The sequence below is a fragment of the Ruegeria sp. D3 genome (assembly GCF_056534465.1).
This window is the reverse complement of the sequence record NZ_JBQFPK010000006.1, coordinates 1-57,671: the sequence shown is the minus strand read 5'-3', so window position 1 is coordinate 57,671 and position 57,671 is coordinate 1. Positions and strand designations below refer to the sequence as shown.

The 57,671-nt window shown below is 56.5% G+C and carries 48 protein-coding genes and 1 tRNA gene (1 of these 49 running past the window's edge); 20 read left to right on the top strand and 29 right to left on the bottom strand.

Features of this window, described 5'->3' with window-relative positions; all coding sequences use genetic code 11:
- Nucleotides 1-369 carry the 3' end of an ABC transporter permease subunit gene (locus ACR0DX_RS10435; RefSeq protein ID WP_170355121.1) on the top strand. Its footprint begins 885 nt before the window's first position, so 369 of the gene's 1,254 nt are visible here — the last part of the coding sequence; its start codon lies off the left edge, out of view; its stop codon occupies nt 367-369.
- A 24-nt stretch (nt 370-393) separates the two neighbouring features.
- On the opposite strand, the gene ACR0DX_RS10430 is transcribed toward ACR0DX_RS10435, so the two are convergent.
- The 10 genes from ACR0DX_RS10430 to ACR0DX_RS10385 all read right to left on the bottom strand — a co-directional run bounded on the left by ACR0DX_RS10430 (nt 394) and on the right by ACR0DX_RS10385 (nt 11,646).
- Nucleotides 394-2,313 carry a beta-galactosidase gene (locus ACR0DX_RS10430; RefSeq protein WP_170355120.1) on the bottom strand — a complete coding sequence of 640 codons (1,920 nt, stop codon included), beginning with the start codon at nt 2,311-2,313 and terminating at the stop codon, nt 394-396.
- Complete coding sequence (locus ACR0DX_RS10425) at nt 2,310-3,170, bottom strand: SMP-30/gluconolactonase/LRE family protein (protein ID WP_480846048.1); 861 nt, start codon at nt 3,168-3,170, stop codon at nt 2,310-2,312. The genes ACR0DX_RS10430 and ACR0DX_RS10425 overlap by 4 nt, the downstream gene beginning before the upstream one ends.
- The gene (locus tag ACR0DX_RS10420; RefSeq protein WP_170355118.1) at nt 3,167-3,772 is read right to left on the bottom strand and encodes a 2-dehydro-3-deoxy-6-phosphogalactonate aldolase; all 606 of its coding nucleotides are present in this window, start codon (nt 3,770-3,772) and stop codon (nt 3,167-3,169) included. The genes ACR0DX_RS10425 and ACR0DX_RS10420 overlap by 4 nt, the downstream gene beginning before the upstream one ends.
- Nucleotides 3,769-4,662 (bottom strand): 2-dehydro-3-deoxygalactonokinase, encoded by an 894-nt coding sequence (locus tag ACR0DX_RS10415; protein ID WP_170355117.1) that lies wholly within the window; start codon nt 4,660-4,662, stop codon nt 3,769-3,771. The genes ACR0DX_RS10420 and ACR0DX_RS10415 overlap by 4 nt, the downstream gene beginning before the upstream one ends.
- A 4-nt stretch (nt 4,663-4,666) precedes the next feature.
- Complete coding sequence (locus ACR0DX_RS10410; protein ID WP_170355116.1) at nt 4,667-5,431, bottom strand: SDR family NAD(P)-dependent oxidoreductase; 765 nt, start codon at nt 5,429-5,431, stop codon at nt 4,667-4,669.
- A complete protein-coding gene (locus ACR0DX_RS10405; RefSeq protein WP_170355115.1) occupies nt 5,431-7,140 on the bottom strand; it encodes an IlvD/Edd family dehydratase in 1,710 nt (569 codons plus the stop codon). The genes ACR0DX_RS10410 and ACR0DX_RS10405 overlap by 1 nt, the downstream gene beginning before the upstream one ends.
- Before the next feature lie 13 nt (nt 7,141-7,153).
- Nucleotides 7,154-8,494 carry an alpha-glucosidase/alpha-galactosidase gene (gene melA / locus ACR0DX_RS10400; RefSeq protein ID WP_170355114.1) on the bottom strand — a complete coding sequence of 447 codons (1,341 nt, stop codon included), beginning with the start codon at nt 8,492-8,494 and terminating at the stop codon, nt 7,154-7,156.
- 22 nt (nt 8,495-8,516) lie between these two features.
- The gene (locus ACR0DX_RS10395; protein ID WP_170355113.1) at nt 8,517-9,365 is read right to left on the bottom strand and encodes a carbohydrate ABC transporter permease; all 849 of its coding nucleotides are present in this window, start codon (nt 9,363-9,365) and stop codon (nt 8,517-8,519) included.
- Between the two features lies 1 nt (nt 9,366).
- Nucleotides 9,367-10,290: a carbohydrate ABC transporter permease gene (locus tag ACR0DX_RS10390; protein ID WP_170355112.1), complete on the bottom strand. Its 924-nt coding sequence runs from the start codon at nt 10,288-10,290 to the stop codon at nt 9,367-9,369.
- A 96-nt stretch (nt 10,291-10,386) separates the two neighbouring features.
- Nucleotides 10,387-11,646, bottom strand: a complete 1,260-nt coding sequence (locus tag ACR0DX_RS10385) for an ABC transporter substrate-binding protein (RefSeq protein WP_170355111.1) — start codon at nt 11,644-11,646, stop codon at nt 10,387-10,389.
- Between the two features lie 139 nt (nt 11,647-11,785).
- Here ACR0DX_RS10385 and ACR0DX_RS10380 point away from each other — a divergent pair, with 139 nt between their 5' ends.
- The 8 genes from ACR0DX_RS10380 to ACR0DX_RS10345 all read left to right on the top strand — a co-directional run bounded on the left by ACR0DX_RS10380 (nt 11,786) and on the right by ACR0DX_RS10345 (nt 21,678).
- Nucleotides 11,786-12,592, top strand: coding sequence for an IclR family transcriptional regulator (locus ACR0DX_RS10380; RefSeq protein WP_170355110.1), 807 nt, complete (start codon nt 11,786-11,788; stop codon nt 12,590-12,592).
- Nucleotides 12,589-13,647, top strand: a complete 1,059-nt coding sequence (locus tag ACR0DX_RS10375) for a sn-glycerol-3-phosphate ABC transporter ATP-binding protein UgpC (RefSeq protein ID WP_170355109.1) — start codon at nt 12,589-12,591, stop codon at nt 13,645-13,647. Before ACR0DX_RS10380 ends, ACR0DX_RS10375 begins: the two co-directional genes overlap by 4 nt.
- A 153-nt stretch (nt 13,648-13,800) precedes the next feature.
- Nucleotides 13,801-14,760 carry a dihydrodipicolinate synthase family protein gene (locus ACR0DX_RS10370; RefSeq protein ID WP_170355108.1) on the top strand — a complete coding sequence of 320 codons (960 nt, stop codon included), beginning with the start codon at nt 13,801-13,803 and terminating at the stop codon, nt 14,758-14,760.
- Nucleotides 14,751-15,683, top strand: coding sequence for a 4-hydroxyproline epimerase (locus ACR0DX_RS10365; RefSeq protein ID WP_170355283.1), 933 nt, complete (start codon nt 14,751-14,753; stop codon nt 15,681-15,683). The genes ACR0DX_RS10370 and ACR0DX_RS10365 overlap by 10 nt, the downstream gene beginning before the upstream one ends.
- Nucleotides 15,680-16,918 carry an NAD(P)/FAD-dependent oxidoreductase gene (locus ACR0DX_RS10360; protein ID WP_170355107.1) on the top strand — a complete coding sequence of 413 codons (1,239 nt, stop codon included), beginning with the start codon at nt 15,680-15,682 and terminating at the stop codon, nt 16,916-16,918. The genes ACR0DX_RS10365 and ACR0DX_RS10360 overlap by 4 nt, the downstream gene beginning before the upstream one ends.
- 9 nt (nt 16,919-16,927) lie before the next feature.
- A complete protein-coding gene (locus ACR0DX_RS10355; RefSeq protein WP_480846041.1) occupies nt 16,928-17,953 on the top strand; it encodes a trans-3-hydroxy-L-proline dehydratase in 1,026 nt (341 codons plus the stop codon).
- A 111-nt stretch (nt 17,954-18,064) separates the two neighbouring features.
- Nucleotides 18,065-19,225 carry a tetratricopeptide repeat protein gene (locus tag ACR0DX_RS10350; RefSeq protein WP_480846039.1) on the top strand — a complete coding sequence of 387 codons (1,161 nt, stop codon included), beginning with the start codon at nt 18,065-18,067 and terminating at the stop codon, nt 19,223-19,225.
- Between the two features lie 239 nt (nt 19,226-19,464).
- Complete coding sequence (locus ACR0DX_RS10345) at nt 19,465-21,678, top strand: NADP-dependent isocitrate dehydrogenase (protein WP_170355104.1); 2,214 nt, start codon at nt 19,465-19,467, stop codon at nt 21,676-21,678.
- Nucleotides 21,679-21,905: 227 nt separating this feature from the next.
- On the opposite strand, the gene ACR0DX_RS10340 is transcribed toward ACR0DX_RS10345, so the two are convergent.
- From ACR0DX_RS10340 to ACR0DX_RS10285, 12 genes are all read right to left on the bottom strand, one after another.
- Nucleotides 21,906-23,012, bottom strand: coding sequence for a transporter substrate-binding domain-containing protein (locus tag ACR0DX_RS10340; protein WP_170355103.1), 1,107 nt, complete (start codon nt 23,010-23,012; stop codon nt 21,906-21,908).
- 44 nt (nt 23,013-23,056) lie between these two features.
- Nucleotides 23,057-24,319, bottom strand: coding sequence for a transporter substrate-binding domain-containing protein (locus ACR0DX_RS10335; protein ID WP_170355102.1), 1,263 nt, complete (start codon nt 24,317-24,319; stop codon nt 23,057-23,059).
- A 19-nt stretch (nt 24,320-24,338) separates the two neighbouring features.
- Nucleotides 24,339-25,127: a PP2C family protein-serine/threonine phosphatase gene (locus tag ACR0DX_RS10330; RefSeq protein WP_170355101.1), complete on the bottom strand. Its 789-nt coding sequence runs from the start codon at nt 25,125-25,127 to the stop codon at nt 24,339-24,341.
- A gap of 3 nt (nt 25,128-25,130) precedes the next feature.
- Nucleotides 25,131-26,147 carry an FHA domain-containing protein gene (locus tag ACR0DX_RS10325; protein WP_170355100.1) on the bottom strand — a complete coding sequence of 339 codons (1,017 nt, stop codon included), beginning with the start codon at nt 26,145-26,147 and terminating at the stop codon, nt 25,131-25,133.
- A gap of 207 nt (nt 26,148-26,354) precedes the next feature.
- On the bottom strand, nt 26,355-28,496 hold the full coding sequence (locus ACR0DX_RS10320; protein WP_170527638.1) for a serine/threonine-protein kinase: 2,142 nt from the start codon (nt 28,494-28,496) through the stop codon (nt 26,355-26,357).
- A gap of 336 nt (nt 28,497-28,832) precedes the next feature.
- Entirely contained in the window at nt 28,833-30,119 is a 1,287-nt protein-coding gene (locus ACR0DX_RS10315; protein WP_480846034.1) for a dynamin family protein, read from the bottom strand.
- Nucleotides 30,116-32,158, bottom strand: a complete 2,043-nt coding sequence (locus ACR0DX_RS10310) for a dynamin family protein (protein WP_170355097.1) — start codon at nt 32,156-32,158, stop codon at nt 30,116-30,118. Before ACR0DX_RS10310 ends, ACR0DX_RS10315 begins: the two co-directional genes overlap by 4 nt.
- Nucleotides 32,159-32,225: 67 nt before the next feature.
- Nucleotides 32,226-33,071 (bottom strand): hypothetical protein, encoded by an 846-nt coding sequence (locus ACR0DX_RS10305; protein WP_170724603.1) that lies wholly within the window; start codon nt 33,069-33,071, stop codon nt 32,226-32,228.
- A gap of 23 nt (nt 33,072-33,094) precedes the next feature.
- On the bottom strand, nt 33,095-33,496 hold the full coding sequence (locus ACR0DX_RS10300) for a hypothetical protein (protein ID WP_170355095.1): 402 nt from the start codon (nt 33,494-33,496) through the stop codon (nt 33,095-33,097).
- A 32-nt stretch (nt 33,497-33,528) separates the two neighbouring features.
- The gene (locus tag ACR0DX_RS10295) at nt 33,529-35,232 is read right to left on the bottom strand and encodes a dynamin family protein (protein WP_170355094.1); all 1,704 of its coding nucleotides are present in this window, start codon (nt 35,230-35,232) and stop codon (nt 33,529-33,531) included.
- Nucleotides 35,233-35,240: 8 nt separating this feature from the next.
- Nucleotides 35,241-37,253 (bottom strand): dynamin family protein, encoded by a 2,013-nt coding sequence (locus tag ACR0DX_RS10290; RefSeq protein ID WP_480846030.1) that lies wholly within the window; start codon nt 37,251-37,253, stop codon nt 35,241-35,243.
- Between the two features lie 3 nt (nt 37,254-37,256).
- The gene (locus ACR0DX_RS10285) at nt 37,257-37,661 is read right to left on the bottom strand and encodes a hypothetical protein (RefSeq protein WP_480846028.1); all 405 of its coding nucleotides are present in this window, start codon (nt 37,659-37,661) and stop codon (nt 37,257-37,259) included.
- 299 nt (nt 37,662-37,960) lie between these two features.
- Between ACR0DX_RS10285 and ACR0DX_RS10280 the strand changes: the two genes are divergently transcribed.
- A tRNA-Leu gene (locus ACR0DX_RS10280) sits at nt 37,961-38,045 on the top strand.
- Nucleotides 38,046-38,071: 26 nt separating this feature from the next.
- Here the strand turns inward: ACR0DX_RS10280 and ACR0DX_RS10275 are convergent.
- A complete protein-coding gene (locus ACR0DX_RS10275; RefSeq protein WP_170355091.1) occupies nt 38,072-38,323 on the bottom strand; it encodes a hypothetical protein in 252 nt (83 codons plus the stop codon).
- Nucleotides 38,324-39,393: 1,070 nt separating this feature from the next.
- Between ACR0DX_RS10275 and ACR0DX_RS10270 the strand changes: the two genes are divergently transcribed.
- The 4 genes from ACR0DX_RS10270 to ACR0DX_RS10255 all read left to right on the top strand — a co-directional run bounded on the left by ACR0DX_RS10270 (nt 39,394) and on the right by ACR0DX_RS10255 (nt 43,954).
- Nucleotides 39,394-40,599, top strand: a complete 1,206-nt coding sequence (locus tag ACR0DX_RS10270; protein ID WP_170355090.1) for a YcaO-like family protein — start codon at nt 39,394-39,396, stop codon at nt 40,597-40,599.
- Nucleotides 40,596-41,909 (top strand): TfuA-like protein, encoded by a 1,314-nt coding sequence (locus ACR0DX_RS10265; RefSeq protein ID WP_170355089.1) that lies wholly within the window; start codon nt 40,596-40,598, stop codon nt 41,907-41,909. The genes ACR0DX_RS10270 and ACR0DX_RS10265 overlap by 4 nt, the downstream gene beginning before the upstream one ends.
- Before the next feature lie 31 nt (nt 41,910-41,940).
- Nucleotides 41,941-43,242: a gluzincin family metallopeptidase gene (locus tag ACR0DX_RS10260; RefSeq protein ID WP_170355088.1), complete on the top strand. Its 1,302-nt coding sequence runs from the start codon at nt 41,941-41,943 to the stop codon at nt 43,240-43,242.
- A 139-nt stretch (nt 43,243-43,381) separates the two neighbouring features.
- On the top strand, nt 43,382-43,954 hold the full coding sequence (locus ACR0DX_RS10255; protein WP_170355087.1) for a pentapeptide repeat-containing protein: 573 nt from the start codon (nt 43,382-43,384) through the stop codon (nt 43,952-43,954).
- Between the two features lie 54 nt (nt 43,955-44,008).
- On the opposite strand, the gene ACR0DX_RS10250 is transcribed toward ACR0DX_RS10255, so the two are convergent.
- From ACR0DX_RS10250 to ACR0DX_RS10225, 6 genes are all read right to left on the bottom strand, one after another.
- Nucleotides 44,009-45,754 (bottom strand): adenylate/guanylate cyclase domain-containing protein, encoded by a 1,746-nt coding sequence (locus ACR0DX_RS10250; RefSeq protein ID WP_170355086.1) that lies wholly within the window; start codon nt 45,752-45,754, stop codon nt 44,009-44,011.
- 110 nt (nt 45,755-45,864) lie between these two features.
- Complete coding sequence (locus ACR0DX_RS10245) at nt 45,865-46,515, bottom strand: GNAT family N-acetyltransferase (protein WP_480846024.1); 651 nt, start codon at nt 46,513-46,515, stop codon at nt 45,865-45,867.
- A gap of 196 nt (nt 46,516-46,711) precedes the next feature.
- On the bottom strand, nt 46,712-47,656 hold the full coding sequence (locus ACR0DX_RS10240) for an ABC transporter substrate-binding protein (protein ID WP_170355084.1): 945 nt from the start codon (nt 47,654-47,656) through the stop codon (nt 46,712-46,714).
- 41 nt (nt 47,657-47,697) lie between these two features.
- Complete coding sequence (locus ACR0DX_RS10235) at nt 47,698-48,705, bottom strand: ABC transporter permease (RefSeq protein WP_170355083.1); 1,008 nt, start codon at nt 48,703-48,705, stop codon at nt 47,698-47,700.
- Nucleotides 48,702-50,228: a sugar ABC transporter ATP-binding protein gene (locus tag ACR0DX_RS10230; RefSeq protein ID WP_170355082.1), complete on the bottom strand. Its 1,527-nt coding sequence runs from the start codon at nt 50,226-50,228 to the stop codon at nt 48,702-48,704. The genes ACR0DX_RS10235 and ACR0DX_RS10230 overlap by 4 nt, the downstream gene beginning before the upstream one ends.
- 39 nt (nt 50,229-50,267) lie before the next feature.
- Entirely contained in the window at nt 50,268-51,821 is a 1,554-nt protein-coding gene (locus tag ACR0DX_RS10225) for an altronate dehydratase family protein (RefSeq protein WP_170355081.1), read from the bottom strand.
- 84 nt (nt 51,822-51,905) lie between these two features.
- Between ACR0DX_RS10225 and ACR0DX_RS10220 the strand changes: the two genes are divergently transcribed.
- The 6 genes from ACR0DX_RS10220 to ACR0DX_RS10195 are packed head-to-tail and all read left to right on the top strand — an operon-like array spanning nt 51,906 to nt 57,566.
- The gene (locus ACR0DX_RS10220; protein ID WP_353392245.1) at nt 51,906-52,643 is read left to right on the top strand and encodes a GntR family transcriptional regulator; all 738 of its coding nucleotides are present in this window, start codon (nt 51,906-51,908) and stop codon (nt 52,641-52,643) included.
- Nucleotides 52,640-53,692, top strand: coding sequence for an aldo/keto reductase (locus ACR0DX_RS10215; RefSeq protein WP_170355080.1), 1,053 nt, complete (start codon nt 52,640-52,642; stop codon nt 53,690-53,692). The genes ACR0DX_RS10220 and ACR0DX_RS10215 overlap by 4 nt, the downstream gene beginning before the upstream one ends.
- Complete coding sequence (locus ACR0DX_RS10210) at nt 53,682-54,110, top strand: RbsD/FucU family protein (RefSeq protein ID WP_170355079.1); 429 nt, start codon at nt 53,682-53,684, stop codon at nt 54,108-54,110. Before ACR0DX_RS10215 ends, ACR0DX_RS10210 begins: the two co-directional genes overlap by 11 nt.
- Complete coding sequence (locus tag ACR0DX_RS10205; protein WP_170355078.1) at nt 54,107-54,937, top strand: amidohydrolase family protein; 831 nt, start codon at nt 54,107-54,109, stop codon at nt 54,935-54,937. Before ACR0DX_RS10210 ends, ACR0DX_RS10205 begins: the two co-directional genes overlap by 4 nt.
- Before the next feature lies 1 nt (nt 54,938).
- Nucleotides 54,939-56,051 carry a fumarylacetoacetate hydrolase family protein gene (locus tag ACR0DX_RS10200; protein ID WP_170355077.1) on the top strand — a complete coding sequence of 371 codons (1,113 nt, stop codon included), beginning with the start codon at nt 54,939-54,941 and terminating at the stop codon, nt 56,049-56,051.
- Between the two features lie 12 nt (nt 56,052-56,063).
- A complete protein-coding gene (locus ACR0DX_RS10195; protein ID WP_170355076.1) occupies nt 56,064-57,566 on the top strand; it encodes an aldehyde dehydrogenase (NADP(+)) in 1,503 nt (500 codons plus the stop codon).
- Nucleotides 57,567-57,671: the final 105 nt, after the last annotated feature.

Sequence of the window (57,671 nt, the reverse complement as noted above, 5' to 3'; positions counted from 1 at the left end):
GGCAACGTGGCGGCCCTTTTGGTGGTTGTCTTCGGCGTGGCCACGATCACCGTGGTTGGCACCGCGACAGCCTATAACCCTGCGCAATGCATCGCCAACGTCAAAGAGCAAAAGCAGCTTGAGGCAGAGCAACGTATTCAAGAACTGCGGAAGCAACGCGAAGAACGCCGCAAACAGCGCGAAGCGGAAGAGGCCGAACAGGGTGGTGCGCAATCAACGCCGAAACCGTCAAACAACAGCGGGTTTGGCAATGTGTTTGCACCGAACACGTTGGGCGGAGGCGACGAGGAGTCGAGCTCGGAGCCGCAGCCGTCGACAAACGGTGGGTTCGGCGGGGCCTTTGATCCGAACAGTCTGAAGACAGACTAGCGACGTCAATCACGCCCGCCGGAATTATCCTTCGGCGGGCGTTTCTTTCTCAACGATCAATACATCACAGGCATCAATCACGTGCCCGTTCCACGTGACCGGTGTCGCGTTGTAGTTGATCAGGAAAACGTGGTGTTCAGTCTCGCGGCGGCGCAGGCCACCGGGAACAGGATGCAGTTTCAAACCGGTATGTTGGGCCGCCATTTGAACGACGCGATCCCATAGAGGCTTATCGGGAAACCCAGCTAGGTACCAAAGGGTATCTGTACCTGTAAGCGCGGGGGTGCCATCTGCATGAGTCAACAAGGCCGGAGCTGTTCCCGACAACCGCTCGACCCAATGCTGGGCCGCACCACCACCTGTGACGTTTCGTCGGATCGACGGTGGCAAGGTCTCAATCAGATCAACTTCGCTGTCCAATCCGGTTAATCCGGGGCGGCCTGTGCTTGGGATCTGAAAATCGTGGGTGATCGCCCCGCTGCGCGGTCCAAGGATCGCCAGAGTGCATCCCTGTTGGATGTGATGTTCAAGGTCTTTGTCGATTGTCGCGAGGCCCGGCGCCAGAATGATTTTGTATCCGTTCTCTGGGATTGTGTCGGGTGAAAGGAAATCCACCGACAGCCCCGCCCGGCGCAGGGCGCGATAGGCCGAGAACACTAGCCGGAAGTAATCAAACCCAGCGCCTTGAGGTTGTGTGGCCCATGCCCAATCCGAGGCATAGTCGAACAGAATGGCAGCGTCCGCCCTTGTTTGGGCCACTTGACCGATTTCGGCCAAGGTGTTTGCAGTTTCCCGCGCTTCAGTTAATCCGGGGGCCGGGCGATCATTCGGCGTCAAAAGCCCGGCATGCATCTGTTCTTGTGCGAACGGTGCCTGACGCCAGCGGAAGTAGCTGACCACCTCGGCCCCATGGGCGACAGCCTCAAGCGACCAAAGCTTGACCATACCCGGCAGCGGCGCCGGGTTGTATGGGGCCCAGTTCACCGGGCCGGGTTGTTGCTCCATCACCCACCAGCGACCCCGCCCCACCGCTCGGTAGAGGTCGTGGTGGAAGGCTTGCATGTCGGGATCACCCTGTTGCAAAAAGGCGGTCTTGTGCGCCTCGTCCACCTCAAGACGGTCCGACAGAAAACCGATCGGATAGCTATCCCACGTGGCGATATCCAAGTCCTCGCCCACCTTGAAATGGTCGAACTCCAGCACGCGACCCATGTAATTGTGCAACAACGGCGCGTCGGTCAGCCCGCGTAACACGTCCACTTGTGCTTTGTTGAACACCACCACCTGATCCGAGCTGAACCGGCGAAAGGCCAGAACATGGGCGGGGTTGGGTTCAGTCACAGTCAGGTTGGGCAGGTCAATCTGGTCGAACCCGTCATATTCCATCGACCAGAACACATTCCCCCACGCAGTATTTAACGTGTCAATCGAATCATATTCTGCCTCAAGCCAGTTCTGAAACGCGGCAAGAGCGACCGGGCTGTAGCTGAGGGTTGTGTCATGGCAGCCGTATTCATTGTCGATCTGCCATGCTGCGATATGAGGGTTTCGGCCATAGCGTTCGCCCATGATACGGGTGATCCGCGCGCATTCCGCGATATAACCTTCATGGCTAAAGCAGTAGTGCCTGCGAGAACCAAATTTGCGTGGGCTTCCATCCGGGTTCGTTGCCAGCATGTCGGGATGTTTCTCAATCATCCACCGCGGAGGCGTGGCAGTAGGGGTTCCGAGAACCACTTTCAGACCAGCTGCACCGAGTGTTTCAATGGCCCGGTCCAGCCAGTCGAATTGCAAATCACCCGGAGCGGGCTCCATCCGGCTCCAGGCGAATTCGCCAATCCGTACCCAGGACAACCCGGTCTCGACCATGCGGGCGGCATCCTCAGCCCACATTTCTTCTGGCCAGTGTTCGGGGTAATAGCAGACGCCGAGTTCGGGAGTCATAGGATCACTCTGTATTCTGGCTGGCCTTGCCCCGCATTTGGGGCGGCGAAGGTCATACCGTTTGTGGGATGGTTTCTAAGCGTTTCGGCATCCAGCCCTTGGCGCGCGGTTGTGCAGAAAAGGGTTGTCAGATCGTCACCTCCAAACGCCGGGCATGACGTATGCGCCGCGTCAAAGGTCACGGCTTTCAGGAACTGCCCGTCAGGAGAATACACTGCGACGCGATGCGCACCCCATTGCGCGATCCATATCTGGCCTTCGGTATCTACCACCGCGCCGTCAGGGTTCAGGTGATCATCGCGCAGGTCAAGGAAAACGGTGCTGTCGCCTTCCGGCCAGCCAGTCTGAGGGTTCAGCGACCAGCGCATAACCTGTTTGGTCATTGTGTCAGAAAAATAGGCACAGGATCGGTCCGGCGCGAAACAGATGGCGTTAGAGATCGTGACATCTGGCACCAAACGGCGGACTTCGCCGCGCCAGAACCGATAGATCGATCCAGCCCCATGTTCCGCGTTCTTGCCCATCGTTCCGATCCAGAACCCGCCCCACGGATCAGCCCGGCCATCATTCGAGCGCGTTATGGAATTCTCTGCCTCTAGTGTTGCGATCAACTCTTTTTCGCCAGTGTCCAGGCTGAACCGCCACAGGCCGGTTTCAGACGCAATAAGCAGCACGCCCCGGTTGACCCACCCTGCGGCTGAGACATGTTCATCGAATTGCCAGCTTTGGGGCACACCGTCAAGTTGCGTGAGCAGCCGTTTGCCAAGAATGTCGAACCAGAACAGCTGTCGCCGACCGGGGTGCCACAGCGGCCCCTCGCCCAGCTCGCAGGGGCGATCGTCGTAGACGGAGTTCATCCAACCGCCTTGTCATAGGCCGCAACGATCTTGCGGGCGCGCTCGGCAATCTCAGACACTGACATACCCGGTTTGAACAGGGCTGATCCTATGCCGAACCCATCTGCGCCGGCGTTGATCCACTCGCCAAAGTTTTCAGGGCCTGCGCCACCGACGGCGAAGACTTGTGTGCCTCCAGGCAAAACGGGGCGCAATGCAGCCAAACCCGCGGGGCCTGCCATTACGCCGGGAAACAGCTTAAGGCCGGTTGCCCCGGCCTTGAGAGCATTGAACGCTTCGGTAGGTGTATAGATGCCAGGCCAGCTTTGCAGGTTCAGACTGACCGATCGTTTGATGACATCGATGTCGCAGTTCGGTGAAACGATCAGCTTACCTCCGACAGCGGCCACGGCCTCCACTTGATATGTGGCCAAGACTGTACCAGCGCCAATCAGGGATTTTTCGCCGTATTTGTCGGCTAGAATCCCGATGCTATCGAGCGGGTCGGGAGAGTTCAGCGGAACTTCGATTTTGTCGATGCCAGCGTCGATCAGGGTGGCGCCTACATCTGCAGCTTCGGTAGGACGCAGCCCTCTGAGAATGGCGATGATGGGTCTGCTCATGCTGTTTGCCTCGTGCGGTTCCGGGCTTGCCGCAGACCCTCCAGAGTGGCCTGGGTATTGTTCGCAATTTCAGCAAATGCGCCCTGCTGTTTAAGCGCGTGCGCATAGATTCTAGAAAGGTTGTCGGCCCCGATGATTGCGATTTGTTGCCCCAGCCAGTAGGGGCGCGTGGCGGCCAGTTCTGCCCCGATGAGGTAACCTGACAATCGCGCGCGCGCGGCGCCCGGATCATCTGCGTTCAACAAATCCGATGCGCGCAGCCCAAACAAGCGCGCCGCCATCTGTTCGGGTTTCGACAGGGTGTCCGCCGTGGCCTCGGCAAAAGCGTCCTGATCCCAGCCGTCACTGACTGAGTGTCTGAGAACAGATTGCTCACTAAGCAGACTGAACATCTCGCCTGTCATGAAAGTTCGGAAGCTGACGACCTCGTCGGCGCTGACTTGGACCCATTTGGTATGCGTTCCGGGCAGGCATATCACACCATCCCAGTTCTTGCGCCCAGACAGGAAACCAGCGATTTGCGTTTCCTCGCCACGCATCACATCTGGCGGGGCAGCCTGTTTCAGGCCGGGTACCACAAAAGCGCGAATGCGGGGGTCTGTATTTGGTACACGAATAGGCGTTTCAGGCACCGGGGCCGTTGGCACGGCCGAGTAGGGGGCCTCAACCCAACCCTGGCGCGCACCGACCATGCCGCAGGCGACGACATCGACCGGTGCGTCCCCTAACCAGTCATCGATCAGTTCCAACAGCGCGTTTTGAAACCCATCTTTCGGAAGCTTACCCATCCCTTTGTCGGATTGAGCCTGATCCAGAACGTTGCCGCCCTGCATGGCCCAAACCCGCAAGTGAGAGGTGCCCCAATCCGCTGCAATCCATTCAATACTCATGCTGCTACCCCGTTACCACGACGCCGCCATCTACCACCATGCACTGTCCGGTCATGGCGCGGCTGGCGTTTGAGGCCAGAAACAAGGTAGGCGCAATCATGTCTTCGGGGGTCAAGTGCTCCTTGAGGCACTGCCGTTCCATGTGGGCGGCCAGATCGTCGGGCGTGGCCCACATATCCAGCTGTTTTTGCGTCAGAACCCAGCCGGGGGCCAGGGCGTTGACACGGATGTTCTGGGGCCCGAGCTCACGCGCAAGCGACCGGGTCATGCCGGTGATACCGGCATTCGCGGTGGTGTAGATGGGATAGCCCGCATTCCCCATCATGTAGCTGATCGAGCTGAAATTGATGATCGCCCCGCCCGCCGTCATCTGCTGCGCGGCCTGCTGGCAGGCAAAGAAATAAGCTTTCAGGTTGACCTCGATCATCCAGTCCCAGAATTCGGGCGTGGTTTCTTCAAGCGAGTGGCGCTTGTCATTGGCAGCGTTGTTGACCAGCACGTTCAGGGGGCCATGTGCCTGGGCGGCCTGTTGCATGGTGGCGTGCAGCAAGTCGGTATCGGTCATGTCTCCTTGCAGGAACAAGGGTGCGCGACCGTGCTTGTCGCGCATCTGCTCGACAAATTCGCTGGCGTCTGAGCGTCCGATAAAGGCTACATTGGCCCCTTGCGCCATGAACCCATCGGTCAGGGCTGCACCCACGCCGGACCCACCGCCGGTGATGTAGACCGAGGCCCCGTTCAGGTCGTGGAAGGTGGCGGGTTGGGTCATCAGTGGCTCTCTCGGGTGACAAGGCGGGTGTCTTTGCCCACCAGAAAATCAAGATCCGCGCCCTGATCGGCTTGCAGAACATGGTCGATGTAAAGCCGGGCATAGCCGCGGGTGTAATGCGGATCGTCCGGTTGCCACGCGGCGCGGCGGGCGTCCAGCTCCTTTTCATCCACCAGCAGTTCCAGTTCGCCATTGCTGGCCGATACACGGATGCGGTCACCGGTCTTGACCAACGCCAGCGTGCCGCCCGCCTGCGCCTCGGGGCTGACATGCAGGATGACGGTGCCGAAGGCGGTGCCCGACATGCGCGCGTCCGAGATGCGGATCATGTCGCGCACGCCTTCTTTGACCAACTTGGCCGGGATCGGCATGTTGCCGACCTCGGGCATGCCCGGATAGCCCTTGGGGCCGCAGCCCTTGAGCACCAGAATGGTCTCGGGCGTCACCGGCAGATCATCGCGGTCGATATTGGCCTTCAGGTCTTCGATGCTTTCAAAAACATAGGCTTCGGCTTCGGTTTCCAGCAATTCATCTGTCGCCGCCGAAGGTTTCACGATGGCTCCGTCGGGCGCGAGGTTGCCGCGAAAAACCCGCAGGCCCGCCGCAGGTTTGACCGGATCGTCAAAGGGCCGGATAACATCGGAGTTATAACACTCAGCACCGTCAAAATGGGCCGAGATATCCTTGTTCAGAACCGTTTTCGCTGGCCGCAGGAAGGGTTTGAGCTCGTTCAGCACCACCGGAACACCACCGGCATAGCAGAAATCCTCCATCAGGTATTGGCCCGAGGGCATACAGTTCACCAGCAGCGGGATTTCCGACCCGATTTCAAAATCCTTCAGCGTCAGGTCCACGCCCACGCGACCCGCCAGCGCCAGCAGGTGAACCACCGCGTTGGTCGACCCGCCCACCGCAGCATTGGTCAGGATTGCGTTCTGAAATGCCTCTTTGGTCAGGATATCCGAGGGTTTGAGGTCTTCGTCCACCATCTCGACAATCCGTTTCCCGGTCAGATGCGCCAGTGCCATACGGCGCGCATCAACGGCGGGCAGAGCGGCATTGGTGGGCAGTGACATGCCCATTGCCTCAACCAAGGACGCCATAGTGGAGGCCGTACCCATGGTCATGCAGACACCCTTACTGCGCGACATGCCGGATTCGGCGTTCATGAAATCCTGCAGGGTCATTTCGCCCGCGCGGACCTCTTCCGAGAACTTCCACACATCTGTGCCCGAGCCGATATCTTTGCCCTTGAACTTGCCGTTCAGCATCGGGCCGGAACTGACCACGATTGACGGCAGATCGACCGAGGCCGCGCCCATCAACTGGCCCGGCGTGGTCTTGTCGCACCCGCCCAGCAGGACAACACCGTCAATGCCATAGGCGCGGATCGATTCCTCGACATCCATGGCCAGCAGGTTGCGAAACAGCATGGCGGTGGGCTTCATCTGGGTCTCGCCCAGCGACATGACCGGGAATTCGACAGGGAAGCCACCTGCCTCCCACACGCCGCGTTTCACGCCCTCGGCCAGATCGCGCAGGCCCGAGTTGCAGGGTGTCAGTTCCGACCATGTGTTGCAGATGCCGATGATGGGGCGGCCATCAAAAGCGTGGTCTGGAAAGCCCTGGTTTTTCATCCACGAGCGGTGGATGAACCCGTCCTTGTCCAGCTTTCCGTACCAATGTTCTGATCGGCGTTTCTTGGTCATTGGCGAGGCCCTTTCAGGCGGCTTTGGCGGGCTGGCACCACTCGGGCAGCCAGTCGGAATGGGCGGTCAGCAGGTCACTGACCAGATTGCGGATCTGGCGCAGGTCCAGTTCGGCGGCGGTGTGCGGGTCCATCATCGCGGCGTGATAGATATGTTCGGGGTTCTGGTCGACCAGCGCGCGGACGGTCAGTTCCTGCACGTTGATCTGACTGCGCATCAGCGCGATCAGTTGCGGCGGGATATCCGTGACGACCGAAGGCTGCACGCCATTGGCATCCACCAGACAGGGGGTTTCAACCGCAGCGCCCAGCGGCAATTGCGGGATTTGGCCCGTATTGGGCAGGTTTCCATAGGCCACATAAGCCGTGTTGGTGACGATGGCGTTCATCAGGTCGGCGGCAAATTCATGGCTGCGGGTCACGTCGATATCGCGCCCATCCGTCAGTGTCTTGGTCTGTTCCTGCCAAGCGGCGACCTGCTCCTCGCAGCGGGTGGGATATTCGTCCAGCGGGATCGAGAACTGCTCGATCAGGTCCGGGCGTCCGTCCTTGATGAACCATGGCACATATTCGGCCAGATGTTCAGAACTTTCAGTGCAGAAATACCCCAGATGATCCATCACCTCATACCGCACCTTGTTGGGGCATCGCGGCATCAGCAGCGGTGGCTTCGGAATTTGCCCACTGGCATATCCCTGCCGCAAGGCGGGGTAGAGGTCGCGCCCCTGATGCTCTAGCCGCAGGAAGAAGGCAACGTGGTTCACCCCGGCGACCTTGTAACGGATGTCGTGCTTGGGCAGATCCAGATCATGGGCCAGCTCTTCGACTGTGTTCTGGACCGAATGGCACAGGCCCACATGTTTCAGCGCCGGAAATTGCTCGGCCAAGGCCCAGGTGTTGATGGCCATCGGGTTCACATATTGCAGCAGGGTGGCATTGGGGCACAGCTGCATCATGTCCTGGGCGATGTCCCACAGCACGGGCACGGTGCGCAACCCGCGCATGATGCCGCCAACACCCAAAGTATCGGCAATGGTCTGGCGCAGGCCGTACTGCTTGGGAATTTCGAAATCCGTCACCGTACAGGGTTTGTATCCACCGACCTGAAAGGCGGTGATCACGAAATCTGCGCTCTCCAGCGCCGCGCGGCGGTCTGTATGGGTGGTGACACCGGCCCCTGTGCCAACTGATCGGATCATGGCGCGAGCGACGACCTCGCTTTCGGCCAGCCGGTTGGGGTCGATATCCATCAGGGCAAAGTGGCTGTCGGCTAGAGATGGGGTCAGCAGCGCGTCACCCACGATATTGCGCATGAAGATGGTCGAGCCCGCGCCGATAAAGGCAATCTTTACCATGTTGCAAACCTTTGATTTGATGTCATTTCACAGCCCCCAGCGTCAGGCCTGCGATGAAGTGTTTCTGCATTAGGAAGAACATGGCCACGGGCGGTAGGGCGGCGACGATCGAACCCGCGCTCATCAGTTGGTAGGCTGCGCGGAACTGGGCGTTGAAGCTGGTTATGCCCGCCGTGACAGGCTGGCTTTCGGCGCCTTGGGTCAGCACGACGGCCCAGAAATAGTCGTTCCAGATGAAGGTGAAGATCAGCACGCTGAGCGCGGCAATCGCCGGTTTCATCAGTGGCAGGACCACGTACCAGAAGATGCGGACCTCGCTGATGCCTTCAACCCGCGCGGCTTCGATCAACTCGAACGGCAGGGCGCGGATGAAGTTGCGCATGAACAGCGTGCAGAACCCAGTCTGGAATGCGATGTGGAACAGCACCAACCCGGTTTTAGTGTTATAGAGGCCAAGTTCCAGCGTCAGGTCGCGCACAGGTACCATCAGGATCTGGAAGGGTACGAAATTGCCGGCGACGAACAGGAAGAAAATCCATAGGTTCGAGCGGAACTTGTAGATGCCCAATGCAAAACCGGTCATGCAGCTGAGCGCCACCGCGCCGATCACGGTGGGGATGGTGATCAGGAATGAATTCAGCAGGTAGCGCGGCATGTCGGAATTGAAGAACACCTGCCCATAGTTGACCGCGCCCTCAAAGCTGGAGGGTAGGCCCCAGTAGTTTGCATTGGTGAAATCTGCCGCCGGTTTGACCGAAAACAGCGCCACCGCCAGCAAGGGCCCCAGCCACAGCAGCAGGGCAATGGGCAGCATGGCCTGATAGGTGATCTGGGCCGCGCGGGGTTGTTTTTCGATGGGTTTGGGGAACATGTCAGTGCCCCCTTTCTTCGCGGTACATCGACCACAGGAAATAGGCGATGAAACACAGCATGATCAGGAACAGGATCACGGCGATGGCGGCGCCATATCCCATGCGGAAGCCGTATTCGGACAGGGCGACCTCGAACATGTAATAGGCCAGTACGCGGGAAGAACCGAACGGCCCGCCCTGGGTCATGATCGAGATCAGGTCAAAACTGCGCAGCGCGCCGATGATTGTGACGACAAAGGCGATGAAGGTGGCGGGGCGCAGTTGGGGCAGGATGATGTGCCACAGCATCCGCCAACCTTTTGCACCATCCAGACGTCCGGCCTCGATCTGTTCGGGGTCCACGGCGTTCAGGCCGGTCAGGTAGAGGATCATGCAATAGGCGGTCTGCGGCCAGAGGCCCGCGACGATGATGCCATAGGTCACGAACCGTTCATCCCCCAGCACGTTCAGCGGACCTAGGCCGAAGAAGCCCAGAAACTCGTTCAGAAGGCCGAAGGTTGGGTCGTAGAACCATGTAAAGACAAGCCCCACCACGACCTGAGAGATTACGAAGGGAAAGAAGAACAGCGACTTGTAAAGGCGTATGCCCGCAACTGTCTGATTCAAAAATAGCGCGATGAACAGGCCCGCCGGGATCGCGGCCAGATAGAGGATCAGCCAGATCAGATTGTTCTTGAGCGAGGTATAGAACGCATCCCGGTCGACCCATTCCCAATACAGGTCTTCGTAATTGCGAAACCCCACATATTCGGCCGCGCCCAGCCCGTCCCATTCGAAAAGCGACAGGTTGAAAGACTGAAAGACGGGGATGATCACATAGACCATGAAGAACAGCAGGCCGGGGGCCAGAAACAGCCACGGTGCGATACGCTGTTGGTTTCTGTGGAACCAGCTTTCTTGTTCGGGAACGTCGACAGCGGACATTTTGGATCTCGGGGTTTGGTCAATGGAGTAAGGCGGGTTTGCACCCGCCTTACGCAGGTTCTGGATCAGAGCGGGCTTTGCCCCGCTCTGCCCGGATTAGTTGTCGTAAATACGCTGGCGTGCGCGTTCCAGCTTGGCCAGGATACGGTCAGCGTTGTCTGGCTTGACCATGAATTCCTGGAACCCTTCCATCGATACTTTGGCCATTTCAGCAGGCGCATCACGATCCCAGAACTGGGCAACGCCGCCGGGGCTGTTCGATGACAGCATGTTGAAGCCCTGCTGCAGGAACTTGTCATTGTCCACCGAGGATTTGGCGTTCACCGGCAACTGACCAAGGTTCGAACCGTTGTTGATTTCGGTCTGTTCATCAGCCGAGACCACAAAGCGCAGGAATTCACGTGCGGCTTCTTTGTTCGAAGCATTGGCAGGGATGTGGAACGTGTCGGTCGGCGCGTCCTCGGCCAGTTCAACGTCCGGGTTAATGGCCACGAACTGGTAGAAGTCCAGCTGGTCGTCGGACAGGCCTGCTTCACGCAGCGGCGCCACGGCGAAGTTACCCATCAGATATGCCGCTGCTTCGCCATTGACCATGAAGGGCAGGGCTTCTTGCCAGCTATAGGTCTGGTGATTGTCGATGAACGCGCCCATGTCGATCAGCTGTTTCCAGTTGGCGAAAGTCTGTTTGACGCGGTCGTCTTCCCAGCTGATTTCGCCATTGGCGAGCTGGTTGTGGAAATCGAAGCCGTTGGTACGCATGTTCAGATAATCGAACCAGCCACCTGCGGTCCAAAGGAACTTGGTACCGATCGTGTAGCAGGCGCGGCCTGAATCGACGATCTTCTGGCAGTTCGCCAGTTCTTCTTCCCAGGTGGTCGGCTCGGACAGGCCCAACTCATCAAAGATGTCTTTGCGGTAGTAAACGCCCCACTGGTAATAGGTATAGGGCACGCCCCACTGCTTGCCGTCGATGGTCATCGCACCTTTGGTCGAGGCAAGGTTTTCCGCGATCTCAGGCTCCGCCCACAGGTCCGAGACATCTTCGAACAGGCCAGCTTCGACATAGGGTTTCATACGGTTGGCCGCATACCAAGTGGCAACATCAGGCGTGTCAGCCGTCAGGAAGTTGCGGATCTGCGTTTTGTACGCCTCACGGTCGATCACCGTGGTTTCGATTTCCAGTCCGGGGTGCTCGGCTGCGAAACGGTCGATCATCGCTTCCATCGTCGCGCGGGGCGCCGGGTTCGATGTATCGAGGAAGATTCGCAGCTCGCCGGTCAGTTCGGCATATGCCGGAACAGCAAGTGCAACGCTCATGGCCAGCGCGGCCGTTGTGCGCTTGTAGATGGAATGCATGGTTTCCTCCCTTAGCTTCCATATGGTTCCATATTGTGGAACTCAGTTTTATATGTTGAAAACTACACATCGACTCGGTTAGTCTTGTCAAGACCCTCGTGGCCTCGGCCATTGGGTAAGTGGAGGAGAATGCGCGCCCGTGGCTGGTGACGGAACGATAGGTAAAGCATGTGATGTGCTGGATCAGGTTGCGGCTTTCGCGCGTCCGGTTCGCTTTGGCGAATTGCTTGAACACAGCGATTTCCCAAAGGCCACGCTATATCGGTTTCTCCAATCGCTGACCAATCAGGGTATGTTGTCTTATGACCCCGACAGACAGACCTATGCGCCGGGGCTGCGTCTGGTGCGTCTGGCCCACGCAGCGTGGACACAAAGCTCGCTCGCGCCGATTGCCCGGCCATTTTTGGACGCGCTTAGCCGTGAAACCGGGGAAACTGTTCATCTGGCGCAGCTGGATTCCGGTCAGGTTCTGTACGTAGACAAAAGAAACGCGACGCAGCCGGTCGAAATGTATTCGCAAGCGGGAAAGGTGGGTCCTGCCTATTGCACGGGTGTCGGCAAGGCGATGATGGCACATTTGGAGCCGGACCAACTGACCAAAGCTCTTTCACAGCAGAGCTTTCACCGCTTTACAGACAAGACGCTCGCTTCCGAGCAGCTATTGCGTGCTGATTTGGTTGCGATCCGAGAGCGCGGATATGCTGTGGATGATGAAGAGCATGAGCCCGGCATCATCTGCGTTGCCTGCCCGGTCTTGACAGAAGGGGGGCGCATGCTGGGGGCGATCTCGATCACTGGGTCAACCGAGCGGATGAGTTTTGCCCAGCTACAAGCTTGGGTGCCTCGGGTCCGCCGTGTGGCCGATCAGATCGGAGCTGAGGCGCAGTCATGGCGGTTCCCGGAAACCCGCCCAAACGGAAATAGCGACAGGATGCAAGGGACATGACAGGGGTCACTCTGAACGGTGCGATCAAGCGATATGGCGAGACGCAGGTTATTCATGGAATCGATCTGCAGATCGAAGACGGAGAGTTTTGTGTTTTCGTTGGCCCTTCAGGGTGCGGTAAGTCCACACTGCTGCGGATGATTGCTGGACTTGAGGAAACCACCGAAGGCGAAATCCACATCGGCGCAAGAGATGTGACACATCTGGACCCAGCCAAGCGTGGCGTTGCGATGGTGTTCCAAACTTACGCACTCTATCCGCACATGACTGTGGCCGAGAATATGGGGTTCGGTCTGCGCATGAACGGCGTGGCGAAAGCAGAGATAAACCAAAAGGTTCAGGAGGCTTCAGCCATTCTGAAGTTGGACCAATACCTGAAACGGAAACCAAAGGCTTTGTCCGGCGGTCAGCGTCAGCGTGTTGCCATTGGCCGGGCCATTGTACGCGGTCCCGACGTGTTCCTGTTCGACGAGCCGTTGTCGAACCTTGACGCCGAATTGCGGGTCGAAATGCGGGTTGAGATCGCGCGCCTTCACAATGAAATCGGCGCAACCATGATCTATGTGACCCACGATCAGGTCGAGGCGATGACTATGGCCGACAAGATCGTTGTTTTGCGAGACGGTCGGATCGAACAGGTCGGTGCTCCGATGGATTTGTACCGCGACCCGGACAACAGATTCGTTGCAGGGTTCATTGGTTCGCCAGCGATGAACTTTTTGGAATGTGACGTGGTTGATGGCCGTGTAACGCACCCCGCGTTCAATCATCCTGTGCCGGTGACGCCTTCTGTCCCAGCAAATGCGACGAAAGTGACGTTGGGGATACGGCCTGAGCACCTTCTGGTCGATCGTACAGGTGATACCTGCACCGTGGACCTGACCGAAGCGCTTGGCGGTGTCAGCTATTCTTATCTGTTGACCGCAAATGGAGACAAGCTGATCATCGAAGAGCGTGACGATGAACGCAGCAAACAAGGCGCACGAATCGGAATCTCGTTCTCGGCCGAGCGGGCGATGTTGTTTGACAACGAAACAGGCGAACGGCTCCGATAGTCTTTGTAGATTTTGGGCTAGAAGGGCGTCGTGCATTGAGTTCGACGCCTTTTTAGTTATTTGAGTGTGGATTTTGTATCCAATATCCGATAACGCAAGGAAAAGCAGCGCATGCGCTGCGTTCTCAAACTTGTGTTTTCGAAGGATTGTCCGATGACCAACAACGTTTTTACCGGCACTATGCCCGCGCTCATGACCCCAAGCACAGCGGATCGCCAGCCGGATTTTGACGCTTTGGTTCGCAAAGGACGTCAGATGATAGACGCAGGCATGTCGGCGGTTGTCTATTGCGGCTCGATGGGGGATTGGCCGCTGTTGACTGATGCCCAACGCATGGAAGGGGTAGAGCGTCTGGTCGCTGCCGGTCTGCCCGTCGTTGTCGGCACCGGGGCAATCAACACCAAGTCCGCTGTTGCCCATGCCGCCCACGCACAAAAAGTCGGAGCTGTGGGGCTGATGGTGATCCCACGTGTTCTGTCCCGTGGTAGCTCTCCAACTGCGCAGCGGAACCACTTCAAAGCGATCCTGAGTGCCGCGCCCGACGTGCCCGCGATTATTTACAATAGTCCCTATTATGGGTTCGCAACGCGCGCTGACCTGTTCTTTGCTTTGCGCGCGGAACATCCCAACCTGATCGGTTTCAAAGAGTTCGGCGGCAAGGATGACCTGCGATATGCGGCTGAAAACATCACCAGCCAAGACGATCAAGTCACGCTTATGGTCGGGGTTGATACCGAGGTTTACCACGGTTTTGTCAATTGCGGTGCCACCGGCTCGATCACCGGGATTGGGACTGCATTGCCGCGCGAAGCGCTATTGCTGGCCGCATTGTCCAAAAAGGCAGCCAAAGGCCACGCCGAAGCGCGCCAACGTGCACAAGAGCTGACTGAGGCAATTCACGTATTGTCCAGCTTTGACGAAGGGCCGGATCTGGTGCTTTATTACAAACACCTGCTGGTTCTGAACGGGGAAGAGGAATACCGTCTGCACTTCAACGAAACAGATGAACTGACAGATGCACAACGCAACTATTGCGAACAGCAATACGCGCTGTTCGGTGCATGGTTCGCAAACTGGTCGAAACAGGGTGGAGTGATCGCCGAATGCATGTGATCGACAGCCATACCGGCGGGGAGCCCACGCGGGTCATCCTTGACGGCGCGCCGGATCTGGGGACTGGTCCATTGGCTGACCGTGCACGGAGGTTGGAGTCCGATCACAGAGAGTTCTACCGCTCCATCCTTCTTGAACCACGTGGACAACCGGCAATGGTCGGTGCTTTGTTGGTTGAACCGGTCGACCCGACCTGCGTGACTGGTGTGATCTATTTCGACGTGGATGCGGTGTTGGGCATGTGTGGCCACGGCACAATCGGGCTGGCGGTTACACTGGCTCATCTGGGCCGTATTGATGTCGGAGAGCACCGAATTGAAACTCCTGCCGGTGTGGTGGCGGTTACTCTGCATGACGAAAATACTGTGACAGTCAGGAATATCGAAAGCCGACGGGTCCATAGTGGCGTGACAATAAGCGTACCGGGCCACGGTGAAATCGTGGGCGACGTTGCCTACGGGGGCAATTGGTTCTTTATCGTTGTTCCTAGCCCGATCCCCGTAACGTCTGACAGAATTCGCGCGTTGACCGATCTGACTGTAGCCATCCGCAAGGCGTCGATCGCTCAGGGCATTGGGGGCGAAAAGGGCGAGCTGATTGATCATGTCATCCTCCAGGACACGCCAATCGACCCGGACCTTAACAGGCGCAACTTTGTGCTGTGCCCGGACGACAATTACGACCGTTCGCCTTGCGGGACGGGATGCTCGGCCCTGTTGGCTTGTATGGCGGCAGATGGTGCTTTGGTCCCAGGCGAGGAAATCGTTCAACAGAGCATTATTGGTAGCACGTATCGCTTGTCGTATCAGCCTGGCAAAGAAGGTGGAGTTATCCCTTCGATTACCGGGCAGGCTCATATAATGGCTCAGGCCAATCTGATTTTTGCCTCAGCTGATCCGTTCCGCAACGGCATTCACCTATGACTCAGCAAGTTATTGTCATTGGGGCCGGAGTCATCGGCATCACAACCGCGCTGGAGTTACAGCGCCGGGGACACTCGGTGCTGGTGCTGGACAAAGACGGAGTCGCCGCGCAAACCTCGGCCGGAAATGCCGGGGCTTTTGCCTTCCCCGAGGTCGAACCGCTGGCGACTCCAGGCATCATGCGCAAAGCGCCGAAATGGTTGCTGGACCCGCTGGGCCCGTTGTCGATACCTCCAGCTTATGCGTTCAAGATTGCACCTTGGATGTATCGCTTTTGGCGGGCTAGCCAGCCATCGCGCTATGCGGATTTGTTGGGCGCCCAGTCGAACCTTATGAAGATTTCCAGCGCCGCTCTGGAGCGACTGATCCCTTCTGTTAATGGCGAAGAGATGATGCAGCGCGATGGGCAACTGCAATTGTATGAGTCCCAGACCGAATATCGCGCCAGCCTGCCAACCTGGGATCTTAGACGCGCGCACGGAATCGAATTTGAACTGCTTGAGACACCCGAGGCGATCGCCGAGAAACAGCCGGGACTTAGTCGACGGTTCACCCATGCTGGTTTCACCCCAAACTGGCTTAACGTGATCGACCCAAAGCAGTGGGTCGACCATTTGGCCAAATCGTTTCGTGAAAGGCAGGGGCGGATCGAAACGCGCAATATTCGCGCGTTGACTCCGTTAGAACATGGTGTGCGGATAACCGTTGACGACGGGACACTGGACGCAACAAAAGTTGTTGTGGCTGCGGGTGCCTGGTCGCATCATCTGGCGCAAACACTGGGCGACCATATCCCGCTAGAAACCGAGCGCGGCTACAACACAACCCTGCCACCCGGCGCTTTCGATCTGCGGATGCATCTGACCTTTTCAAGACACGGGTTTGTCGCCAGCCGCATCAACGGCGGCGTGCGCATCGGTGGTGCGGTCGAATTGGGTGGGCTGACTTTGCCTCCTAATTTCAAGCGCGCCGACACGCTGCTGAACAAAGCGACTCAATTTCTGCCGGGGTTGAACACGGCGGGGGGAACGCAATGGATGGGCTTCAGGCCATCCCTGCCGGATAGTATCCCTGTCATTGGGGCGGCTGCGCACGCACCTGATGTCATCTACGCCTTTGGGCACGGGCATCTGGGGCTAACTCAATCGGCGGGTACGGCTGAACTTGTAGCAGGGCTGGTCGACGGCGATGAACTGCCCATCCCGATGACGCCTTACGCGGCTACTCGATTTTAGAGAGGTCAAATGCGCAGCGTCAAAACACTCCACGTCATATCGGCCCATGCAGAGGGTGAAGTGGGCGACGTCATCGTAGGGGGTGTGTTGCCACCGCCCGGAGATACCCTGTGGAAACAGCGCTCGTTCGTTGCGCAGGATCAGACTTTGCGCAGTTTTGTTCTCAATGAACCCCGCGGTGGTGTCTTTCGCCACGTGAACCTTTTGGTGCCGCCCAAACATCCCGACGCGGATGCCGCATTCATTATCATGGAACCCGAAGATACGCCGCCCATGTCCGGTTCGAACGCGATCTGCGTTGCCACCGTTTTGCTGGACAGCGGTATGATCCCGATGCAAGAGCCGGAAACGCATCTGACGCTGGAAGCGCCAGGAGGTCTGGTCCGGGTTCGTGCTGAATGTCGCGATGGCAAAGCCGAACGTATTCATGTTCGAAACCTCCCCAGTTTCGCGGACAAAATTGCCGCTACACTGGATGTGCCCGGTGTGGGGGAGCTGGTCGTTGACACAGCATATGGCGGCGACAGCTTTGTCGTGGTCGACGCGGCGACATTGGGTTTTGATATCGTAGCGCACGAGGCTCGGGATCTCGCGCGCATTGGGGTAGCGATTACCAATGCTGCGAATGAACAGCTGGGTTTTGCCCACCCTCAGAACCCGGATTGGACCCATATCTCATTCTGCGCGTTTTGTGGTCCGGTTCAGGCGACTCCGACTGGCTTGACCGGAAAATCTGCCGTGGCGATTCAACCGGGCAAGATCGACCGCTCGCCAACGGGAACGGCTGTCTCGGCTCGAATGGCCTTGATGGCCGCCAAGGGAGAACTGACTGTTGGTCAAACATTCGAGGCCGTTTCGATCATTGGTTCGCGTTTCACAGGCTGCATTACCGGGCATGCGGATCTGGAAGGCAGACCTGCTATTATCCCCGAGATCAGCGGCCGAGGTTGGATCACCGGCACCCATCAGCACATGCTGGATCCCGATGACCCATGGCAAGGCGGGTATCGGTTAAGCGACACTTGGGGCGTTTAGACGACACCGTGCCTTGCAGGCATCATGTGCGATCTGTTGCACGGCTCAAACCTTTTTAGCGGCAGGCCTCATTACTACCTTAAGGAGAGTTGCCTCTGCTAAGGGATACTCATGAAAATTCGGATTGCCGCCCTGTTTATTGTCGCAACCGCGCTGCTGTTATCAGCAACCGAGCCGTCTCGATCCTCGGTCAATTATTCCGAGCTTTCGCTGACTTGTTTCGGCGGCAAGGCAAAGCACACCGAGGCAGTGTCTGCGTGTACGACGCTGTTGAATGGGAACGGAGCTAACGAGGCCAATCGTAATGCGCTTTTTAGATTCAGAGGGTGGGCGTATCACCGCGACCGGCAATTTGACATGGCGGTAGCGGATTACACTCGTGCTTTGACGGTGTATCCCAATGACGCAAATTCACTCTTAAGACGCGCGTTCGCCTTTGACGCCATTGGTGACACTCAGGCGGCAGCAGCGGATTATGACAGCGCGTTGCAGTTAGATCCTGACAGTTTGTTTGCCCTGTACCGCAAATCCGGTTTTGACAGACGGAATGGGCGCCCGCACGCTGCAAGGCGCGGGTTGCAAGCGGCCCTGAAGATCGACTCGGGCTATGGCAAGGCGGGTTATGAGTTGCTGGATCTAAGCTATGAATTGAACGGCTTTGATGGGGTTGAGGCGTTCCTAAAACAGGCCAAGGATCGCTGGCCGGACGAAGATTGGGTGTATTTCTCTCAACTGCTTTACGACCTGAAATACACCGGGAACCACGACAGTGCGCTTGAGGCGGCACATAACCTTGCGCGGCTAGAGCCGGGCAAAGCATCAGATTTGTACTGGCCGGCTTTGGTTCATCTCAAGATCGGTGATGAGAACAAGGGGATCGAATATATAAATAAGATTGGCATCCTTCAGAAGGGTGACGTCGAAAAAGATAAGAGCATCTTTTTCACGCGATGGTATGACGCAGCGATTGATTGGTATATGTGGCGCGGCGAAAGAGAGTTGCTATCGAGCGGTCGGCTTTTTGCTTTGGCAGGCAGGCCTGACTTGGCGAAATCAGAATTGGAAACGGCGCTGCAAAGGTTCGGATATGCCGGGCGAAAATGGGTTTTGAACTGTTTGTTTGCCCCGGCTGGCGTTTCCGTTCCATGGGCGGCTTATGCCGGGTCCGAAGATCATTTGGATCAGGTGGTCCAGGACTATGTCCTACGAGTTGCCTGGGACATGAGCTTCTTCCAACTTGAGAAACCGGTGTCGGAATCGACTGACCAATAGTTGCGTTTTTTCCTTCGGTTTGTGTTTTTGTCGTGCTGGATGCGGAACAATCGACCCACCCGTGTCAATTTGCGCCCCAGATAGGGAATTGATCCCAAGGCAATCCTGATTTAAGGGAGGCCCTGTCAAATCAGAGTCACCGTTGGGGCGGTAATCTTGTCGCGCCCCGCTTTGGCCACGCAGAAGTGGCCAGCTCTTGGAACGCACGCCCCGAAAGGCTTTAAAAAAGGTAAAAGAATATGGCAGATAAATCAGACTTCGACATATTGTATACCATTGTAGACGAAGCGCCCGAGCTGGCCAGCGCCTCGTTCTTGCCCATCATTCGAAAGTTCGCCTCGGCCGCAGGCGTGAGCGTTGGAACCAAGGATATTTCTCTGGCCGGGCGCATTTTGGCGACCTTCCCAGAGAAACTTACAGATGCACAGCGCATCACCGATGATCTGGCCGCTTTGGGTGAGCTGGTGAAAACCCCCGAAGCCAACGTGATCAAGCTGCCCAACATCTCGGCCTCGGTCCCGCAGCTGGTTGCCGCCGTCGAAGAGCTGCAATCGCAGGGTTACGACATTCCGAACTATCCCGAAGAACCTTCGACCGACGAAGAAAAGGCCATTCGTGCGCGCTATGACGCCATCAAGGGTTCGGCCGTCAACCCGGTTTTGCGCGAAGGCAACAGCGACCGTCGTGCCGCAAAAGCAGTGAAAAACTACGCCCAAAAGAACCCGCATTCGATGGGTGAATGGGTGTCGGACAGCAAAACCAAAGTGTCGTCCATGTCCGGCAATGATTTCTACGCAAACGAGAAATCGGCCACCATCACCGCCGCACAGGCAGGCGATGCCAAGATCGAATTCGTGGGCAAAGACGGCACCACCACCGTTCTGAAAGACGGCTGGCCGCTGGCCAAGGGCACCGTGGCCGACGCGACATTCATGTCCGTCAAAGCTCTGTCCGCGTTTCTTGCTGAGGCCATTGAGGACACGAAAAAAGACGGCACCATGTTCTCGCTGCATATGAAGGCCACGATGATGAAGGTCTCGGACCCGATTATCTTCGGCTATGCGGTTAAGGCGTGGCTGGCTCCGGTGTTTGACAAATTTGGTGCTGAGCTGGATGCGCTGGGTGTGAACCCGAACTCGGGCCTTGGTGATCTGCTGGAGCGGGTCAAAGACAATGCCGAGATTGTGGCCGCCTTCGACGCGATTAAGGCCGACCGTCCGTCCATGTATATGGTCGACAGCGACAAGGGCATCACCAACCTGCACGTACCGTCGGACGTGATCATCGACGCCTCAATGCCCGCCGTGATCCGCGCGGGCGGTAAAGGCTGGGATGAGGCCGGTGCCAAGGGTGACACCAACTGCGTGATCCCCGACCGTTGCTATGCACCCGTCTATGACGAGACGATCAACTTTTTCAAAGCCAATGGCGCACTGAACCCGGCCACTGCCGGTGCGGTCGCCAATGTGGGCCTGATGGCGCAGAAGGCTGAGGAATACGGCAGCCACCCGACCACGTTCCAGGCACCTGCCGACGGCACTATCCGTATCGTTCTGGCCAATGGCGAGACGCTGCATTCGCACGACGTCGAGCAGGGTGACATCTGGCGGTCATGCACCGTCAAGAAAGCTCCGATCGAGAACTGGATCCAGCTGGCCATGGACCGTCAGCGCCTGACCGGGTCCGAAGCGATCTTCTGGCTGGACGCCAATCGCGCCCATGATGCTGAACTGATCAAATACGTCACACCAGCGCTTGAGGCGGCTGGCGTGGCTGACAAGTTCATGATCCTGGCCCCGCGTGAAGCGACCCGTCAATCGCTGGAGACGATCACCGCAGGCAACGACTCGATTGCGATCACCGGAAATGTGCTGCGCGACTATCTGACCGACCTGTTCCCCATTCTGGAACTGGGCACCTCGGCCAAGATGCTGTCCATCGTCAAACTGATGAATGGCGGTGGCCTGTTTGAAACCGGCGCGGGCGGTTCGGCCCCGAAACATGTGCAGCAGCTGGTCGAGGAAAGCCACCTGCGCTGGGACTCGATGGGTGAATTCTGCGCGCTGGGTGAATCACTGAACTTCCTGGCCGACAGCAAAGGCAACGCCAAGGCAGGCGTTCTGGGTGCTGCGGCCGAGGCCGCAACGCAAGGTATTCTGGATCACAATCGCTCGCCCAGCCGCAAAGTTGGCCAGCCCGACAACCGCGACAGCCACTACTGGTTCGCCCGTTACTGGGCCGAGGCCTTGGCCGCGCAGTCGGACGATGCCGAACTGGCCGCCGAATTTGCACCATTGGCGACGGCACTTGCAGATGGAGAAGAGACGATCCTGGCCGAACTGGCATCCGCGCAAGGCGGTGCTGCTGATCTGGGTGGGTACTATCACACCGATCCGGCTAAGACCGCAAAGGTTATGCGCCCGAGTGCAACTTTGAACGGTTTGATCGATTAACATCGGTTGGCCCGCGTTACGGCGTGAGGCGCAAAGAAACTAGAAAAGTAAAAGGGGCCGACCCCCAAAGTCGGCCCCTTTTAGAGTGAGTGGAGAGGTCGAAACCTCACCGGGTGTGTTAGCTGCATCCTATACTTCCAGAAAAGTCTGGTAATTGGAGGATTCCCTTAGGGGCTTGGTAGTCTAAGAAAGGGCTGGTTTTTCAACCAGCCCTTTCTTGTTTAGCATTAGTTGGACGCTGCGTTGAGCTTTTCGTTCTGCTCGCGCAACGTATCCGAGATGATCGCGTACCATTCGCCGGATTCACGCATCTCGTTAAGACCCTTGTTCATCATCGCGATGTATTCACGAGCGAACGGGTTGGTGCGGTGCGCCAGGAAGCTCATCGACGACAGTGTTGAGACATAGGGGTTTTCTACGATGTCGCTCGAGGTCAGGCCCATGTCTTTCATTGTCGCAGCGAACAGTTCCACTTCGAATGCGGCGACATCTGCAGTACCGGTCAAAACCGCATCCAGGCATTCGCGTGCCGAGTTTGGTTGAACCACAGTTGTGTTGTCGTAGTTCAGGCCAACTTCTTCAAGAACGACCATGCTCCAACCCTGCATACGGCAGACAGTTGCACCTTCGAAATCTTTGAAAGTGGTGGCGTTTGTGTAGTCACTTTCGGGCAGGGTATAGAAGCCGCCAACCACATCATAAACCGGCACCGAGGCCACGAATTGCGTACAACGTGCTTCGGTTTCGGGGGACCATTCATAGGTGCGGTTCGTGCAATCCGGCACAGTCCAGGCGATCGAAATGTCAAACGCGCCGAGTGGCAGCAAAGTTTCCAGGTGCGAAGACCAGTCATCGACAAAGCTGACAGAATAGTCACGCTGGTTGCCCGCACGCTGTAGGCTGGTTGTCGCCAGACGGGTCATAATGCCGCCGCCGCTCAGGCCTTCAGTGGTGAAGGGCTCCCAGCCGTTGCCCGCAACCATTTTGATGGGCGGCGCATATACGTTCGAACGTTTGACGCTTGCCGCGCGCTGTTCTTCGGCTGCAATGATCTCTTGCGCGGACTGACCGTTGGGAAGGCTGCCATCTTCACAGGGCAGAGCCAGAACAAGGCCGGGTTCCAGAGCGTTCGGGTTGGTGATGATGTTGCGGTTCGCGTTGAAGATCGGCTGGTAGTTCGATGTGCCATAGGCTGCGATTGCAATGGTCGCCATCGTGTCGCCATCGGAAACGGTGTAGTTTGTGCAGGCTTCCTGTGCCGCGGCGGCTCCGGCGCTCAGGGCAGTGACGGCGGTGGCCGACAGCGCAACTTTCTTCAGATCAATATTAAACATGTCCTCATCCTCCAGACATTATTGTTGTTAGGCCAATTGGGGCCTTAGCCATTTTCCATTTGATACCGCAGAGCGTTTGACACGATGTCGCGCCACTCTCCGGATTGCTGCATGATCGCCAGACCCTGGTTGAGCGTCTCAAGGATCGCTTCCCCATCCGGATTATCTTTGTGGGTCATGACGTTAAGCGACTTGATCGCCGCAAGGTTGGGGTTTTCGATGATGCGGTGTTCGTATCCCAGGCGCGATATCGCCTCGACAGCCAGATGGGCTTCGATTGCCACGATATCTGCGCGGCCTTCCATAACTGCATGGAAACAGTCGTCAGGGGACACTGGGCGCAAAAGTGAGATTGCGGGTTCGTAAAGGCCAACTGCGTCCATATGGGACAACGTCCAACCTTCGGGTCGGCAGATCGTGGCGCCGGCGAAATCAGCATAGGTCAGGGTCTGCTCATAGCCAGAACCTTCGCGAGCGAAATAGGTGTCGACCACTTCATAGAATGGGTTCGAGAAGTCGTAGGTTTCGCAACGGTTGCGGTCTTTCTCCGACAAGGCCGCGGGTTCGTCGCAATTCGGTCGCGACCAAGGGAAGGTTGCGTCAAAGGCCAGTGTCGGCATCAGAAGGTCCAGATGCGAGGACCAGTCGTTGACAAACTGGATCTTGTATCCCTGTTCCGGCGCTGCACGTAGCATCGCGGTTTCCACAAGGTTTGTGTATAGCCCCCGATGCGGCAGAGCTTCGTCTGTGAAAGGTGCATAGTTGCCGCCGGTAATCAGCAACAGCTGACGGTCGCGAATTTCAGGCTGCTCGCTTTCATCCGCATCCCGGATCAGCGCGGCCGCTTCGGCGCGAGCGGCTTCAATTTCCTGGCGGGCTGCAGCTTTGGCTTCCAAAACTGCTTCCTGGCTGGCTTGCTCGGCTTCTGCTTCGGCTGCCGCGACGCGCGCTTCAGCTTCAGCAATGGCCTTTGCAGCACGTTCTTCTGCGGCCTTCACCAGTTCGGACGCCATCTCGGCGGCCATTGCCTCAGCCTCGGTTGCAGGGGGTGTGGGGGCCCGGCCTACATCTTCAAGACAAGGCAGAGTTAGTACGTCACCCACACGAATTACGTTCGGATTGTTCCCGATTACGTCGCGGTTGGCGTCAAAGATGATGCCAAAATCTTCGGTCGAATAAACTTGAATAGCCAGCTCGCGCAGACTGTCGCCGCGCTGAATTTCGTAAGTCGAGCACGCCTCTTGCGCCGAGACGGTGCCGGTCGCAGCCGCAAGAGCCAGGCTGGAGATGATCAGATGAGGTCTCATGTGTCCTGTCGCTTTGCCTTTAATCGTTTCTTGTCAGTTTCAGAACTGCGATGGACGCATTGTCCTGATCGGGGTCGTTTTTGTCGCGCAAGGCGCGCCACAGCGCGTCTGCGATATCTTGTGCCAAAGCCTTCGACTGCGTCTGCAGGATGTGCTCAATCTCGGGGTTGCTAAGATATTGAAGCCCATCGCTGCCGGCGATCAGTACGTCCGATGTGGTCAGTTCCAGCGGGAGTTCAGGGCAATCCACTTTCGGGATAGCGGCACCCATGATGACCGAGGTCAATTGGTTCCGATCCGGGTGCGACAGCGCCTCTTCTCGGGTCAACTTGCCCTCGGCCTGTTGCGCGTCGATGATCGGCGCCATCGAGTGATCTTCGTTGACTTGCCGCAACATTCCGTCCCGAAACAAGTACAAGGGGCTGTCGCCAATCGAGATCCAAAAAACCCGCTGTTCCAAAAGTAGGATGCCCAGCATGGTTGAACCCATGTTGAACCCCTCACCCTGTTCTTCGGAATGCTGTGCCACGGCGGCATTGGCCTGCATGGCGGCCAATGGCAACGCGTCGATCAGCGCACTCTCGGACGGTACGGTTTCTTCCAGTTCAGCGTCCAGCGCCTCGCGCCATGCGGTTATGACAAGTTCTGATGCTACATCGCCCGCCGCGTGCCCTCCCATGCCGTCGGCGACCACGATATACCCGGCTCCCGCTGCATCGAACATGCGCGCAGCGACCGCGTCTTCCTGCGATTCACGCCGACCCTGATCCAGGATCAGCGCAATGTCATATGCCGGGGTTGCCAGCATCTATCAGGCGTCCCGCCAGTCAAAGCCATCATCGCAGAAGGTCGCGAACCGAACCGAGGTTTCGCTGATGCGGATCAAGTCGCCGCTGTTCAGCGCTACGGTGCTAAGGACGGGCTTGCCGTTCAGGCGCACCAGATTGGCCTTGCCGCCATGACCCAGATAGCATTTGCGATCTTCGGGGTCATAGGCGATGACAGCGTGGTTGCTGCGAGAAATGCCGGTGTCGCCAAAGTCCAGCTGAATGGCCTGATCGTCGTTGCGCCCGATTTGCATCAGGCCCTCTGTCAGCGTTATGCAGGCTCCGCGTCCTGGGCCGGCCGTCACAACCAACCAACCAACCGGGAATGTTTGCTGCGCGCTTTCCGTCTTGGCCACTGGTTCGGATGTTTCCATCAGATCCTGCACATGCGTGTCGGCACGCTCAAAGCCCAGGAAGGTGGTTTTGACCCGTCCACGACGATCCGATTGTACCGGTTGCGGGGCGGGAGGTGTCTCAACCACCTCGGCTGTGGTTTCTTCTGACTGAGGCGCCAGAGGTCCATCGACCACTTCTGCGGTAACTTCTTCGATCTGGGCTGAGGGTTCCTCGGCAACGACTTCGATCACGGGTTCCGAAGGGGTGGCGTCGACCAGAACGACCTCGGTTTCGGCAATGGTTTCCTCGGTGGCAACGTGGAGCGTAACAACTGGGTCTTCTTCGACCTGTTCTGGCTCAATCTCGTCCGCATGCTCGTGCGCTTCAGCAACAACTTCAGACAGGATTTTGTCATCCAAGGCGTCGGCCACGTCTTCGTTCTCAGCGAACTCTGGCATGTCCTCTTCGGGAAGCAGATCTTCTGTGTCTTCGTAGCTACCCGATGACGGCATGTTGTTACCCGCCAGTGCGACTCGCAGCGCATTGAAATCCGCAATCGGTTCGGGTTTGTCAGCGCTGACCTCGGCGACCTCTTCGGTTTCGGTTTCTTTCGGCTTGCCGGCACCTTCTAGAAGCCGGCTCAGAGGGCTTTTGTATTTGAACATGGTGACGACACCTTTGCTTCTGTGCACGGGACTTCAGTCCCATGGGGCTGCTACTCACCTTCGCGCAGGTCTGCGCAATGGCACTGATGATTGGAAACCATAGTCACTGTTACTTTCCGCGACGGGCTGGGCCCCGACAGAGATGTACGAACTTGCGCACGATCCTCAGCAAACACACACTGGCGGATACAAAACGAACCGGGTGAATTACTCCTGCGCTAGTTGCATGACGGCATCGGTTTGGGCTCCGTTGCGCAAAACGGTCAGGCGGGCTTGTGGTTGGTTCTCGGCGACCAAAGCCGTCAGCATAGCATCCAGGCTTTCAGGGCCATCCAACACATTTCCTGTCTGCGCTTCCGATACCAAAACATCGCCTTCGCGCAGTCCGCCTGCAGTGTCAGTCGGCACTGTCTTGACTATCGTTGACCACCCCTGGCCGTCTGAATTTCGGATTGTCAGGCCATAGCCGTTTTCCAGGCCGACCATACGCATCGCCGGCAATGCCAAAAGGCCGTTCATCGCTCGTTTTTCACCCAGCGGACGATACCTAGCTGTGACGCGGATGTAGCCATCGGGGTCGACGTTCAGGTCGTTCAACACCTGTGCTGCAAAACTTGCGTCGGACTGTACTGGCTCTCCGTTGAGGGTATAGATTGCGGCGCCACGTTCGACCCATTCGCCGATCACCGACATATCTTGAGTCGGGTCGATTCCAGTGACGGCGATTACATTGCCAGTCGAGACACGCCGTTTGGAAATCTGAAATGGGATTTCCACGTCCCAATGTGAAAAGGCGAATTGAACCTCGGCAAGGGTAATTGGGGTGTTATCCGCAGAGGCAGGGAGTTCGGCTGTCTGGGCTTCTGCCTCTTGTGTGACAGCCGGTTCAGCCAGGGTCTGCTCGACAGGTTCCGGCTCTGACTCCACCTGCTTGGGTGTTTCTTCGATCGCGACGTTGACTGCGTCGTCTGTTGTGGCTGGTTCTGCAACTTCGGCTTCATCTATAGCGGCGGGTTCCGGGATCTCGGCGGCCGCCGCAATCTGCGCGAGGGCGACCTCGGGGTTGGTTGGCTGAATTGCGGGCTCGTCTTTGCCAGACATTGCGAAATAGCCGCCTGCGGCTAAGGCAATAGCAACAACTGCAACTCCGGCCATCAGTTTAGCCCCGCCGCCTGAGCCGTTCTTTACGATCGTGTCAACTGCGACCGGAGGCTCCTCGGGTGCTTGAAAAGTCGCCAGTTCATCCTCTTTCTTGTCTTCATGACCAAGGGCGATGTCAGGATTACCCGCAAGCAAGGCTGTCACGACAGCCTCGGCGTTTTCGCTTTCAGCTTTGACCCGAGCTTTTTCTGCCTCTTCGTCCAAACGATCCATCGCGACGATGACGGAAACAGGACGATATTCAAAAGTATCGAACATAACGCCGGGGCCGCGGAACATACGCAACCAGTCCAATGCCGTTTGCAGGCGGTCCGTAGCGTGAACTTCCATCGCTTTGTCGATCGCTTCCAAGAAGCCGTCGGGATATCCCTTGTACCGTCCAGCCAGAGGAAGGTACGGATCTTTGGTGCCATTGTTGAAGGCGTTCAACCGGGATTGCCCATCGACCGGACGCTCGCCACTGATCGCGTGATACAAAGTCGCCGCCAGTACATAGAGATCGCTGCTGGGGCCTTGTTCTGCTCCGCGTACGTAAAACTCATGCGGAGAGTAGCCGTCTTTGATCACCCGCAGTGTCAAAAGTGCAGCAGACTGGTTCGCGGCCTGCTCGCGGGCGGCGCCAAAATCGATCAGTTCGGGTTCACCGTTGCTGTCAATCAGGATGTTGTCGGGCGAGATGTCGCGATGCAACATTCCGCTTTGGTGGATGAATGACACCGCCGACAACATTTTCTCGGTTACCTGAACAATAAAGTCAGGTCCGGCGTTGTTGTCGGGGTTCTCGACGTAGTCCAGAAGATCGCAACCCTGGATGAAGTCCATTGCAATGTAGGCGGTGTCGTTGTCTTCGAACACCTGATGCACATCGACAATATTGGGATGGACCAGCCGTGCGTGATTGCGGGCTTCCTGAATGAACAGATCAATGATTGCGCGCAAATCTTCCTTTTGCCGGGGGTCGATGGGTTCGACCGCATCACCGTTACGCTGGCAAAGAGCGCCCGGATAGCATTCCTTGATCACGACCTCACGGTCCAGGCTGTTACGCGCTAAATATGTGATCCCAAAACCGCCATTGCTGAGAAACCGCAGAATCTCGTACTGGCCGCGCAATAGCTTTGCGCCCGGTTGCAGACCTTCAATTTTAGGTTCGTCGTGCGTCGCATCGACAGCCTGATTATGGCTCATTTCTTCCCGCCCATTCTAATCATTTTGCGGCCGCATTTTTGCTGAAACAGCGCGTCAACTCACAAACAAACACAACCGCAGGACAACTAAGAATGTTAGACGATTCAAATTTGACTTTATTGGGGCCGCCTCATGGCTTCACTGAGAACGGGAAGGCGCAATAATCAACATCTGGTGGTGCGCTAAGGCAGAAAGCTAAATGTTGACGTGTTGGTGCAAAAGAATGCGGACTGAAGGCCGGTTTTGGAATGATTGTTCACTGATTCCGAAACAATGAACGCATGATTCTTGACACGACGAATCGCAGCTTAAAGGCACAATCCTAACGTGATCGCGTTAAGTGCCGGTACGCGGTTGTGATGACTCAACCCGGCTGCCTGCCCAAGCGAGGTTGTCGCTGAGTTGGGCCAGAATACTGACCGCATCCTTCAAAGGGGCATCGCCGCTTTCAAATTGCAGCAGCAACAGCAAATCCGTGGCTTTTTCGAATTCGGCTGGAATCCAATCGGCCTGCGGATCTATTTCTCCGCCCTGTTCCAAACGTTCGGCGAAATCCTCGACGATTTCTTGGCAACTGGTCAAAAAGGCCGTGGGTTCAATTTCGGAGGATTCTCGCAAGTCCTCATAGATACTGGCGATCGCGGCAAGCCAGTCTTCAAGGATCGGATTTTCCAGCGGTGGCAGCGCGGATTCCAGGACCGCCTGCATCTTGGCTGTGTCAGGCTGCGCTGGTTCGGGTTCGTCAATATCCAGCGTTTGCAGATAGGGTAAAAAGTCTTTTTCAAGATCTCTTTGCGCAGCGGAGATGTCATGCTGGCGGCGGTTTGACGCGATTTCCAAGACCTGTTCGGCCAAGTTCTGCCCGCCGCAAGTTTCCCAAAGGGCGAAGTCTGGTTCGGGTTCCTGCGCCATGGCCTGTACTGCCACCGGCGTACCAATTGGCACCACCGAACGGAACGTTTCGCCATTTTCCTTGTTCAATCGCGCAAGGACCCGGTCCAGCGCATCACGGACAGGTGGCAAATCGGTATGCGTTACGGCAAGCAAACTGTTAGCGCGCAGTTCCTGAGGAACCTGGGACCACAGATGGCGCTCGGTCTCTCGCCAGGCGTGGGTCCCGTTGGTACACCAGATCGCGCAATCGACGAATTTCAACAAATCCAGTGTTGGCTTGTAACTGTCGTCCAATGCGCCGGTTCCAGGCAAATCAAACAACGAAATCTCCTGCAGGGCAGGGGTGTTAATCCCCACAGAGATAAAATCTGGATTTTCCTGAGCCGCCTTTTCCAGCGCAATACCGGAATACACTTTGGGTTCTTTGCCCCACCACCCCACTGTCGTTTCAGGAGTTTCGGAATAGGCAACGATCACCAGCGGCAGTTTCAGATGCTGCGGGCCGGTCGGTAGAATGTCGGCACCCGCCAGCATATTGGCAAGGCTGGATTTCCCGGCACCAAATTCTCCGGCGAAGCCGATATTGACCGCGTTCGAAAGGCGCTCGGCATGGGCCAATGCGCGATTGCGCATGTCGTCCAGCTTGGCGTCAGTGGGAAGGTCTTCAGTCGCGGTCAGAAAGTGCTCAAGCTTACGCACTTCCTTCTCGGTTCCCGGAAATTCGATCATTCAGCTGCCTCAGGTAAAGTCTCGTTCGCGGTGTCAGCTCCGAAAACGGTGTCCAGTTCATCTGCAACACGTTGGGCATTGTTATACGCCTCTTGCGCTTCGGCCTTGGCATTTGTTTCGCTTGAACCAGAGCGACTTTCAAGGTGCCCTGCCAAAAGTGCCATGTAATGATCCAGAACTGTGTTCAACCGCTCAAGCAAGTCACTGCGAGCAGTGTCGACCAGATCATCCCCGATCATTTCAAATTCCTGAACGATCATGTTCTCAGCGCGGGTAACAACGCTTTTACGCGAAATCAGGCGCGACAGCCATGTCACGCGCAGCTCAACCGTAATTCCGCGTGTCAGCGCCGTTGTGTCAGGCCGGAACCACCGTACAGCGCTTGTGTTCATTCTGTTGTCGGTCTGATCCTGCCAGCCGGGCAGGGCGCGCAAGGCGGCGTTGCTTTGCATGTCGATCGCGTACAGTTCGCTGAGCATCCGCTGGCGAATGACCTGAGTGGCGCCTTGGACAAGTTCGCGCATACGATCGCGCAGCGGGCCGAAATTCAGTTCCGTTTCGCCGCCCTTTGCCAGCAAGGGTGAATCCCCATTGGGTCCACGCACCACGTCCGATACCGCTTCGGCCACTGTATCGTCCATGACACCGCGCAGATTGGCTAGAACTTCATCCATTCCGTCGATGATCTCAGACGTCTTGTCAGCCACTTTCGCGCGCAACCCGGCCAGAGTTTTGTCGTTGTCATCTTCGCTTTCGGGTTTGCCAGAAATTTCTTCCTCGATGGCCCGCAGATGCGCACGAGACCGTTCCAACTCTCCCTTGGCGAAACTGTCCAAGTGTTGCCATGCCATACGAAGCTGTTCATCGCGCGGGCCGTGGGTCAAAGCGCTGGTAACGTGGCGACGCAGATCGGGAAGCCCGGATGCGATCATCGCAGCAAACCTCAGGACGCCTTCGCGGCTGATCGGACCGGGACCTTGTTTGATTTCTTCAACACCGTCCAGATATTGCTTCATCTGTTCGGGATGGGCGCGAAGCCATGCAAGGACGTGGTCATGGTTGACGCCAGTATCGTCGCCCGTAAGCGCGTAGTGGGCCCACTGCGCACTGCCCATCAGCACATCGATGTCCGAATTGCCAAGTGCCTTGTCCAGCCCATCTATTACGTCGGCGCGCACCTTGACGGCATCCTCTGCACCACCGCCCAACTCGTCCACGCGGTTGATAAAGACTACGATTTGACCCAGTTCGAGCGCCTGCATCAAGCGGAACAATTTCAGGTCCGCCCGTGACAAGGCTTGGTGCGCCGACAATACGACAACGAAAAAGTCTGATTCTTTAAGGTACTGGCGCGAGATTTCTTCGCGGATCAGAAGCGGGTCGTTTACTCCGGGTGTGTCCGTGACTGTCAGCGGAAAAGGAAAATGGCCGATGTCAAAATAGACCTCAGCCTTTCGGGTAATGTCGCTGTATAGACCACGATCCGAGCCGGGGTCATGGTTCCCGTCGTCGGTCGGGTCGTCGCCTGCACAAACGTACCGCGCCAAATCGTCGGTCGTCAGATTTTCGAGGTCGTGGTGCTGACCCAATAGGTCCTTGTAACTCATACCCAGACGCAGTTTGGCGCGCGCTTTCATCGCATCAACCTGCTCTTCGATCATCTCGCGCTTATAACTGTCCTCGTCATCGGGGAACATATTGCGCAGCTCTTCACCTTCGGCGATCAGAGATTGCCACTGCCGGTTGTCAAAGAAATGAAACTCGGCCCCTCTGGTGCGGCCCGAAGGATGCCCGAAATGCATGTCGGTAATGACCGTCGTCCACGGGTTCACATCCGAAGGCAGAAACTCTGCCTGACCGGTGAACCCGTTAATCAGCCGCGATTTGCCCGCTTTGATCTGCCCGACAAAGGCAATAGAGGGCTTGAGATCCGTAAGATCAGTGACAATACGGGAAATAAACTGACGTGTTTCTTCGTTGCTTAGACCTTTCAGATCTTCGGCAACCCTTATTAATTCGCGACGTTGATTTTCACTCATAACATTTACCCTGGTTACTCGAACTCACAAATTGAATTCGCCGAAAATTTGAACGTTTCAGGCCCGGTCATCTGCCCGAGCCTGTTAGAGACTTCCACAAGTTTACCGCGGCACCCAGTTTGCGGCTTTCATGGATCACAATAGCGGTCTGTGGACCATCCTTGAGGGCGGCCAGCGCAGTTCCCTTGCCGCCGGCTGGTCGCATTACGATCAACTGAGTACCGCGATCGTCACTTGTAGAATCCTCGTTCCAACCGACTAGGTCTTTGACGAATTGTTCCAAAACGGTTTGGTCGGCGTGGGCTGGCTGCCCTGATGCACAAACGCCATCGGTGCGGACTTCGAACTTATCCCCGATATGGATACGGCCAAGCGCGAAAGATGCCGCACCGTCGAAGAACCCGCTCGTCAGTGTAGACTGTTCGTCGGCTGGCACGTCGTCTGTGGCGGGCTCTGGCACGATTGAAACGATCGGTTCAGATGGCAGTTCGACCTGAGAACAGGCTTTCGATATCTCGCTGAAAGTGATGCCGACGTCGTCGGCTTCTAGCACGGCGTCTGGTTGCAACGATATCAAACTCAGCGGTCCAGGAGCTGACGCGATATCCGTAACGATTTCGGCCAGTTTCTTAGTGAGTGTATCACGCGGTTGGGTTTCGAAGTCAGGGGCGATCCCGGTTCGAACGCGAAATACATCCGTCACCCTAGAGCTGTTCACTTCGATAGCCAGGCAATCGCCATTTGCCGCTGTAAACTCCAGACGGCGCGGTAGTATCGTTCCCCGAATGGTGCGCAGGACCTGATCGCGCCGGGTCTGCGCTGAATCACCTGTCAACGTAACGGCGGGGTTCTGGCGCGCCACGGACGAACGTCCAATATCCTCGAGCAGGTCGAGTATTTCCGCATCCATCATACTGTGACCTCCTCTGGTCTCGCTCAAACCGCCGCCGTAACCGGCGCGAGGCTTAGATGTGATTTTGTAAGGGCCAAACCGATATTGGCGCTGCTACGGCAGATGTAGCAGACAACGTGATCCGGGTACGCAGGAGTGCGCAGGAAGATATTGATCCGGTCGCCAGCCAATACCGCGATTTCGCCAAAGCCCTCTTCCTGTGTGTCTTCCGTTCCAATACTGCGCAAAAGCGCCTCAAACCCACGGACACCGCGCCCCTGAAACAGGTTGGCAACAGCAATTGCCAGAGTGTCCAGAACACTCTGGTCTTGCGGGTCGGGCGCATGAGCACCCAGCAACATGCCCGTTTCCATATCGACATACCCGGCTGCGATGCAGTCGGGTATGGTCTCGGTGGCTGTGATCAAAGCGGCTTCGATTTTCATCTTACGTACTGCTTTTCTATTTCAGAAACCTGTTACAATACATGCCACTCGGCCCCGCCGTTTTTGTTTGCCTCGGGCAATGGTGTCACCGTGGATTTGGTGCCGCGCGCGAAGTGTTCCGCCGCGATCTGATCGTATTCGTCCAGGAAAGACATGAACTTTTTTTTCAAACCTTCGGCGTCCTGCGGCAGCTCCTCATCTTCAGAGATCTCGCGCCACATGGCGGCGGCGCTGAGAGGAGAGCCCGCGGGAGCGTTCAGTACATCCTCCAGTCGCTCCTTGTGGACCGGTGGTTCCGACCCGTTTGGCAGCGAAACGACCTGCATATCGATCAACCCCGAGGTCTCGGGTTCTGGCTCGAACTCTTCGCTATGTTTCGCCTGCTCGGCCATGAGCGCCGTGATAGAAGAAACCGATGTTTCAGCGGGTGTTTCTTCTGCAACTTCCCGAGTATCTTCCGTCTGTTCAGGTGTTGCCGACAGTTTGTCTTCAAGCGAAACCATAAAGGTGTCGGAAACGTCTTCATCCTGTTCAGCGTTTTCAGCCGCGACCTCTGCGACTAAGTCTTCGTCTTCGAAGTCCTCTTCATCCAACAGGTCATACTCATCTTCGTCGGACGTGTTTAGCGGTGCATCGGTCAGATTCAGCGTAGGGCTCGGCGACTCGCGGAAGAAAGCGCGCAGATCGTCCTCTTCTTCCTGCGTGTCCGCAATCGGTGCCGCGTCAACTGTACTGGTGGTCATCTCGGCCCTCAGGCGATCTGCCTCATCGGGCTCGATACGAGGAGCGCGTTCACTGTCGTCAGCGCGCAATTCCACGCGGGCAGGGCGCACGGGGAAACTGGTGACAACTTCGTCGCGATCCAGTTCGAATGGATCGACTTCCGGGTTCACCAACTGCAATGGAGAAGACTGGTCCTGCTGAATCTCGTCAACACGATCATGCAACGCCATGGGAGATAGGCTGTCGTCGATCTGGTACCGCGCCAGAAGATCGGCGCGATGGTCCATGATCTGTTCCGTAATCTCAAGGAAGCTGTCGACCATCTTGCCTCCGCCGCTGCGTGCCCAAAGCTCGGCATCGCCGCTTTTGTCGCGTGCGGTAATTGCATCACGAGCCGAGAACAAGATCGAACGATTGAACAGATGCCCGGCCTCGCGATTGACGCGGCGCAGGACTTTTTGCCGATCCTTGGGGCCCAACACGTCGGCACGCGTCACCAACAGTAACGAGTTATTCTGAAGCCGTTCTGGCAACGCCACCCATGTTGCGCGTTCGGTCTCGCGCCAGGCCTGGGTCGCGTGGGTACACCACAACACACCATTGGCCTGACCAACGGCGCGCCGCCAGACATCGTCCGAGATTTTGGGGTCCGAGATACCGGGCGTGTCAATTAGATCAACGGCCTCCAGAATGTCAGCTTCAAGGAAAATCCGAATGAACTGAGCATCGTTCACTCCGACGGTTTCCAGTTGATCCAACGTGATATCATCGCGCGAGCCATCGTCGCGCTGAACGTAAGCAGATTGATCGCCCCAGCTGAACCAAACCGGCGGCAGTTGAGTTGCCGTCACCTGCGTTGGCAGCGTGTGCGACCGCAGTAGAAAGTTCATCAAGGTGGATTTGCCGGCGCTGAATTCGCCCATAAGAGCGAAGATAGGTTTGCGGCGGGACCATTGCTCGACGCGTTCCCATGCCTTGGATGAAACGAAGCGGGTTTGTGAATCTTTTGCCATGTCGCTACTTATGCTGCCTCGTTGCTAAGATCTTTCAGGATATCGCCCAGGATATCGTCCCGCGATTTCTGGGGCGCCCCACCCGCCAACAGTGCTGCGTTTGGATTTGGAACGGCTTCGGCCGAGGCCGAAATGCTCAGCAATGTCTCTTTCTGCTCACGCAAGAAGTCTGACAGAACAGCACGGACATTTTCCAACACTGCAGCAACCTGGTTTTCTTCGATGTCTTTGGTGATCGAATTCGCCTCGGAAGCTATCAACCGCGTATAGTCCGCAGCATAGGCTTCGAACCCTTTACGACGCTGCCACCAACGACGCCACCATGTGCTTTGCAAATCCAGTGCGATGGTCCGGCCAATTCCCAATGGGGGCGGGACCCGTGGCACGATGGGGGCTTCGATGGCAAACTCGCCTAGATGATTGCCCAAGAGCTTCTGATACAGGGCTTCGACATCCGAGGCCGCGGTTGAGTACAGCGAACCGGCTTCCTTGCGCATCGAGCGTGCAAAGCTGAAATAGGCTGCTTTTTGCAAGGTGCGTAATCCTGCCGGATCATATTGCCACGTGCCTTCTTCTCCATTCTGCTCGAGATGAGAGATCAAAGAGTCCGTTGCACGTTTGACAAAATTGGATTCCGCCGACTTCAGACGTTCGATCACTTTGTCACGTAGTGACGTGGTCAGTTCCGCCACTTTCTTTTCGTATTGTTCGGTGATCTTTGCGATTGCCTCTTCGGTCGACACACCATCCAGGTCTTGGACAATGCCGTCGCTATTAGACAGGTTCTTGGCGACTGCAGTGGCGCGGATTTGGCTTGCGATATTGCGCGCCCTGTGGCGGACGCGCTCGAGAAGGCGGTTGCCTGCCCCCTCTGCGATCCGTTCATTCATGGCCAGCAAAAGGTCTGGCAAGCCCGAAAGCGCCCAGATTTTGTCGAGTGAGGGTGCCTGATCGCCAAACCCGGCGGCCAGATAGAAAGTGTTCAAAGCCTCGCGCGATTCCTCGGTCAGGATATCGGGATTCCCGGTGATCGCTGCCTCGGCCCAGAGCGCGCTGCCAAAAACGACACTGGTGTTGGCGTCGATGTTGTTTTGCTTGAGCGTGTCTTGGATGCGATCTCGGATTTCCGGAACCTGATTTACAGGGTCCGCCAGTTCGTCAATTCGGTTGACGAAAAGGATAATCTGGCGGTTTTCAAACTGCGCGATAATGCGCATCAGCGCCATATCCATAGTTGTCAACGCCTGGCTTGCAGCCAGAACGACAACGCAGACTTCGGACCCCCGCAGGCTGCGCAGAGTGATCTGCTCGCGCACCATGAAGGTATCGTTCACGCCGGGTGTGTCGCAGAGCTTCAACGAAATGGGGTACTGCGGAATGTCCATGAACAGGTCAGCGGACTTGGTGACGTCGGCAAATCGTCCGGTTTTCGGATTGATGTCCGGATCATCCTCATCACCCAGACAGACATAGCGCTGGATAAGCTCTTCGTCGAAGTAGTCGTATTGGTGGCTTTGCCCCAGGATCAGGTCGAAATGCTTGCCCAAGCGTTCTTCTGACTTATCCTTCATCTCGCCGATTTGACGGCGGATATCGTCCATTTCGTCGTCTGCCCCAGCACGATTTGCCAGTTCGCCCAAACGACCACCACCGATCATCAGGTTGTCCCATTCTTCCTGCTCGAAGAACGTGAACTTGGACCGTGTATCGCCTTCGGTCCGGGTGTTGATGTTCAACGTCGTGACCACCGAGGTCCACGGGTTTACATCAGAGGGCAAAAGGGCGGGGCGCCCGGCCAAAATGTTCACAATCGAAGACTTGCCCGCCTTAACCTGACCAACCAACGTAACGCTGGCAGTGAAATTTTCGATCTTAGTTTTCAGCGTGGCAAGCCGGGCGGTCGAGCGCGCGTCTGCCACCTCAGTCAGCTGGTCGATCTGCGTCGTCAGCGCGGACATGGCCGACGTCATAGGCGTCAGAGCTTCGTTGCCAACGGACAAAAGATGGTCATTGCGCGCCATAGTTCAGCCTCCGGTTCCGGTCGCGGCGATATGGTGTGGGAACTGATCGGGCTGGGTGCTGGTCAGCGTATCGATGCGTGCGATCAGGTTCAAAGCATTCCCCAGTATCGCCGCTTCATCGACAGGGGTGATCGTTTCATAGGCTCCGGAATCGGCAAGCACTTCGATCGAGCTGAAACACTCACTGTTTTCCAGGCAGGCAAGACGACGGCCGGTAGGGAAACCTGCGGACTTGGTCTTGGGCAGAGGCATCCGGGAATTGGCTAACAGGTAGTGGCCACCCGAATGGGTCCGCAATGAGATACCAAACCCTGTGTCGGGATGATCTTTGGTCAGGGTTTTGAGCTCACCAAGAAAACTTTCGCGTGCAAGACCAACGGCGTCTTGCTCGGTAGCAGCAGAGTTCATCATGTTGGTCACAGTTACGACCCTTTTGTTGAAGTTGAGCTGGAAACTCGTATGTGGCCCAGAGGCAAAAAGACTCGGTAAGTCCTCAGCCCCCATCAACTACTGGCAAGGCGGTGTTATTTTGACGCGAATAAGATTTTTTGGCGTTTGAATTGTGGCGCAAATGTGGTGCGTGAATTTCGTGCGTAGGATTCTTTGAAAATCGTGGAATAAACCTTTGCTCTGGATGAAATTCCCTCTCGCACTTGCTTTCAAGCTTTGCTATTCACCCGATCACTCTGACAGGTTCTGTCTAGGATGCGGGTGTGGCGAAATTGGTAGACGCACCAGATTTAGGTTCTGGCGCCGCAAGGCGTGGGGGTTCAAGTCCCTCCACCCGCACCAAGTATACATTGTAATCATTAATTAAATTAGTGTTTGTATAGTATTGGCCCCCTCTGTGGCCCCACCTTTTCACGCGCTAGAGGCTGAAAAACGGCGTCGATTTCTTCCACGTAATAGATCGGCCGGGCGCCGGCACGCGCGAAATGCGGCTTTATGAGATTCGCTTTTATCATCTCATGGAATTTGCGCCTGCCGAATGGCCAGCGGGTTGAACTAATGGCTTGAGTGCCTGTAACGAACTTAGCTTCGTCTGTGATTATCGGTGTCTTAATCGCCATCCTTCCCCTCCTGTGTTGGCAAGGGCGGCATCCATCGCTTTAGCGACTCAAATGGTGGAGGGGCAGGGCGAATGAAGGACTTTGCCGAAGTTGTTGCCTCCTGGCCCACAGAGCGGGCAAAACTGGACCGCAGGGATCGCGCCATGATGACTACAAGGGCCTGTTTTGTGCTTGGTGATACCGAAAATTGGCTAAGGTCTCAGAACGTCCTTGCGCGCCTGTTGTCCGAAGAAGATTTGGCAGGATTGGCTTACATTTGCCTCAGATCGTTACCCACTGAGACCGCGTATGACGTAGCAGAGAGAGCCAACGGGCACCACAGCGACTGGTTCCGCTATTGGACCTCAAGGCGTGTTAGAAGCGCTGAGTATCACACTTCTCTGGGCAGCTGGTGCTTCTGATAAAGAGCTAAAGGCCGCAGCAACGGTTGGTGTAAAAATGGCTCCAAGGTCTCGTGGCCGCTTTGTGGGCTGGCTTAGAAAGAAGGGGCTGCTATGAACGCAAAGCTCCAGATTTTGAACATGGCCGAGAGGTTGGCAACAACCAATGCTCAGAGTGTCGAGTGAGCTTTGGTAAAGAAAATGCTCGTCTGTTTGTGACGGGATTTACCTGTTGCGGACAGGAAGCAATTCCACGGCAGGGCCGATATCAACTACTCCTACGACTTTGTCGGGTGGGACAAGCGGTTACCGATTCCGATGACCCTGACCTGGAAAAAGTGGCCCGCCATTGGGGCCGTACGATGAGCCAGAAACTCGCTCATATCAAATCGACCCGAACTGTCCCATTGGCGCTGACATCAGACAGACACTCACATAGACCGAGCTCTGTTTGGGCCCATCCTCGTTTCAGTTGCTTTGAGCAAGGTAGGGTATTTGTGGCGACCCTAGTTTAGGACGTGTTCGCTTCCTCTCGCAAGATGGGCTTAATGATAGTTATGTTAAAAATCGTGACAACTCTGTTTGGCTCTACGTGTTACTGTTGACCGCTGATCTTTGATCAACCATCGTGTTTCATATTGATTTCAACATCATGTTAAACACCTGATTGGTTTGTTCTGGGTTCGTCTCATGTCCTTAAACTCACAGAAAAAATACATTTTGGATACGCATCGGGCGCGCGATCCAGAACAAACGCTCAGCTTGGTCAAGCCACACCTGAAGGCGATGGGTATTACGCGCGTGGCCAACTTGACAGGTCTGGATCGAATAGGCTTGCCGACGGTTATGGTGACGCGACCAAACTCTCGGTCGGTTGCAGTGTCTTTAGGAAAAGGCTTGTCGCTTAGCGCGGCCCGGGCTTCAGGCGTCATGGAGGCGATCGAGTCCTGGCATGCGGAACAGATTCAACTTCCGCAACAGTTGGCCCGTTACAATGATCTGATCCAGCGGGACTTTATTATTGACATTGACACCCTGCCCCGCGTGACCGGAGGGCGTTTCGATCCAGATCAAGCTATTATGTGGGTTCAGGGCCATGAACTGAATACACAGTTAGACTGTTGGGTTCCTTTAGAGATGGTAGACACGGATTACACCAGTGCCCCAGTTGGAGGGCATTGCGCTTTTCCAAGAACCACCAATGGGCTGGCGTCTGGAAATACGGTGACCGAAGCAAGTTGCCATGCAATCTGTGAAGTGATTGAGAGAGACGCGACAACCCTCTGGCATCATAGGGTAAATCCACATCGGATAGATGTCAGAACAATTGAAGACGACCGATGCAAACAGGCTCTGAACATGATCTCACATGCGGGGTTGGAGATTGGTCTTTGGGACACGACGTCTGATGTTGGCATCGCTTGTTTTCGCTGTGTGATCTGCGAACCAGAAGGTAAGACCGGCCATATTGGCATCGGAGATGGGTGTCACCCGGATCGTGCGATTGCACTTTTGCGCGCGGTGACCGAAGCTGCGCAGACACGTCTGACCTATATCTCAGGGGCACGGGATGATTTGGATCCGACAGAGTTTACTGATCAGGCACAAATTGATCGGAGCGCTTTTGTACAGAACCTGATCAAAGAAACCTCTCCGCTTCAGGATTTTTCAGAGTGCGCCACCTACTCAACCGATTCATTTGACGAAGATATAGAGTTGTTACTGAACCGTTTGCGCGAGGTTGGACTTGCTCAAACAGTAGTCGTCAATCTGTCTCGCTCAGAACTGGATATCTCGGTTGTCAGGGCGATTATTCCCGGTCTTGAGGCCCCGCATGATGACCCCGATTATGTTCCGGGGCGCCGTGCGAACGCTGTTGGCGGTGCCCAGGCATGAGTGTCGTTGTATTTGTCGGCCCCACTCTGCCCCATGAAAGGATAGCAGAGTATTTGGAGGCCACGATACTCCCTCCGGTTCGGCAGGGGGATGTTTATCGGGCCGCGCGCGATCGACCAAATGCTATCGGGATTATCGACGGATATTTCGAAGGGGTGCCGTCGGTTTGGCACAAGGAAATTCTTTGGGCTATGGAGCAGGGTATACCAGTCTTCGGAAGCGCCAGTATGGGTGCGCTCAGGGCTGCAGAGCTGTCGGACATGGGAATGATCGGTGTCGGGCAGATTTTCGAAGACTACCGCGCGGATGTTTTGCAGGACGATGATGAAGTTGCCGTCCTTCATGGACCAGCAGAGCTTGGATATCCTGCGCTTAGTGTCCCGATGGTGTCGGTGCGTGCGACGGTGGCAAAGGCGGTGGCCGACCGGCTGGTGTCTTTGGCTAATGCTGATGAAATGCTAGGCGTGGCAAAAAGCATTCATTACCAGCAAAGAAGCTGGGAAAGTATCTGCCAGGCCCTCAGTCATCTTAAGGGTATCGCCGACTTCCAAGCTTGGGTGCAAACCGGGCAGGTCGATGCGAAGGCTGAGGACGCTTGTGCAATGCTTCGACAGATGGCCGAACACTTGGCCAGATCTACCCCATCATTAGAAAACCCAATTCGAATGGAAAGGACGCTGGTTTGGAAGGGGTTGCGCGCCCGGGTTGATGGAGAAACAACCTACGGTCACGCGGTGTTGGATGAATTGCGCCTGAACCCTCAGCTTTTTTCCAGATTGCGCGAACGCGCCGCGCTAAGCCTATTGGCGCAGGAAGCGGATGTGCGTCCTGGAAACTCGCTAGACCGAGACGCGGTCATGCGCCAAATGTCGCTCCACCGGGCCAGCGTGGGTCTGCCACGTCATTCCGATTTAATGCGGTGGCTCGATGACAACGATCTAAGTCTTGATAGCTACGAGGCCATGCTGATCGATAATACCCGAATTGAAGGGGCGATTGCCGATAGAAAAAACCGGATTGAGGTTCAGCTCATTGCTGAACTATGCCGTGCCGGCCGTTATGCCGAGTTTCGCGACCGGGCAAGAGAAAAGGCGGCCTTATCCCTCTCGACCAGCCAAATGGCGAACGCCGAAAGGTTGTCGATGGTGTTGTGGTATTTTGAAACAATACTTGACCGGGACATACCGGATGATTTTGACTCATACGCAGTTTCATTGGGACTTCCCGATCGGGATGCCTTGTTCGATTTGATAGAAGCCGAGTTTTTATTTTGCCATAGGACCGATAGCTCGTCGTCTTCTGACGCGTGACGGACCAGCGAACCAAGCGGGAGGGCGCATTATGAACTTACCCGAAGAAACGGAGAATGAGGAACCAGGCACTCGGTTTTTGCTTTTTCCACAGTCGCCTTTTCTCGAACCTGACGCAGAATTGGAACTGGTCGAGATATCTGCACCACAAGGCAGCATCGGTCCCGGACCTTCTGGTCCGCGTATGTACACGGTGAATCCGGTTGGTAAAACGACACCCTATGGTGCCATTGTTCCAGGTCCCAACGGACCGGGCATGTACCTACCCCCGTGGGATGGATATATACAACCGCCTGCAATGCCAGATGAACTGGGAAATTTCATCCATATCGACCCATCCTATCCGTCCTTCGAAGCGGCGCATCTTTTCGGTTCCGCTCATTTCACCATGGATGTGTGGCAAGGCTATTTCGACCGCCCCATCCCGTGGCATTTCGCGCGTGATTTCGACCGTTTGGAATTGTCTTTATTGCCCAGTCTCGACAATGCTCATATTGGGTGGGGCTTTCTGGAAACCGGTGGAACACATGAGCACGGTAACGAATACCGACCCTACAGTCTGAATTTCGATGTCGTGGCGCATGAAATTGGTCACGCCATAATTTATAGCGTGATTGGAATGCCAGCCGATGGCGACGCTTCGGGCGAGTATTACGGGTTTCATGAATCCGCCGCCGATCTGGTCGCGCTGTTGGCGTCTTTGCATTTTGGATCAGTTGTTGAAAAGCTGTTGGAAAACACTCGGGGCAATCTCTACACATTCAACCGATTGAATCGATTTGCAGAATTGTCCGAAAACGCGCAAATCAGAACGGCGGCTAATAACAGATCCCTCTCGGAATTTTCCTCGGGTTGGTCCAGCGAACATGCCCTTTCTGAGCCGTTGACCGGAGCAATGTTCGACATTTTCGTCGACATCTATCACGAACGCCTTTTGCTACACGGTCTGATTTCACCTGAGGAAGAGGATCTGTCGGACCAATTGGAAGACTCGCCCGATTACAGCGCTATCATGCAAAACGTTTTTGACAAGCGATACGCGGAAAACCCCGAGGGTTTCCGCGTTGCCCTACTTGAGGCGCGCGACTATTTGGGGACCTATTTAGCTGATACCTGGAGCCTATTGGATGCTGATACCCTCAGCTATTTTGGTGTCGAAAAAGCACTAGTTACTGTGGATCAGGAAATTACCGGCGGCGCATTCCGGCAAATAATAGAGGGTAATTTTCGGATGCGCGATATCGGTTTGACGACGGCAGGTCCGCGTTTGCCGAACCCAGACGAAGACAGTCATGCCAATTCGGTTCGAACTTTGGTGCCGGATACAGAGTGAGTAAGTTCTTTTTTTTCAATTCAAATTATGGCATTTAGGAATAGGATGATTTTTTGGATTTGTTGGCCCGTCTATAATTTGGGTCGTGGTGGAGGGCGAGGTGGTTGGTGCATCTCGACCGCAATTGGGAGATGAGTTTATGGCGGAGACATTACTCAGTTTTTCAGAAGTGTTGATTTACGGAAGAGTATTGGAAGACTTGAGCTATACGGCAAAGTCGAACAACGGCCAGGGCAACAACAAGCATCTGGAAAAGCAACTGGGCGATGAAGGAAACAACAAAGCACAATTCGCAAAAATTTATGGGTTTGCTTACGAAGGCACATATTATGACCTTCCCGAACCTGTGATTTTTCTAGTTCATGGTGACGGTAAGGAAGTTGCAAAAGCAAACGTTCCAGACGACAACGCATCACGGGCCCCGAAAAACCCGTCTATTGGTGGGGTTGCAGCCGCAGACTATCAGGTTGCTGATGACATACGTGTTTGGAACTACGACAAGTCCGATCAGACCATGCGCATGGATGTGATGGCTGGCCAGTTCGAGCAAGTCCTACTGGATATCTATTTCGGCTTCGATAGCCCGGCGATCAGTGGCGCAAAGGTATCTGGAGCCAAAGTGAGCGGGGCAAAGGTCAGCGGAGCCAAAGTATCAGGCGCAAAGGTCAGCGGCGCCAAAGTAAGTGGGGCCAAAGTCCGGGGCGGCGACTGAGGGTCGCTTACGATCAATGTAACGAGGGCGCGCTTGACGCGCCCTTTTTCTTATTCAGAACCCGGCCTTTTTCAATCCTTCGACAAAATGCTGGGTATCGTCTTCCAAACGGTCGGGCATAACCTTGGCCCACCGTTGCAAAGAAAAATTTGGATGCGCTTCACGGTGTTTGTCCGCAATCAACCGGGCCATCTCCATATTGCCCAACTGGGCGTGACTCGCTGCAAGCATTCGTTGACCTTCGGTTGGGTTGTTCATTTTGTTGACGGTTTCGATAACATCTTGGTAACGGCGTAGGTTGTAATATGCCCCGCCAAGGTGCCACAGATACTGATCCGGGAAATACGGGTTCAGCCGCATTGCTTGTTGCAGATGGGTGATTGCTGTTTCGTTGTCGCCCGAATGCGCCAGCGCGTCGGCATAGTCCGAATGCATATCTGCATCATTTGGGTTGAGCGCCAAGGCGCGCTGGTATGACTGGATCGACGCATCGTGATCTTTGCGATACAGGTGGACATAACCCAGTTCGCCAAACCCACGCGCGTCAGTCGGGTCGAGCTCGATAGCACGTTGCGCAAATCTCAGAGCCTGATCCAACGCGGTGCTTGGGTCTTCGGTCCAAGAATACCGCCAGTCTATATTCAGTGTGCGCGACAGCGCTGCGGCCGCGCGGGCATACCCTTCGTCTCGTTCCAGTGCCGATTGATAGAAGCTTTGCGCCTTGCGATTGTCGTTTCGCGTATACTTGAAGATGTGATGCTGCCCCTGAAGAACCGAGCTGTACGCCTCGAGGTCGGATGGCATCGCCTGGATCATTCGCTGCTTTTCATGGGACTCGATCATCACGGCGGTCGCTGCAACGATGCACTCGGTCACCTCGTCCAATATGTCGAAAATATCGTCGATTCTGCGGTCGAACCGTTCCGCCCAAATCGTCCGTTCGGTGGTGGCGTCCACCAGTTCCGCCGAAATGCGAATTCGACTGGCCGACCGGCGGACGCTACCCCGCGCGATGTAGCGTACATTCAATCGCTGGGCGGCCTCTTTTGGAGGCATCGATTGTGCCTTGAAAAAGAAAGAGGAGTTTCGCGCGATTATGAAAAGGTTCCTGAACTTTGACAGATTCATGATGATGTCGTCGGTCATGCCTTCGGCAATCCAACTGTCGGATTCATCTCCGCCTTGGCTGCCGAAGGGAAGCACCGCGACGGACGGAGTGTCCGGTCGTTCCAGAACCTGACTCGTGGGCGTTTCCGGGCGCATGGTGCCGGCCATTGTCGCGCCTGCAACTTCGCTGCGCACACAATAGGTCGAGACAGGATTGAGTATGTTTTTTAACTGCTTGGGGCCCAGGAATTCGTAGCCGTACCGCAGCCTGTTGCAGACTTGGTCATAGACTGCAGAGCTGACGTAAACACGCTCGGGTTCTGCAATTTCCTGCAACCGCGCCGCGATATTGACATTGTCGCCGTGAATGCCGCGATCGTCGATCAGAATTTCACCGAGATGAACGCCTGCGCGGAATTTGATTCGCTGATCATCTGTTCGAGTTTCGTTGTGTTGGCTTGCGATCCGATGCAGTTCGATGCCAAATTCAACTGCGCTTGTGGCCGTTTCAAACAAGGCAAGCAGCCCATCTCCACGTACTTCGACGACCCGTCCCTGATATTTTGCACAACATGTTTCAAGATGAGATAGTAACGATTTCAGGGCGTTATATGTGTCCAGCTCATTCTCGCTCATTAAGCGGGAATAGCCGACGACGTCGGCGAACAAAACAGCACCGAGCTTTTGCGTCATTGAAAAATTCGGACTAGAGGTATTCACAGGCAATACTCGTTTAATTGGTGCCAAATAGGCACCCGTTTCAACATATAGCAATTTTTAGTTTTTTCGACTGTCGGCTGTTTCTACCTTTCGCTGCCTGTTGCCAACCTGGGTGGCCATGACCAGTTTGATGATGCCGATGCTCCCATTTCCACGACAGTATCAGCGGATAATTCCGAGGCGAGAACTTCTCTGTGCTGCATCCAGTCGTCCTTTAGGATGCCCACAACAATCATGTCGTGGAACTCTCCATCCGCAAACCACGCTTGCCGCATTGTGCCTTCGACCTGGCAGCCAATTCTACTGACAAGGTCACGGCTGCTGTGGTTGTCGGCGCGGTAATATGAAGTCAAGCGATTCAGGCCGAGTTGTCGGAACGCAAAGTCAACGATCATCGCGGTTGCTCGGATTCCAACTCCGTGCCGGCGTGCGGACTTGTGTACAAACATTGCAACGACTGCGTCGCGATTGATATTCGAAATCCCCTCGAGACCAGCCATGCCCAAGGCTTCTTCTTCCTCGGACTCAACAATGAACCAGCATTTGCAGCCGGAACCTTCAGATGTGAAGGCATCTTTCCAACTGTCTTCAGTCTGGAGGCGGTTTTGGGGAACGCGGGATGTTCGATCAAATAGAGCGAGGTCTTCAATGTTTTGGAACCAAGGCGCGACGGTTTCTACATCAGCCCTTTCCAACGGTCGAAGCCGAAACAGATTTTTCGATTTATCGGACACAGTGGCAATAACCTTTAACGTAAAAAAACAACTATATCGGGAACAGTAGCACATTCCTTGCGCATTTTCTAAGTTTCATTGCGAAACTGGTCGCGATCGCCAGATCGATTTTTAGTTTAAACTGCGTTTTGCAAATCCAAACGAAATCCGGCCCGCCAAATTGGCGAGCCGGAGAAGTCACCGTGAGTGGGTGGTTTTAGTCGTACAGAACGGCCGAGATCTTCGGGTCGTCCATGTTCGACGCGTCGTAATAGTAGAAACCGGTGTCAATCAGGGCCGGGACTTCTTCACCATTCAGCGCGGAGACCGCCGCTTTTACAGTCTCGTAACCGATGCCGACGGGATTTTGCGTGATCGCGCCAGCCATCAGGCCGCTTTTGATCGCATCCTTTTGCGCTTTGCCGCTGTCATAGCCAATGATGACCAGACCTTCGGTTCCCAGTTCCTGAACACCATTCACAACGCCAATGGCCGAACCTTCGTTGGTGCCAAAGATACCGTCCAGATCAGGGTTGGCCGTCAGGATCGCTTTGGTAACTTCAGTCGACTTCAGGTGGTCGCCCTGACCGTATTGAACGGTGACAACTTCGATATCGGGATATTTTTCTTCGATACGGTTCACAAAGCCATCACGGCGGTCGATACCGGTCCGGCTGGTTTGGTCGTGTGCTACAACGGCGACTTTGCCTTTGCCGCCGATTTTCTCAGCCATTTTGTCGGCAGCCAGCCCGGCCGCAGCAAGGTTGTCGGTGGTAGCGGTGGAAAGCGGGATGTCGCTGTCAACACCGCTGTCGAACGCGATGATCGGGATACCCTTGTCATTCGCCTGACGCAGCAGCGGGATAGCTGCCTGGCTGTCCAGTGCAGCAAAGCCGATGGCTTTTGGGTTGTTGGCCAGTGCAGCTGCCAGCATGTCGATCTGACGGTCCACCATGGTTTCGTTATCGGGGCCTTCAAAAGTAATTGTGACGTTGTATTCGTCTGCCGCCTGCTCGGCCCCGGATTTCACGGCCTGCCAGAACTGGTGCTGGAAGCCTTTGGATACCAGCGGGATGTAGATTTCCTCGGCAGTGGCCATCGAGGCCGGGGCTGCAAGGGTGGCAGCGCTCAGCGCTCCCAGAATGAAACGACGTGAAAACATGTTTTTCTCCTCCACAGTTGGTCGTTTATTATTTGGTTTCTTCAGCCGGATTTTTTGCGCCGCGCCATGTCGGCATAGACCGCCAGAATGATGATTGCGCCGGTGACAACGGTTTGCCATTCCTGCGCCACGGACAGCACGCGCAGCCCGTTGGTCAGGACCGCCATGATCAGAGCGCCGATCAGTGTCCCTAGAATGGTACCGCGTCCACCCGACAGCGAAGTGCCACCGATCACCACGGCCGCGATCGCCTCAAGCTCGTATCCTAGACCCAGCGCAGGCTGCGCCGAGTTCAAGCGCGAGGCGATCAAGATGCCGCCGATGCCGCAGATTGCGCCCGCCAGAGCGTAAATGCGCATCTTCCAAGCGTCGGTGTTCACACCGGACAAGCGAACTGCTTCTTCGTTCGAACCCAAGGCAAATGTGTAGCGACCAAGAACCGTGCGGCTCAGGATGTACGACGCTGCAATCGCCACCAGGAACAGGATCAGAACGCCGTTCGGGATGGGCAGAGCCGGGAAGATCTCTCCGATCAGCGACCCACGCGAGATCTGGTCAAAGCCCGGCGTGTCGTTGAAATAGATCGGCCGCGTACCCGAGATGACCAGCGACAGGCCTTTCAGGATCAGCATCATGCCAAGCGTGGCGATGAAAGGCGGGATTTTCATTTTGGCAACGAAAGTGCCCGAGCAAAGCCCACAGAACGCGCCCGCCGCGATGGCTGCCGCCACGCCCAGCAGCAGGGGCATCCCCAGATAGGTCAGCACCACGCCTGCGATCACGGCGCAGAAAGTCATCAGCGTGCCCACCGAAAGGTCGATCCCCCCGGTGATGATCACCAGCGTTGCCGCCACTGCCAGCACCCCGTTGACCGAGGTCGCCTGCAAAATGGCGATCATGTTCGAGGTTTGCATAAAGTTTGGCGACGCGATTGAGAAGCCGATCAGCAGCGCGATCAAACTGGCGAATGCTAGCAGTTTTTGATACGCGCCGCTGTCGGACAGTCCCGCGAGTGGTTTCTTCTTTTCAACGTCTGTTGCCGTGGTCATTGTGGTGCCCCCGTTACCTGCATCGCCGCCGCACGTTGGGTGGCCAGATGCATGATGTCTTCCTGAGTGGTGTCTTTTCCGCCGGGCAGAATGCCGGTCAGTCGGCCTTCGCACATCACAGCGATGCGATGGCTCAGGCGCATGATCTCGGGTAGTTCCGACGAGATCACGATGATAGTCTTGCCCTGCTCGGCGAGTTCTTCGAGCAGTTTGTAAATCTCGGACTTCGCACCGATGTCGATGCCCCGCGTGGGTTCGTCAAAGATCAGGATATCGCAATCGCGCAGCAGCCATTTTGCAATCACAACCTTTTGCTGATTGCCCCCTGACAGCAGTCGGACCTCTTGCACGTCCGAGGGCGTGCGAATGCCCAGCTGTGCGATATATCCCTTGGCCGTGGTGCTGATTTCACCGTCATTCAACACCCCTCCGGTGCCGGTGAACAGATCCATCGAAGCCAGCGCGATATTGTCGCGCACGTTCATGCCGGTGGCCAGCCCGAAATGTTTGCGGTCCTCGGACAGATAGCCGATGCCCGCAGTCACGGCATCCTTGGGCGACTTGATCGAAACCTCTCGGCCATGAACGCGGATCGTTCCGCTGTCCTTCCCATCCGCGCCGAAGATTGCGCGCGCAACTTCGGTCCGACCGGCCCCCATCAGGCCCGCGAACCCCAGAATCTCGCCCTTCTGGACCGAGAAGCTGACATCCTTGATCTCTTTGCCGCGATTTAAACCGGACACCTCAAGCGAAACTTCGGCGTCGCCAAGATCAGGCACGTCCAGAGGTTTCTCGTTCACCTCACGCCCCACCATCATGGCGATGATTTGGCTGATTGGTGTCTCAGCCGCGCCTACGGTGCCCACATATTCGCCATCGCGCATCACGGTGACGCGGTCCGCGATCTGCTTAAGCTCGTCCATTTTGTGACTGATATAGACGATGCCCACGCCCTCGGCCTTGAGGCGGCGAATGATCACGAACAGCTCGGCTATCTCAGCATCGTTCAGGGCCGCTGTGGGTTCGTCCATGATAAGAACCTTGGACCGGAAAGACAGCGCCTTGGCAATCTCGACCATCTGCTGTTTCGCAATGGTCAGGCTGCCTACCAGTGTCTTTGGATCCAGCGACAGGTTCATCGAGGCGAAAATCTCGGCCGTCTGTGCGTTTAGCGCGGCCTCGTCCAGTCTACCAAAGCTCTTGCGGGGCTCTCGACCGATAAAGATGTTCTGCGCTACGGTCAGATCATTCATCAGGCTCAGTTCCTGATGGATGATACCGATGCCCAGATCCTGCGCTTCGCCGGGCGTGGTCGGGCTGACCGACTTGCCTTCGATCACCAGATCACCACCGTCGCGCTGATAAATCCCCGACAGGATCTTCATCAGCGTGCTTTTCCCGGCACCGTTCTCGCCCATAAGTGCGTGAACCTCGCCCGAAAACAGATCGAACTGCACTGTTTTCAGCGCGTGCACGCCGGGGAAATACTTTTCGATCCCCGTCATGTCGACCAGTTTTGTCATGTTCCCTCCCATGCTACCCTCATCCCCCAGGGTGCGTAATTACATTACCGCGCCGATCTGCCAGGGGACGAACTCGACCCCCCCAAATCCAAGCTCTTCGCTTCTAGTTTTCTCGCCTGAGGCAACGCGGATCAGAATTTCAAACAATTCCTCTCCTTTCGCCTCGATGCTGACACCATCGGTGACGATGTCACCGCAGTTCAGGTCCATATCGTCGGCCATCCGTGCGTACATCTCAGAGTTCGTTGCCAGCTTGACGCAAGGCGTCGGCTGATAGCCCGAGACCGAACCCCGCCCGGTGGTGAAAACGATCAGGTTCGCGCCTGAGGCCACCTGCCCCGTCACCGAACACGGGTCGAAACCTGGGCTGTCCATGAAGACAAAGCCCTTCTTGTCCACGATCTCGCCAAACTTATAGACGTCCCGCATCGGAGCAGTGCCGCCTTTGGCAACCGCACCCAGAGATTTCTCGAGTATGGTTGTCAGTCCACCGCGCTTGTTGCCGGGGCTTGGATTGTTATCCATCTCGCCGCCGTTGCGTTCGGTGTAGTCTTCCCACCACTGGATGCGCTCGATCAGCTTGGCGCCAACTTCGGGCGTTTCGGCGCGGCGAGTCAAAAGATGCTCGGCACCGTATACTTCGGACGTTTCCGACAGGATTGTCGTTCCGCCGTGACGCACCAGCAGGTCGGATGCATATCCCAGTGCAGGGTTTGCAGTGATGCCCGAATACCCGTCCGAGCCTCCGCATTGCATCCCTACCGTAATTTCGCTGATTGGCGCGGGTTCGCGCGTCACTTGATTGGCAAGTTCGGCAATACCCTTGATCTCGGCCAAGCCCCGGTCAATCGTGCGCCGCGTGCCGCCTTCGTTTTGAATAGTCATATAGCGCAAAGCACCATCGGGGCGGATCGGACGCCCCCCCACCAGATCTGCCACCTGCATGACTTCGCATCCCAAACCGATCAGAAGAATACCCGCGAAGTTCGGATGCTGTGCATAGCCCGCAAGAGTGCGGAACAAGGTCGCGTACCCTTCATCCTTACCGGACATCCCGCAGCCTGTGCCGTGCACAATCGGGACCACGCCGTCTACATTGGGAAACTCGTCAAGCATTCCGGATTTCTCGGCTGCCTCGGCGATGAACCGTGCAACCGAGCCCGAGCAGTTCACCGTGGTCAGAATCCCGATGTAATTCCGTGTTCCCACTTTGCCATCCGCGCGGTGGTAGCCCAAAAATGTGCGCTCTTCCGCAATTGCGGGTAACGCGGAGTTTGCAGATGCGTAGGCATAGTCCTGTTGATGCGCGCCCATGCCCAGGTTGTGGACGTGAATATGTTCACCCGGCGCAATATCCGATTTCGCCTGACCAATGATCTGACCATAGCGAATCACGTTCTGCCCCTTGGAAATTGGCGCAACCGCGATTTTATGGCCGCGCGAAATCTGAGAGACCAGCGGAACCGGCACGTCATTGGGCTGCTCGCCTGCTTGCAATTCACGCAGTGCGATAACGACATTGTCATCGGGGCTCAGCTTCACCGTATCGCGAGTCGGGGGCGTGAAAGCCTTTATTTCTTGATCTGCTTGCATCGTTTTCCTGCTTGCTTGCCAGTGATTGCTAAACTGCGATCACATACTTGTCAACTAACATGTTAGTATGCTAGATCAACTTTCATGAATAAACCACAAGATATCGACGCGACGCTTTTGCGTGACATTTCATCGACCGAAGGTTCGTTGGCCAACCGTGTTTATTTGTCTATCAAACACGCAATCCTGTCTCTGGACTTTGCGCCCGGAGCGAACCTCAGGAAAGCGCCGATATGCGAACGGCTTGGCGTGTCCCGCGCGCCGGTTGCCGAAGCCATCGCGCGACTGGATGCAGAAGGGTTAGTGGACGTCGTTCCGCAATCCGGAACCCGAGTTTCTTATTTCTCGATGTCAGAGATACGCGAAGGCATGTTTCTGCGCGAAGCGTTAGAATTGGCGACAATTGCCAAAGTCGCCCGCGACCTAACCGAGGATCAGCGTCGCAGGTTAAGTCGCAACATGCGTTTGCAAGAGCTTCTGGTCGAGGATGAGGATATCTCGGGCTTTTATCAGGCCGATGAGGAATTTCATGCTCTGCTGATGGATTTCACGGGTTTCCACCGTTTGGCAGATGTTGCGCAGACCGTTTCCCTTCAGGTTAGCCGCGCACGTATGCTGCTGCTGCCGACGCCAGGCCGGATCGTTGAAACGCTTGAAGAGCACCGGTCGATATTCAACGCAATAGTAGAGCGCGATGAAGACATGGCGCAGCAGGCCATGCGCCGCCATATGGGCCAGCTCATGCCTCGGATCGAAGTCTTGCGTCAGGAAAAACCCCACCTTTTCAACTTATCGCTCCAAACCGAACGAGAGGCAGGATGACCGCTTCAACTACAGAATTACTGAACAACCGCACGGCGCGCCCTGTACCATTGACCCGTATGGGTTTCGGTGGCGCACCATTGGGGAACCTCTATCGTAAGGTTTCCGACGAAGACGCCCAGGCGGCCCTGCAGGCTGCCTTTGATGCGGGTATCCGCTTTTTTGATACGGCACCGCAATACGGGCTTGGACGCTCCGAGCAACGCTTTGGCGAAGCAATCGCCCGCTTTGGACGCGAAAATATCCAGCTGTCGACCAAGATCGGGCGACTTCTGCTGGATTGTGAACCGCATGAAGTGACCCCCGAGGCATTTGTTGACGTGCCGCAAAAGCGGATCGTGTTTGACTATACCTATGATGGAGTAATGCGTTCCTACGAGGCCAGCCGCGAACGGATCGGGGTGGCCAACGCGGATATTCTGCTGATCCATGACGTCTGTGTTTTCAGCCAGGGCAGTCAGGAGATGTCCGATGCCAAGGTGCGCGAGCTGTTTGACGGGGGCGGCTACAAAGCGCTGGTAGAGCTGCGTGACGCCGGTGAAATCGCAGCCATCGGAGCGGGCGTGAACGAATGGCAAGTTTGCGAAAAACTACTTGGTCTGGGCGATTTCGATGGCTTCCTTCTGGCGGGGCGCTACACCCTGTTGGAACAAGAGGCGCTGGACAGCTTTTTGCCGCTTTGTGAAAAGCGTGACGTAGGAATTATCCTGGGCGGTCCCTACAATTCGGGGATTCTGGCAACCGGTGCAGTGCCGGGCGCAAAGTACAACTACGATGATGCGCCAGAGGAGATTTTGCAGCGCGTCCGCAACATCGAAGCTGTATGTCAGGCGCACAAGACACCTCTGATCGCGGCGGCATTACAGTTCGTGTTGGGGCATCCGTCCGTCAAAACTGTGATCCCGGGCGCGGTAAACGCCGCCGAGGTGCAGGCTAATGCCGCGTTGCTGGATCGCGAGATTCCTGCCGGCTTTTGGTCCGACCTGCGGGGCGAAGGGCTGATCCGGCCTGATGCTCCACTTCCTTCGGAGGCCGCCGATGCTGCGTGACATCGACCCGATCCTGTCACCCGAATTACTGCACACCTTGCGTGCGATGGGCCATGGCGATGAAATCGTGATAGCGGACGCCAATTTTCCGGGAACGAGTACCGGACCGCTCTGCATTCGGGCCGACGGATCGTCGGCCAGTGAGATCCTGCGCGCAGTTTTGTCGGTGATGCCACTGGACAATTTTGTGCCGGACCCAGCACTGACGATGCAGGTGGTCGGAGACGCCGATGCTGTGCCAGAGGCGGTCGCGGATTTTCAGCAGATCATCAATGAAACGGCAGACAACCCGGCTGTGGTGCAGGGTCTTGAACGCTTCGCGTTCTATGATCGCGCCGCAACAGCTTTTGCCGTTGTTCAGACAGGTGAGCGAAGGTTGTATGGCAACATCATCTTGAAAAAGGGTGTGATTGGATGAAGATCGACGCGCACCAGCATTTCTGGGCTTTGGCTCGGGGCGATTATGGTTGGCTCACTTCGGAACTGGCCACGATTTATCGGGACTTTGGTCCGTCAGACCTAGCCCCTTTGATCGAAGCGGCCGGGATTGAGGGGACCGTTCTTGTACAGGCGGCGCCGACTGTGGCCGAGACGGAATATATGTTGTCTCTGGCTGACCACACGCCTTTTATCAAAGGGGTAGTCGGGTGGGTCGACTTCGAAGCAATGGACGCGGCCGGTCAGATCAAGGCGCTGTCCGCGCATCCGGCGCTTGTCGGTTTGCGGCCGATGATTCAGGACATAGCTGATCCCATTTGGATGTTGGACGACGCATTGTCTGCTGCGTTTTTTGCCATTCAGCAGAACGACCTGACATTTGACGCTCTGACTTTGCCCCAACATCTGGCCCCTCTGCGTCAGTTGCTGGCGCGCCATCCCGAGATGCGCGTGGTCATCGATCACGGCTCCAAGCCTTTGATACGCGATGGTGTGATCGACGGATGGGCTCAGGATATGGCGGCCTTGGCGCAGGAAACCTCGGCCTATTGCAAATTGTCCGGCCTTGTGACCGAAGCAGCTGCGGATTGGAGCACTGACGACTTGCGCCCATACGTTAACCACCTCTTGGACACGTTCGGCTCGGAACGCCTGATCTGGGGCAGCGACTGGCCAGTTTGTACCTTGGCCAGCACTTATCAGCGCTGGTTGGATACCACCGACACACTTCTGAGCGATCTCTCGGAAAACGAACGCAATGCGGTTCTGGGCGGTAACGCCGCCCGTGCCTATAACCTCAGGGACTGAAATGACTTCTCCTAAACTGGATTCAGACGGGCTGTGGCTCGGGCGTGTTGAACGCCCCGGTGTTGGCCCTGCTGTCGTAACCCTGCGCGATGGTCAGGTTGTCGACATCACCTCGAAAACTGCACCGACCGTGCGCGACATCCTCGAAATGGACGATGCCGCAGGGTATGTGCGCTCAGCTTCGGGCGAGACGCTCGGACCGCTAGATGGGGAACATCAATGGCTGGCGCCTTGTGACCTGCAGGCGGTGAAAGCCTGTGGTGTCACGTTCGCCGGCTCTATGGTTGAACGTGTCATCGAAGAGCAGGCAGCCGGCGACCCGGCCAAGGCCGAAGCCATCCGCAAGCGCATTGGTGCCCGTATTGGTGACAGCCTGTCCAATATCGTGCCCGGTTCGGAAGATGCGGCACAGGTAAAGGCGGCGCTTATCTCGGAAGGTCTGTGGAGCCAGTATCTGGAAGTTGGCATCGGGCCCGACGCCGAAGTGTTTTCCAAGGCGCAGGTGCTGTCTTCGGTTGGGTTCGGTGCGGATGTTGGGCTCCACCCAATTTCGACGTGGAACAACCCTGAGCCCGAAGTCGTACTGGCTGTGACGTCCAAGGGTGAAATCAAGGGGGCGACGCTGGGCAATGATGTAAACTTGCGCGACGTTGAGGGGCGCTCGGCCTTGCTGCTGAGCAAAGCCAAGGACAACAACGCCTCTTGCGCCATCGGACCCATGATCCGCCTGTTCGACGACAACTTTGATCTGGACGACGTGCGCAATGCCGAATTGACCCTGACTGTTACCGGCCCGGATGGGTTTGTGCTGAACGGAAATTCGTCGATGTCCCAAATCAGCCGTGATCCCGCGGATCTGGTGAAGCAAACCGTCGGGCGTCATCACCAATATCCGGACGGGCTCATGCTGTTCCTCGGAACGCTTTTCGCTCCGACACAGGATCGCGACACTCCGGGTGGCGGGTTCACTCACAAGATCGGTGACGCTGTCACGATTGCAAACGACAAACTGGGCGCTCTGACCAATACGGTGCGCCTGTCGACGGAATGCCCGGAATGGACGTTCGGGGCGTCTCATCTGATGCGAAACCTGGCCCAACGCGGGCTGATTTAGGGAAATTTGAACATGTTGACCGGAAAACACCTGATCGCGGGCGAATGGGTCGCGACAGACGCTTCTTTTACCTCGGAACCGGCGCACGGGCCCAGCCACGACTTTTGCGTGGGCACGCCTGCGTTGGTTGATGCAGCCGTCGAAGCCGCTGAAGAGGCATTTGCCAGCTTTGGTTGGTCTTCGCGTGCGGATCGCGCCGCGCTGCTGCGCAAAATCGCTGATGAGATCGACGCCCGCGGCGATGCCATCACCGAAATCGGAACGCACGAAACCGGCCTGCCCGAGGCGCGTCTGCAGGGTGAGCGTGGCCGCACCGTCGGCCAGCTGCGCCTGTTCGCAGATCATATCGAAAAGGGCGACTATCTGGACCTGCGCCACGACCCGGCTATGCCGGACCGCGCGCCCCTGCCCCGCCCCGATCTGAAGATGATCCAACGCCCGCTGGGCCCCGTCGCCGTGTTCGGCGCATCGAATTTCCCGCTGGCGTTCTCGGTCGCGGGTGGGGATACCGCTGCGGCGCTGGCCGCAGGTTGTCCGGTGGTGGTCAAAGGCCATTCGGCGCACCCCGGCACGGGTGAGATCGTGGCGCAGGCCATTGATGCCGCGATCAAGGCGACCGGTGTGCATCCGGGTGTTTTCTCGCTGGTTCAAGGCGGTAAGCGCGATGTGGGCACTCGTATGGTGCAGCACCCTCTAATCCGGGCCGTGGGCTTTACCGGCAGCCTTGGCGGTGGTCGTGCCCTCTTCGACCTGTGCGCGCAACGCGATGAGCCGATCCCTTTCTTTGGTGAGCTGGGCTCGGTCAATCCGATGTTCATCCTGCCTCGGGCCGCCGCTGCGCGCGGGGCCGAGATCGGGACGGGTTGGTCGGGTTCACTGACCATGGGTGCGGGGCAGTTCTGCACCAATCCGGGTATTGCCGTTGTGATCGACGGGCCGGACGCGGATGCGTTCCAATCGGCGGCCGAAACCGGCTTGTCCGCTGTTGCCAACCAGACCATGCTGACCGACGGGATTGCCGCCGCGTATCGCGATGGCGTATCGCGCGTTGCGTCCGGCACCGGCGTGACTCAGATCATTGGCACCAGTTGCGAAACCCGCGACGCGGCACCCTATCTGTTCACTGTCTCGGGCGACGATTGGCTGGCCGACCACAAGCTGCAGGAAGAGGTCTTTGGCCCTCTGGGTATAGTTGTTCGTGTTCGCGATGCCGACCAGATGCTGCAGGTGGCGCGCGCCATCGAAGGTCAGTTGACTTGTACCCTGCATTTGGACGCGGGTGATACGGCCGACGCACAGGCGTTGCTGCCGTTGCTAGAGCGTAAAGCAGGGCGTCTGCTGGCCAACAGCTTCCCCACCGGGGTCGAGGTGTGTGATACCATGGTGCATGGTGGCCCCTACCCCGCGTCGACCAATTTTGGTGCAACTTCTGTGGGCACGCTGTCGATCCGTCGCTTCCTGCGTCCGGTCTGCTATCAGGATATTCCTGTCGCGCTTTTGCCCGAGCAGATGTAACCGAAGGCAAGTCCGCCCGCTCCCATTTATTATGTATGTGGCAACCCATCTTTCGGGTGCCGCGGTCATCGGGGGCGGGTAATCACAGTTTAAAAGGATGGTGGA

Coding starts and splice junctions, on each gene's coding strand:
- ACR0DX_RS10430 (WP_170355120.1), bottom strand. CDS start 2,313: ATGACTCCCGAACTCGGCGTCTGCTATTACCCCGAACACTGGCCAGAA.
- ACR0DX_RS10425 (WP_480846048.1), bottom strand. CDS start 3,170: ATGAACTCCGTCTACGACGATCGCCCCTGCGAGCTGGGCGAGGGGCCG.
- ACR0DX_RS10420 (WP_170355118.1), bottom strand. CDS start 3,772: ATGAGCAGACCCATCATCGCCATTCTCAGAGGGCTGCGTCCTACCGAA.
- ACR0DX_RS10415 (WP_170355117.1), bottom strand. CDS start 4,662: ATGAGTATTGAATGGATTGCAGCGGATTGGGGCACCTCTCACTTGCGG.
- ACR0DX_RS10410 (WP_170355116.1), bottom strand. CDS start 5,431: ATGACCCAACCCGCCACCTTCCACGACCTGAACGGGGCCTCGGTCTAC.
- ACR0DX_RS10405 (WP_170355115.1), bottom strand. CDS start 7,140: ATGACCAAGAAACGCCGATCAGAACATTGGTACGGAAAGCTGGACAAG.
- melA (WP_170355114.1), bottom strand. CDS start 8,494: ATGGTAAAGATTGCCTTTATCGGCGCGGGCTCGACCATCTTCATGCGC.
- ACR0DX_RS10395 (WP_170355113.1), bottom strand. CDS start 9,365: ATGTTCCCCAAACCCATCGAAAAACAACCCCGCGCGGCCCAGATCACC.
- ACR0DX_RS10390 (WP_170355112.1), bottom strand. CDS start 10,290: ATGTCCGCTGTCGACGTTCCCGAACAAGAAAGCTGGTTCCACAGAAAC.
- ACR0DX_RS10385 (WP_170355111.1), bottom strand. CDS start 11,646: ATGCATTCCATCTACAAGCGCACAACGGCCGCGCTGGCCATGAGCGTT.
- ACR0DX_RS10375 (WP_170355109.1), top strand. CDS start 12,589: ATGACAGGGGTCACTCTGAACGGTGCGATCAAGCGATATGGCGAGACG.
- ACR0DX_RS10370 (WP_170355108.1), top strand. CDS start 13,801: ATGACCAACAACGTTTTTACCGGCACTATGCCCGCGCTCATGACCCCA.
- ACR0DX_RS10365 (WP_170355283.1), top strand. CDS start 14,751: ATGCATGTGATCGACAGCCATACCGGCGGGGAGCCCACGCGGGTCATC.
- ACR0DX_RS10360 (WP_170355107.1), top strand. CDS start 15,680: ATGACTCAGCAAGTTATTGTCATTGGGGCCGGAGTCATCGGCATCACA.
- ACR0DX_RS10355 (WP_480846041.1), top strand. CDS start 16,928: ATGCGCAGCGTCAAAACACTCCACGTCATATCGGCCCATGCAGAGGGT.
- ACR0DX_RS10350 (WP_480846039.1), top strand. CDS start 18,065: ATGAAAATTCGGATTGCCGCCCTGTTTATTGTCGCAACCGCGCTGCTG.
- ACR0DX_RS10345 (WP_170355104.1), top strand. CDS start 19,465: ATGGCAGATAAATCAGACTTCGACATATTGTATACCATTGTAGACGAA.
- ACR0DX_RS10340 (WP_170355103.1), bottom strand. CDS start 23,012: ATGTTTAATATTGATCTGAAGAAAGTTGCGCTGTCGGCCACCGCCGTC.
- ACR0DX_RS10335 (WP_170355102.1), bottom strand. CDS start 24,319: ATGAGACCTCATCTGATCATCTCCAGCCTGGCTCTTGCGGCTGCGACC.
- ACR0DX_RS10330 (WP_170355101.1), bottom strand. CDS start 25,127: ATGCTGGCAACCCCGGCATATGACATTGCGCTGATCCTGGATCAGGGT.
- ACR0DX_RS10325 (WP_170355100.1), bottom strand. CDS start 26,147: ATGTTCAAATACAAAAGCCCTCTGAGCCGGCTTCTAGAAGGTGCCGGC.
- ACR0DX_RS10320 (WP_170527638.1), bottom strand. CDS start 28,496: ATGAGCCATAATCAGGCTGTCGATGCGACGCACGACGAACCTAAAATT.
- ACR0DX_RS10315 (WP_480846034.1), bottom strand. CDS start 30,119: ATGATCGAATTTCCGGGAACCGAGAAGGAAGTGCGTAAGCTTGAGCAC.
- ACR0DX_RS10310 (WP_170355097.1), bottom strand. CDS start 32,158: ATGAGTGAAAATCAACGTCGCGAATTAATAAGGGTTGCCGAAGATCTG.
- ACR0DX_RS10305 (WP_170724603.1), bottom strand. CDS start 33,071: ATGATGGATGCGGAAATACTCGACCTGCTCGAGGATATTGGACGTTCG.
- ACR0DX_RS10300 (WP_170355095.1), bottom strand. CDS start 33,496: ATGAAAATCGAAGCCGCTTTGATCACAGCCACCGAGACCATACCCGAC.
- ACR0DX_RS10295 (WP_170355094.1), bottom strand. CDS start 35,232: ATGGCAAAAGATTCACAAACCCGCTTCGTTTCATCCAAGGCATGGGAA.
- ACR0DX_RS10290 (WP_480846030.1), bottom strand. CDS start 37,253: ATGGCGCGCAATGACCATCTTTTGTCCGTTGGCAACGAAGCTCTGACG.
- ACR0DX_RS10285 (WP_480846028.1), bottom strand. CDS start 37,661: ATGAACTCTGCTGCTACCGAGCAAGACGCCGTTGGTCTTGCACGCGAA.
- ACR0DX_RS10275 (WP_170355091.1), bottom strand. CDS start 38,323: ATGGCGATTAAGACACCGATAATCACAGACGAAGCTAAGTTCGTTACA.
- ACR0DX_RS10270 (WP_170355090.1), top strand. CDS start 39,394: ATGTCCTTAAACTCACAGAAAAAATACATTTTGGATACGCATCGGGCG.
- ACR0DX_RS10265 (WP_170355089.1), top strand. CDS start 40,596: ATGAGTGTCGTTGTATTTGTCGGCCCCACTCTGCCCCATGAAAGGATA.
- ACR0DX_RS10260 (WP_170355088.1), top strand. CDS start 41,941: ATGAACTTACCCGAAGAAACGGAGAATGAGGAACCAGGCACTCGGTTT.
- ACR0DX_RS10255 (WP_170355087.1), top strand. CDS start 43,382: ATGGCGGAGACATTACTCAGTTTTTCAGAAGTGTTGATTTACGGAAGA.
- ACR0DX_RS10250 (WP_170355086.1), bottom strand. CDS start 45,754: ATGACGCAAAAGCTCGGTGCTGTTTTGTTCGCCGACGTCGTCGGCTAT.
- ACR0DX_RS10240 (WP_170355084.1), bottom strand. CDS start 47,656: ATGTTTTCACGTCGTTTCATTCTGGGAGCGCTGAGCGCTGCCACCCTT.
- ACR0DX_RS10235 (WP_170355083.1), bottom strand. CDS start 48,705: ATGACCACGGCAACAGACGTTGAAAAGAAGAAACCACTCGCGGGACTG.
- ACR0DX_RS10230 (WP_170355082.1), bottom strand. CDS start 50,228: ATGACAAAACTGGTCGACATGACGGGGATCGAAAAGTATTTCCCCGGC.
- ACR0DX_RS10225 (WP_170355081.1), bottom strand. CDS start 51,821: ATGCAAGCAGATCAAGAAATAAAGGCTTTCACGCCCCCGACTCGCGAT.
- ACR0DX_RS10220 (WP_353392245.1), top strand. CDS start 51,906: ATGAATAAACCACAAGATATCGACGCGACGCTTTTGCGTGACATTTCA.
- ACR0DX_RS10215 (WP_170355080.1), top strand. CDS start 52,640: ATGACCGCTTCAACTACAGAATTACTGAACAACCGCACGGCGCGCCCT.
- ACR0DX_RS10210 (WP_170355079.1), top strand. CDS start 53,682: ATGCTGCGTGACATCGACCCGATCCTGTCACCCGAATTACTGCACACC.
- ACR0DX_RS10205 (WP_170355078.1), top strand. CDS start 54,107: ATGAAGATCGACGCGCACCAGCATTTCTGGGCTTTGGCTCGGGGCGAT.
- ACR0DX_RS10200 (WP_170355077.1), top strand. CDS start 54,939: ATGACTTCTCCTAAACTGGATTCAGACGGGCTGTGGCTCGGGCGTGTT.
- ACR0DX_RS10195 (WP_170355076.1), top strand. CDS start 56,064: ATGTTGACCGGAAAACACCTGATCGCGGGCGAATGGGTCGCGACAGAC.